We start from the raw sequence: 56,751 nt of genomic DNA, 5'->3' as shown, positions 1-56,751 counted from the left end.
GAACAGCCGGGTGCTCCAGAGGAGCCCGTGACTGAAGAGCACCACGTCTCCAGAGCCGCCGGTGTCCTCGTAATACAGCCGGGTTCCATTCACGGACCGCATGGGCATGGGCGCGGACTCCCTTCGCTGGGGGTGGACCCTAATCCAGGGCTCGGCTGGACCGCAGCCCTCCCTGGGAGGTCGTTGTCCACTGGAGGAGACGGGCTTGCTCGGAGCGCCGCTTGTGCCGCCCGGCGCTTGGGAGGAGCATGGGAGGCACCTTCCGGATGCGCTCCTCTCGCCCTGTCCTTGTCGCCCTCGCGGTGGTGGTCCTCGCGGCGGGCCTGTTCTTCTTCCTGCGCCCCTCGGGCCCCTCCGCGCCCGCGGTGGCCCAGGCGCCCGCGCCTGCTCCGGCGACGCCGCTGGACGCGGGCAGCGTCGCCGCGCCCGCGCCGGTGAAGACGGTGGAGGCGCCGGCCGCGAAGCCGAATCACTTCGTGGGCTCGCAGGTGTGCGCGGACTGCCACGAGGAGCAGCACACCGGCTGGAAGCATGACTGGCACGCGCGCGCGCTGTCGCCCGCGACGAAGCCGTACGTGGCCGGCACGTTCACGGCGGGCACGCACTTCCAGGGCGAGTCCAGCGAGGCGTGGATGCGCCGCGACGGAAACACGTACCTGATGCGCACCAAGGGCGCGGACGGGAACCTGGGGGAGTGGCCGGTGCAGTGGCTGGTGGGCGGCAAGCGGATGCAGGACCCCATCACGCTGTTGCCGGACGGCCGCTGGCAGGTGCTGCCGGTGTACTTCCACGTGACGGGCAAGGGCGAGTGGGTGGACTACTCGGAGAAGAAGCAGGGGGCGCTGACGCCGGACCACCCGTTCTTCTGGGCGAACTTCCGCCGCAGCGCGCAGCACGCGTGCATGGACTGCCACGTGACGGGACTGGACGCGCGCTATGACCGGGCGAGCCACCAGTGGGAGACGACGTTCGCGGACGCGGGCGTCGCGTGCGAGTCCTGCCACGGACCCGGCGGACGGCACGCGGAGTCGCAGCTGCCGGCGGACATCATCCAGCCGGCGAAGCTGTCGAAGGACGAGTCCTTCGCGGTGTGCGCGCAGTGCCACGGGCCGCGCCGCACGCTGTTCCCCATGCTGGACGCGAAGCACCACTTCCAGCCCGGCCAGCGCTACGACGCGAGCTATCAGCCCATGGTGGTGCTGGTGGGCAACGACCGCTCCGGGGACTTCTTCTCGGACGGGCGGCCCAGCACCTCCAGCTTCGAGTACCAGGCGCTCCTCCAGTCCAAGTGCCACCTGAAGGGCGGGGCCACGTGCCTGACGTGCCACACGGCGCCGCACGACGCGAGCGCGCCCAACGAGGTGAAGAAGCAGAAGCCGGTGGTGGCGCGCACGTCGGTGAACGCGACGACGTGCCAGGGTTGTCATCAGGAGGTGGTGGCGCAGGGCGAGCAGCACACGCACCACAAGGCGGCGGCGGCGCAGGACTGCCTGTCGTGTCACATGCCGCCGGTGGTGTCGGGCGTGCTGGACCACTTCGCGGACCACGCGCTGGACGTGCCGGCGCCCCAGAACACGGCGCGCCATGACATCCCCAACGCGTGCAACACCTGCCACGCGAAGCAGACGCCGGACGCGATGCAGGCGGCGCTGGTGAAGTGGTGGCCGAAGGCGGAGGCGCGGCAGGAGCGGCGGCTGCGGCTGGCGGACGCGTTCGACGAGAAGACGGCGGCGCAGAGCCGGGGGGCGCTGGAGGCGGTGCTGGCGGACACGGCGGAGGCGGGCACGCTGCGGGGCGTCGCGGCGCAGCTGCTGGCGCGCCGGTTCAAGCACGACGCGGTGCCGGCGCTGCGGGCGGCGTTGAAGGGCACGACGGACCCCACGCTGCGTTCGGACATCATCGACGGGCTGGGCTCGGCGAACGCGCGCGAGGCGACGGAGGACCTGGTGCCGCTGATGCATGACGCCTCGCTGTGGGTGCGGCAGGGCGCGACGCTGACGCTGGCGGCGTTCGGGGATCCGCGGGCGATGCCGGCCCTGCAGGCGCTGGCGACGGAGCCGGAGACGCGCGGGCTGGTGCAGCCGCACGTGATGCTGGGGCAGCTGGCCATGCGCCGCAGGGACGTGGCCACGGCGACGCGCGAGTTCGAACAGGCGCTGGACCTGCAGCCCTACAACGCGGACGTGCTGGTGCGGCTGGCGGACCTCTACATGGTCCAGGGTGACGCGGCGAAGGGCCGCGAGCGGTTGGAAGAGGCGCTCCGGTTCGATCCGCAGAACCGCTTCGCGAAGCAGCGGCTGGGCATGATTCCGGCGCGGTGAGGATGGGAATCCTCGCGAGGACTCTGGGTGCGTCGTCGCTGCTGATGGCGCTCGCCTGCGCTCAGCCCGCGACGACACCTGGGGTCGTGCGAATCAATGCGCGTGACATTCCCGAGCGCATCCCGGGTCCGATGCCCGGCTTCGGCCCCTTCGACACATACTCGGACGCACTCATTTCCGCCTGCTCGATGATGCTGAAGCAGCCACATGCCACGGCAGGGCGGCAGTCAGACATGAACTTCCGGCTCAGGTGGGACCTGTCGCAGGAGTACTGCGCCTGGATCTATTACACCCCCGACGAGCGGTTCGAGATGAGCATGATGTCGGTGACCACGATCCAGGACGCACATGGCAAACGGAGTTGTCGCCTGCCTCCCACGGTGGACGACGCCCGTTACCCTCCAGAGAGCCTGGGTTACGTGTACCTGCTCCACACGCATCCTTACGAAGGCGAGCTCACGGAGCAGGACATCCGCTACATCGTCGCCATGGGACAGGAACATGGCTGGGAGGTGAAGACGAAAGCAGGAATGTTGCGGCTGTCGCTCGTGGCCTTCTTCTCGGCATCGAGCGACCCTGAGAACCCCACCTGCGACGGTTTCTTCCAGTACACGCCCACCACCGGCGACCTATCGAAGTGGACCCAGGAGCGGAAGCAATGGCGCCGCCAATCCGTCGGTCGCGTCACCTGGATCGACGCGCAGCGCTACCAGATTGACCGCCATTAGAGACAACCCTGGCGCATTCACGAAGAGGCCCCATGGCGACCAAGCGCTTCATGCTTCCGGCGGCGTTGCTCCTGTCTGGCTGCCTGCGATCGTCTACGCCCACGCGTGAGGCCTGGACGAATGACGCATCCATCGAGTTCCCCCAGTTCTTCGAACAGCCCGCGACAGAAGCGGGGGCAGATGGCGGCACGGTTGAATTGAGCGGCAGTGTCCTGCGCGCGCTCGAAGCCGCCGCCGACGACTTCCTGGGGCCTCAAGATGCCAACACGCCGTGCGTCAACCGGCGCGAGTCACACCAGTACAGGGTCATCCAGCGGCAGGGGATCCTCTTCATCCGGATCGATGAGGATCCCCGAGCCTGTGGCCTGACCGTTCCCGCGCTGGATTCAGGCGCGCAGTACGCGGTCGGGAGCGATGGCCGGATTCTCCGCCGCCTTCGGGATGGCGAGCCGGATGGCTCTCGGATGCCCACGGATGCGGGCCCGGGTGTTTGGGTTCCCACGTCGGAGGTCGGCCAGTCCTTCGATCCGCCCGATGGGTCCGTGCCCTTGCCGTTCCTTCAGGCCCCCTGACCGCCGTGGCGCGCTGAACACCCGGCCGCCCTTCGAGACAGACGCCCGCGCGGCGCTCGCGACGCACGTTGGACCTTCCCTTGCCACCGCCTGCGTCAGGACGCGCCATGCCCCCGCGAAGCCCTCCACACCCCCGGTCCCGGCGCCCGTAAGGACCCTCTCCGGGCTCCTGCTCCTCGCGGGAGTCCTGTCCATCGACTGCTGAGCACTTCCTCGCCCGGCTGTGTTGTCCACTGGAGCGCCGAGGGGCGCGAACCGTGGCGGGGGGCTGGCTTCGCCCCTACCTGGGGAGCACTCCTATGCATGCGCTCGTGTTCGCAGCCCTGCTCGTCCCCGCCGGAGTCCCCGGCGAGGGGACAGCCGCGCCCGGCTCCGAACCCACCCCGCCGCTCGTCGCGCAGTACACCGCGCCACCGCAACGGGCTCCACCCGCGCCTCCACCGCCCACGCCTCCCGTCGCGCCCCCGAACGTCCAGGCTCCGAGCGCGCCCGCGCCCAATGCCCCCGCCCTGAACCTCCCCGAGCAGCCTCCGGCTGCCCCGGCTCCCACCCCGCCCGCGCCGAACGCTCGGCCTCCCGCGCAGCCACCCGGCCGGCCCCGCACGCCCGCGGCCCAGAACCCGGACGACGTTCCAGAAGTGCCGCCACCGTTCCATGCGAACGTGTCGGATCCGCTGCTCGCGCCCCCGCCTCCCGCGCCCCAGGTCCTCCAGTCCTGGAACGAAGCGCTCACGCTGCTGCGCCAGCGCTCCCCCGACCTCCAGGCGGCCCTGGGCCAGGTCGAGGTCGCCGCGGGCACGTGGCGCATCGCGCTCTCCAACCTGCTGCCCAACGTCACCGGCAACCTGACCGTCCAGTACAACGTCCTCAACCCGGGCCTCGTCGCCTTCGGCGGGGGCACGGGCGGCGCGGTGCCGGGCACCGGGGGCTTCACCCCCACGGAGCTGCTGGGCGTGGGCATCCTCACCGCCAACGTGCCCGTGGTGGACCTGGCCAGCCTCTACGCCCTGGGCAGCGCCAAGCAGTCCCGGCGCACCGCCGCCCTGTCGCTCGCGGAGACGCGCCGGCAGCTCACCCGCGGGCTCGCGCAGGCGCTGGTCTCCGTGTCCTCCACCGAGCGCCTGGCGGAGGTCAACCGCGTCAACCTGCGCACCGCGCTGGAGCGGCTGGCCCTGGCACAGCGCCGCTTCGAGTTGGGCGCCGGCACCCGCCTGGACGTCGTCCGCGTGGAGCAGGACGCCGAGGTGGCCCGCCGCAACGTCGTCACCGGCGACGAGGACCTGCGCAGGGCGCGCGAGTCCCTGGGCCTGGCCCTGGGCACCCCGTCCGCCGTGGGCCTCAAGCCGGGCCTCGAACTGACCACGCTGCTCCAGGGCGCGAAGGCCACCTGCCGCACGCTGGAGGAGCTGGAGAACCGCCCGGACATCGCCGCCGCGCGGTCGCGCCTGGTGGTGGCCGAGCGCGCCATCGGCGAGGTGCGTCGCCAGTACTTGCCCACCCTGGACCTCACCAGCAGCACCACCGCGCTCACCGTCAACCCGGGCTTCGCGGAGGTGCCCATCTGGAACGTCGGCGCCAGCCTGGTGCTGCCCTTCTGGGACGGCGGCGCGCGCGAGGGCCGCATGCGCCAGGCCCGGGGCCAACTGGAGCAGGCCCGCGCGGACAGCACCGCCCGCGAGCGCAACATCGTCATCGAAGTCACCCAGGCGAAGCGCGCCGTGCAGGTGACCCAGGAGACGCGCGAACTGGCGGAACGCCAGCGCGGGCTCGCGGAAGAGAACGACCGGCTCACCCGCCGCAGCTTCGAGGTGGGCACGGGAACGAGCCTGGAGCTGGTGGACGCGGCCGGGGCCCTGCGGCAGGCCGAACTGGAGCTCGTCATCCGCGACTTCCAGTACCGCCAGGCCGTGGTGGATGCATTCCTGTCGGAGGCGGCATGCGATTGGTGAGGGGCGGTTGGGGCGCATGGGGGCTCGTCCTCGCGCTGACGGCGGGCGGGTGCAGCGGCGGCAAGGAGCCCGGTCAGGCCTCACCCGGAGGAGGCCCCCGGGCAGGACAGCAGGGCCAGGGCGGCGGCAAGCCCATGCCCGTGCAGGTGATGACGGTGAAGCCCGGCCTGGTGCGCGACACCGGCGAGTACGTGGGCACCCTCATCTCCCGGCGCAGCATCACCGTCTTCCCGCAGGTCGCCGGCTACATCCAGAAGATCACCGTCCGCCCCGGCGACACGGTGAAGGCCGGCCAGGTGCTGCTCGTCGTGGATCCGCGCCAGGAGCAGGCCGCCTTGCGCGCCACGCAGGCCCAGAAGGCCTCCGCCGTCGCCAGCCGCGAGTTCGCGCGCAGGACGCGCGAGCGCAGCGCGCAGCTCCTGCGGGAAGGGCTCGTCAGCCGCCAGGACTACGACCAGGCCGTGGCCCAGGCCGAGCAGGCCGACGCCCAGGCCCGGGCGGTGGAGGCGCAGATCCAGAACCAGCAGGTGCAGCTGGGCTACTTCAACGTGAGCGCCCCCTTCGACGGCGTGGTGGGCAACATCCCGGTGAAGCTGGGTGACTACGTGACGCCCCAGTCCGCGCTCACCATCTTGGACCAGAGCCGCGCGCTGGAGCTGTCCGTGCAGGTCCCGGTGGACCAGGCCGCGCGGGTGAAGATTGGACAGACGCCGCTGGAGGTCCTCAACGAAGACGGCGCGCCCCTCGTCCGCGCGCCCGCTTTCTTCGTCGCCCCCACGCCCGACCCGAACACGCAGCTGGTGGAGGTGAAGGCCGCCTTCGACAACACCGTGGGCCTGCGCGCGGGCCAGCTGGTGCGCGCGCAGCTCGTCTACGACAGGCGCGACGCCTTGAAGATGCCCACCACCGCGGTGACGCGGCAGGGCAGCCAGTCCTTCGCCATGGTGGTGGGGGAAGGCGACGCGGGCACCGTGGTGAAGCGCCAGCCGGTGACGCTGGGGCTGGTGGAGGGCAACGACTACGAGGTGCTGAAGGGATTGGACGCGGGCACCCAGGTCATCATCAGCGGGGTGCAGCAGCTGCGGGACGGCATGCCCATCCAGCCGAGGCCCGCGCCGCAGGCGCAGGGCCAGATGGAAGGCATGCCCCTGCCCCCCGCCCAGGGCACGGGCGGCGGCGCGGACGCGGGGCGGTAGGGGACGGCCATGTTCACCGACTTCTTCATCAAGCGCCCCGTCTTCTCCAGCGTGCTGTCCATCCTCATCACGCTGGTGGGCGCCATCTCCATTCCCAGCCTCGCCATCGAGCAGTACCCGGAGCTGGCGCTGCCGCAGGTGCAGATCACCGCCACGTACACCGGCGCGTCCGCGGAGACGGTGGAGAGCGCCGTCACCACCGTGCTGGAGCGCCAGCTCAACGGCATGGAGGGCATGCGCTACATGTCCTCCACCAGCACCAACGACGGCCAGTGCACCATCACCGCGACGTTCGACCCGTCACGCAACGTGGACCTGGCCGCGGTGGACGTGCAGAACCGGGTGGCCACCGCGACGCCGCAGCTGCCCGCCGCGGTGAACGCGCTGGGCGTCACGGTGCGCAAGGCGCAGACGCAGCTGCTCGTCTCCTTCGGCGTCTATGACGCGGAGAAGCGCTACGACACGGAGTTCCTCAGCAACTACGCGGACGTCTACATCCGCGACGCGCTCTTGCGCGTGAAGGGCGTGGGCGACGTGCGCATCTTCGGCGAGCGCCGCTTCGCCATGCGCCTGTGGCTGGACCCCACGGAGCTGGCCCGCCGCAACCTCACCGCGCAGGACGTGGTGAGCGCGCTGCAGGAGCAGAACGTCCAGGTGGGCGCGGGCAAGGTGGGACAGGCGCCGTCCGCCAAGGACCAGGCGTACCAGCTGTCCCTCCAGGTGAAGGGCCAGCTGACGTCCCCGGAAGAGTTCGGCGCCATCGTCATCCAGCGCGGCGCGGACGGCGCCCTGGTGCGCGTGCGCGACGTGGGCAGCGTGCAGCTGGGCGCGGAGAGCTACCAGCAGCTGCTGCGCTTCAACGGCCAGGACGCGGTGGGCCTGGGCATCACGCAGCTGCCCGGCTCCAACGCGCTGGCGGTGCGCGAGGGCGTGGAGGCGGAGCTCAAGCGGCTGTCCGCCAACTTCCCGCCGGGCCTCTCCTACAAGGTGGCCTTCGACACCACGGCCGCGGTGAGCGCCTCCATCGACGAGGTGCTCCACGCGCTGGGCGAGGCCATCCTCCTGGTCATCCTGGTCATCTTCATCTTCCTGCACGGCTGGCGCAGCGTGCTGGTGGCGGTGACGACGCTGCCGGTGTCACTCGTGGGCACGTTCATGTTCGTCCGGGCGTTCGGCTTCTCCCTCAACACGCTGACGCTCTTCGGCCTGACGCTGGCCACGGGCCTGGTGGTGGATGACGCCATCGTGGTCATCGAGAACGTGGAGCGCGTCATCGAGCACGAGAAGGTGGACGCGAAGGAGGCCACGCACCGGGGCATGCAGCAGGTGGCCGGCGTGGTGGTGGCCACCGCGCTGGTGCTGTCCGCGGTGTTCATCCCGGTGTCCTTCTTCCCCGGCACCACGGGCGCCATCTACCGCCAGTTCGCGCTCACCATCGCGTTCTCCATCAGCCTCTCCGCGCTCGTCGCGCTCACCCTGTCCCCCGCGCTGTGCGCGCGCATCCTGCGCCCCAACGAGGGCCAGAAGTTCGTGCTGGCGCGCAAGTTCGACCAGGGCCTGGACTCGCTCCGGCGCGGCTACGGGAAGCTGCTGGGCCTGATGCTGGGCAAGGCGCGGTGGATCGTCGTGGCCATCTTCGCCGCGTTCCTCGTGGGCACGGGCCTGCTCTACCGGTCCACGCCCACGGGCTTCATCCCGGATGAAGACCAGGGCTACGTCATCATCGCGGTGCAGGGCCCGGAGGGCACGTCGCTGGAGTACACGCGCAACGTCCTCATCCAGGTGGAGGACATCGTCAAGCAGCAGCAGGAGGTGACGGAGATCTTCACCGTGGGCGGCTTCTCGCTGCTGGGCACGGGCGCCAACTACGGCTCGCTCTTCATCAACCTGAAGCCCTGGGAGGAGCGCAAGTCAAAGGAGTCCAGCGTCGCGGGCCTGATCGAGCGCCTGCGCGGCCCCCTGAGCGCCGTGGGCGGCGCGCGCGTGCAGCCCCTGCAACCGCCCGCCATCCGCGGCGTGGGCAGCGTGGGCGGCTTCGAGTTCGTGCTGGAGGACCAGCAGGGCGACCGCACGCTGGATGAGATTGCGCAGGCCACCCAGGCCCTGGTGGGCAAGGCGGGCCAGGAGAAGCAGCTGCGCGGCGTGTTCTCCGCGTTCACCGCGGGCTCGCCGCAGCTGAACATCGACGTGGACCGGGAGAAGGCCAAGGCCCTGGGCGTGCCGCTGTCCTCGGTGTTCTCCACGCTCCAGGTGTACCTGGGCAGTCAGTACGTGAACGACTTCACCTTCTCCAACCGCGTCTACCGCGTGTTCGTGCAGGCCGCGACGCCCTTCCGTGACAACCCGAAGGACATCGGCAGCCTCTACGTGCGCTCGGCCACCGGGGCCATGGTGCCGCTGGAGGCGCTGGTGAAGGTGACGCCCATCACCACGGCGCCCAACATCACGCACTACAACCTCTACCGCTCCGCGAACATCAACGGCCAGGGCGCGCCCGGCGTCTCCACCGGACAGGCGCTCGACACCATGGAGCAGGTGGCGAAGCAGGCCCTGCCGCCGGGCTTCACCTACGAGTGGACGGGCCTGTCCCTGGAGCAGAAGAGCGCGGGCAACACCGTGCTCGTCATCTTCGCGCTGGGCATCGTGTTCGTGTTCCTGGTGCTGTCCGCGCAGTACGAGAGCTTCGCCCTGCCCTTCGTCGTCATGCTCGCGGTGCCCGTCGCGATGATGGGCGCGCTCCTGCTCCAGAACCTGCGCGGCCTGGTGAACGACGTGTTCTGTCAGGTGGGTCTGGTGATGCTGGTGGGCCTCGCGTCGAAGAACGCCATCCTCATCGTGGAGTTCGGCGAGCAGCTGCGCGCGCAGGGCCAGGGCGTGGTGGAGTCCGCCATCAACGCCGCGGAGACGCGCCTGCGCCCCATCCTGATGACGTCCTTCGCGTTCCTCTTCGGCGTGGTGCCGCTGATGCTGGCCAGCGGCGCGGGCGCCTCCGCGCGCAAGTCGCTGGGCACGGCCGTCTTCGGCGGCATGCTCTTCTCCACCTTCGTGAACCTCATCTTCATCCCCGTGCTCTACGCGCTGGTGGAGGGAGGGCGCACGAGGATCCTGAAACACCGCAAGCACGGCAATTCACCGAATGGTCCGAACAACCCGCCGCCGCCGTCCATCCCTCCGGAGGGGGAGCCGCCGCGACCCCAGCCGGCGTAGGCAGCGCGTCGCGAAGGACCCGCACAGCGGGCAGGCGCTCCGGTGCGCTATCCGGCGCCGGAGCGTCCTGGTTATCCTCAAGCGACGCATGGCTTCTCCCCTGACTGTCGATGAGCGGCGTCGGTGGCTGTACACGTTGAAGCAAGCCCCCGCGCTGCGCCACACGCGTGCGTCCGTGCTGCTCCGCCTGCTGGAAAGGGCCCGGCAGGTGGAGCCCCTGCCGGGCGAGGGCATCTGCCGCGAGGGCGAGCCGGTGGACGGCGTCTACCTCCTGCGCTCGGGCGAGTGGCGGGTGACTGCGGGAGGGACGCTGCTGCTGCACCTGCGCTCGGGAATGTCGCTGGGCGTGGAGGCGCTCGCGCGCGGCACGTGGCCCGTCACGGTGACGGCGGAGTCCGCGTCGCACGCGCTCTTCCTTTCTCGTGCGGACCTGGAGGCGGTGGTGGCGGTGCCGCGCCCTGGCGGTGCGGCGCCGGGAGCGGACGTGGTGACGTTCCAGGCGCAGGGGCTGGACCTGCCGCCCGCGGTGCTGTCCGTGCTGGTGGAGCTGGTGGCCAAGGTGATGGTCCACGACTTCGGGGATCGCGTGCTGCTCGTGCGCGCGGGGACGAAGCGCATGGACAGCGCGGTGCGCGGCGCGGACGGCGTGTTCCGCCGCACGTCCGGCCCGCATGCGCCGCTCCTGCTGGAGGGGGAGGACTTCGACTGCGTGCTGGTGGAGGGCGTGCCGGTGCCGGAAGGGCTGAGGCCCCGCGAGGTGTGGCTCGTGCCTCCCGGCGCGGAGGCGGTTCACGCGGGGGCGCCGGGTGCGCCGGTGCTGCCCACGGTGCTGCTGTCGCCGTGGCGTCCGCAGGGCAGCCCGACGCTGCAGGGGCGCCCGCTGCCGGAAGAGGACGGGTGGGACGAGCAGGCGCCGCCGCCCGGGTGCAGGCTGCGGCTGGACTGGGAACGCCTGGTGGTGCGGCCCGGGGACGCGCGGCCGCTGGAGGCGCTGGGCCTGGACGCGGGGACGCGGGACGCGCTGTCGCGGTGGGCGCGCGCCATCACCGGCCGGCGCGTGGGGCTGGCGCTCAGCGGCGGCGGCGTGTGGGGCTTCTACCACGTGCACCTGTTGCGCAGGCTGGCCGCGCTGGACGTGCCGGTGGACCTGCTCAGCAGCGCCAGCATGGGCTCGCTGGTGGGCGCGTACTACTGCGGCACGGCGCGCGACGGACGCGAGGGCCTGGACGGCCTGCGCCGGCTCCAGCACCGGGCCCGGGGCGGGCACCTGTCCGCCGCGGCGCTGTCCTCCGTGGTGACGACGCAGGCCATGGAGTGGCTGGTGCGCGGCGACCTGGGGGACCTGGCGCTGGAGGAGCTGCCCATGGGCTTCCTGCCGGTGACGACGGACCTGACCACGGGCCGCTGCGTGGTGCTGGAGAAGGGGCCGCTGGCGCTGGCGGTGCGCGCGAGCGGATCCGCGCCGGGCGTCTGGGCGCCCACGCTGCAACCTCCCGCGCGCTACGTGGACGGGGCCTTCACCAGCATGGTGCCGGTGGACGTGCTGCTGGACGCGGGCGCGGACCTGGTCTTCTCCAGCAACATCTTCCCCTCGGGCCACCACCACGCCGCGCGGCCGCTGCTGCCGGGAGCGGTGGGGCTGTTCCTCTCCGCGCTCAACCCGGTGGCGCGGGCGAAGGACCTGCTGGCGAGCGGCGTGCTGCTGCTGCACCGCAACGGCGACCTGGAGTCCGCGCGCGGGGACCTGAGATACGACGTGGGCGCGCGCGACCAGCCGCTGCTCGGCGCCATGCGCTTCACGCACGTGGACGAGGTGCTGGACGAGGCCGCGCGCGACATGGGCCTGGAGCAGAAGCTGCTGGAGCTCAAGCAGGCCTGGGAGTCGCTGCGCACGCGCGGGCACGCGGCCGGTGGAAGGCGGGCCGCGTGATTCCAGTCCGCATCCTGGGCACCGCGAGCGTGCTGCCCGGGCCGCCGGTGACGACCGCGGAGGTGTGCGCGCGCGTGGGCCGCGACGCGGCGGAGGTGGAGCGCAAGACGGGCATCCGCACGCGGCACTTCGCGCCGGAGGGCACGCGCGCGGCGGACCTGGGGGCCCGGGCCCTGCGGGGCGCACTGGAGGCGGCGGGGCTTCCGGCGACGGCGCTCCGGCGCATCCTCTTCGTGTCGTCCATGGGCGGGGACGTCACCACGCCGGCCAACGGCAGCCGGGTGGCGGCGGCGCTGGGGTTGTCGGGGTCGTGCGACGCGATGGACGTGGGCAACGCGTGCATGGGGTTCTTGAGCGCGTTCGACCTGGCGGCGCGCTCGGTGGCGACGGGGCTGGGGCCGGTGGGCGTGGTGTCCGTGGAGCTGCTGTCGCGCACCACGCGGCCCGAGGACCCGCGGCCCTACCTGGTGCTGGGCGACGCGGCGGCGGCGGCGGTGCTGGGCGAGGCGCGGCCCGGCGAGGGCGTGCTGGGAGTGGCGCTCGGCAACGACGGCACGCTGCCCCCGGACGTCGTCCTGGAGAACCCGCACCAGACGGGCGGGCGCGAACACATGCGCTTCCTCACGCCCGCGCGGGACATGACGCGCGTGGCGTTGGGGGCGCTGACGCGCGCGGCGTCGACGGTGCTCCAGGGCGCGGGGCTGACGGTGGCGGACATGGAGTGGGTGCTCACGCATCAGCCGAACGGGAGCATGCTGGCGGCCATCCTCCAGGCGCTGGGGGTGCCTGCGGAGAAGAGCGTGACGGTGGTGGACACGGTGGGCAGCGTGGGCTCCGCGTCGCTGGGCACGGGGCTGGACAGGCTGTGGCGCACGCGGCCGGTGAAGCCTGGGGACCGCGTGTTGATGGTGGGCGTGGGCGCGGGCGTGGCGCACGGCGCGGTGCTGTACCGGGTGGGCGGGTGAGGTCCGCGACGGCGGCGGCGGCGCGGGCCGCGTGGCTGACGACGTTCCGGCTGCTCCAGGGCTACCACCGCTACGAGGTGGTGAACCTGGAGCCGCTGCTGCGCCCCGGCGCGAAGCTGCTGGTGGGCTACCACGGGCGGCCCCTGGCGCTGGACCTGTGCATGCTGACGGTGACGCTGCACGACCACCTGGGCTACCTGCCGCACGGCATCGCGCACGGCGCGTTCGACCGCATCCCCGGCATGCGGCAGGTGGCGGACGGGCTGGGCTTCGTCACGGGTGACGGCCCGCTGTTGGCGGAGGCGGTGAAGAAGGGCGAGCACGTGCTGGTGCAGCCGGGGGGCACGCGCGAGGGCTGCCGCGACTTCCGGCACCGCTACCGCGTGGACTGGGGCGAGCGGCTGGGCTACCTGCGCCTGGCCGTGCGCTACGGGCTGCCCATCGTGCCCATCGCGGGCCACGGCATGGACGACGCCTACGTGGGCCTGAATGACGGCTACGCGTGGGGCAAGCGCGTGGGGATGCCGGGCCGGCTGCCGCTGTGGCTGGGCGTGGGCGCCACGGGCCTGTGGCCGCTGTCCCTGCCCTTCCCCGTGAAGATGACCCAGTGGGTCGGAGAACCGTTGACGACCCATCTGGCCCCGGGGTTCGACGCGGAGGACCGGCAGTCACTGCTCACGGTGCACCGCGAGGTGACGGGCGCGGTGCAGGCCCTGCTGGACGCGGCGCGGCCCGGGTGCCCTCCAGTCCGACCGGATACGGGCGAGTGAACATCCCGGCGACCCGGGGTGCTGACGCTTTCACCGCGAAGACAGTCGCACCTCCCTGGCGCCGGAAGCGGGCAGGCGGGCCTCGCGGCGATGCTCCACGGCCTCATTCCATGGCTGGGGGGCCTCATGAGCTGGAGCATCCACATTCCCGCGGTGAACACTCTCAAACTCGCGCTGGGCAACGCCGCGCACGAGCAGGCGCTGGGCAGCGCCGAGCTGGACGGCAACAAGGCCATCCCCATCCAGGGGGGCCAGGTGTCCCTCACGGGCGCGTTCAAGGTCCCCGTCGAGCTCTTCAACGACCAGGGCGACACGGACGCCTACGGCATCATCGGCGTGGCGCCGAAGGATGCCGACGGTTCGATGCCCGAGCCCCTCTTCTCCCCGGACGGAGCCGCGTGCTGGCTGAAGTACGCCGCGGAGCTGAGCGCGGAGGCCAACGGCACGGGGACCTTCCCCTTCGTGGAGCTGAGCGGCGGCGGGGTGCTCCAGGTGCAGGTGGCGGACTACCGGCGGCACGCCGCGACCCAGACGCTGGAGGCCGCGCTGGGGTCGGACGTGAAGTCGCTGCGCCTGCCCTTCCTGCTGGGAGATGTGCAGGCGCTCCAGCCCGGTGACGCCCTGTCGTTCCAGACGCGCGTCGCGCTGAGGACCGGGGTGAAGGCGTCCTGGTCCGCCATCAGCACGACCCTGGTGGCGGCGCTCGCGAAGCGGCTGGCGGGACAGCTGGTGTTCGAGCTGAAGGCGGACGTGGGCGCGTCCATCGGCGGCACCGTGTCGCTCCAGGACGAGTTCCGCATGGTCTTCTCGCGGCCGACGGCGGGCGGCGCGTTCCGCGTGTCGGTCCGCAAGGCCACCTCCGACGCCGCGACGGCCCAGGTGTCCGCCGGCGTCTCGCTGGGGTACTCGTCGCCGCTGCTCGCGTCCATCCTGAGCGCCGTGGACTCCAAGGTGCAGGACGCCCTGAAGGTCGTCGAAGGCCTGGAGCAGGGCTCGCTCCAGCCCGCGCTCCTCCACGTCGCCGCCGCGCTGCTGAAGCAGCTGGGGTTCCTCAAGCCGGTGGAGCCCACGCTCGAGTCGGTGACGGCCGCGTATGAGGAGCTGAAGGACTTCGTGGAGAGCGTGGTGGGCAGCGCGCTCAAGGCCGGCTTCGAATACGAGTACGCGCGCAGCACCGAGGACGCGACCCTGCTGGAGCTGGAGGTGCCCGCGGCGGAGCTGGCGGGCGCGCACGGCGCGTTCGTCTCCGGCGACCTGGCCTCCATCCAGCACCGGGTGAACGACACCTGGCTGCGGCGCTACTTCCACATGAAGTCCGTGGAGTCCCAGCGCGTCTGGGGCCTGGGCCTGGGCTGGCGAGACGTCAACTTCGCCTCGCAGGAGGACCGGCGGAAGCTCAAGTCCGTGGTCCAGCACGCGTCCCGCGACCACCGCCAGGGCCCTCGCCGCTACGCGTTCCTGGGCGCGCGCAGCTACTCGAGTTCCGGCGTGCTGTACGGGAAGACGGCCCGCTGGGGGCTCGACTTCAGCGCCCAGATGCCGCGCTTCAGCCTCACGCCCAGCGCGGACGAGTTCGAGTACGCCCTCTTCGCCCAGAGCCAGGTGGAGGACGGCCTGTCGAAGGACCTCATCCAACGCGCCGTGGACGGGGCGACCGTCTGGGGCGCGGTCCGTCCGGAGGACGCGCTGGCGCTGGTGGACCGCCTCTTCCGCGAGGCGCCCGCCGGCACGAAGACCGCCACGCGGCTGGACCTGCGCGTGGACAACCCCAGCTTCCGGCGGCTGCTGACGAAGCTGGGCTCCGAGCCCGTCTTCGAACGCAACGCCTTCGCGAGGGCCCTGGCGCGCGCCCTGCCCCGGGCCAACCAGCCCGTGCGCGCCAGCGTCCAGCGCCGGGAAGAGCTCTACGCGCCGCTCTGGGACGCGTACCTCAAGGACGGGGCGAGGGACTGGACGCTCGACAAGGCGAAGGCGAACGTGGCCTGGCACCTGAAGACCCAGGCGGGAGCGGATGGCTTCGTCGCGTCACACTGGGAGCAGAGCGGCGCCACGGGCACGTTCTCGGATGTGCTCGTGCAGTCCTCGCGCTACGGGGGTGACATCGGAGGCCGGCCGTACGGGAAGGTCTACGTGTTCTGGAGGGACCTGCTCGACAAGCTCATCGCGCTGAACAAGGCCATCCAGTCGGAGGCCGTCATCGCGGAGAACGACTCGACCTCCTCCGTGCAGCAGGTGTTCACGGCCCTGGATGACCTGCTCTGCGACGACTTCCGCGTCACCGCGTTCGTCGCGTGGATGGATCAGCTCGCCCTCCGGTGGAAGCTGGGGTCGGGCATGCAGCGCCTGCTCCAGGTGCGCGTGGGAGAGAAGGAGTTCGTCATCTCCCACGGCTGAGGTTGGGCCACCGCGCCCTCCCGCGCTACCAGCGGATCCGGTACGTCGCGGAGGGCGGCGCGTGGGCCTCCACCACGGTGGTGAGCCCCTGCACGCCGGTGGTCAGCGTCCCGAAGTGACAGAGGGCGCCGAAGAACTCCGGGTGGAGGCCGGCGTCATTCACCTTCAGCCGGTAGTCCGTGGGGCCCAGCCGCTCCACGTCCACCTGCACGTAGTTGCTGCCGGAGGCCATGTTGCGCGTGGTGCGCTCCAGCGTGCGCGCGGGGCCCAGGATCTTCAGCACGGCCTGCAACGCGCGCCCCATGCTCGTGGAGAAGTAGGCGTCGATGAAGCGCTCTCCCAACTGCCAATGCGCCTGCCCGATGGGGACGCCCGGGAAGAGCGCCTCCGCGGAGATCCGCAGCCACTGGTACCACTGCATCTTGGGATACGCGGGCGTCCGCTTCCGGTCCACGTCCAGGCCCGCGTCCTTCAACTTCGCTCGGAGCGGGGCGTCCAGATGCCCCTCCAGGGCCACCAGCAGGCCCTCCACCGTGTGACCGAACACGACTTCGTCCTGCGGACTCACGACGTGAGGCTCCTTCGCCATGGCTCGGGGGCAAGCCGTGGATGCACCCGCCATGGGTAGACGGACTGGCGTCGTGAAACAACTGATCCGCGCAACCCAGATGTATTTTTCCTGCCATCTCACGAGGCAATTCCCGAAAGCCTTTCACCCTGCCCCGGGGAGCCCGGCTCTCTCCTGTTTCGTGACTTCACCGGGTGCTGTCTAAAACATGTTTCACGGCCCGGCCTGTCACCAGCGCATCCGGTACGTCGCGGAGGGCGACGCGTGGGCCTCCACCACGGTGGTGAGCCCCTTCACGCCGGTGGTCAGCGTCCCGAAGTGGCACAGGGCTCCGATGAACTCCGGGCGGTCGCTGCCATGGCTCACCATCAGCCGGTAGTCGGTGCCGGCCAGGCGCTCCACGTCCACGCTCAGGAAGTTGCTGCCGGAGGCCAGGTTGCGCGCGGTGCGCTCCAGCGCGCGGGCGGGGCCCAGGATCTTCAGCACGGCCTGCAGCGCGCGCCCCATGCGGGTGGAGAAGTAGGCCGTGAGGAACCGCTGTCCCAGCAGCCAGTGCGACTGGTGCGGCGACAGGTTGGGGAAGAGCGCCTCCGCGGCCAGGGACACCATCTGGTGCCATTGCTCCCGGGGATAGGCGGGCTCCAGCTCCTGCTCCAGGTCCAGCCCCACGCGCTTCAAGCGGGCCCGGAGCGGGGCATCCAGATGCCCCTCCAGGGCCCCCAGCAGTCCTTCCACCGTGTGGCCGAACACGACCTGTTCCAGGCGACGCATGACGGGAAGCACCTCCTCCATGGCGCGGGGCTGCGTCCTTCACCGGTAAACGGTCACGGACCCGGGAACAACCCACCCCTCCCTTCGTGCAGCGGGATTTCCACCAGCGGACGGAGCAACTTCAAGAAGCCCGTGGACGGCGCCACTCGTGGCTTCATCCCGCGCATGCTGCTCAAGGTCTGCCTCAACGGAGCCCGCGCGGCCGCGGATCATCCCCGGCTGCCCGTCACCCCCGAAGCGCTCGCGCGCGACGCGGCCGCGTGTCACGCCGCGGGCGCGGGCGCGTTCCACGTGCATCCGCGAGCAGCGCACGGCGGCGAGTCCCTGGACGCGGTGGACATCGCCGTCGCGGTGTCCGACATCCGCCACGCCTGTCCGGGCGTGCCCGTGGGCGTCAGCACCGGCGCGTGGATCCTCCCGGACGTGGAGGCCCGCCACGCGCGGATCTCCAGCTGGAAGAGCCTGTCCGCCAGGACCCGGCCCGACTTCGCCTCCGTCAACCTGTCCGAGCCGGGCTGGGAGTCCATCGCGGACGCGCTGCTCGACGCGGGCATCGGCGTGGAGGCCGGCGTGTGGTTCCCGGAGGACGTGCTCCGGCTGGCCGCGTGGCCCCGTGCCTCGGAGTGCCTGCGCATCCTCGTGGAGACGCAGTCCCCCCAGCCGGAGGCCGCGTGTCAGGAGGCGAGGACGCGGGTGGAGCTGCTGCGCGCCACGGGGCTCACATCGCCCCTGCTCGTGCACGGCTCCGAGGGCGGCGCGTGGGCCGTGCTCGCGTGGGCAGGGTGCCACGGCTTCGACTCGCGCATTGGGCTGGAGGACACGCTCGTGCTCCCGGATGGCCAGCGCGCGGAGGACAACGCCGCGCTCGTGTCCGCGGCCATCCAGGCCCTGCGCGGCCGGTGAGGCTTCACTCCCCGCATGGGTGTTCTCCCCAGCCCCGCGGCGCCCTGCTTCCTATGATGGAAGCACCATGCACGAGCCCCCCCCAGCAGGCGGATCCCCTCCCGCGGTCGAGGGGGACCCGCCGGCCCCTGCGTGGGCGCTCATCCTGGGCGCATCCTCCGGCACGGGCGCGGCCATCGCGGAGGCCGTCGCGCGCAAGCCGGGCCTGAACGTCTTCGGCGTACACCGGGGCCGCTATCCGGACACCGCGCGCGAACTGGAGACCCGCGTGCGGGACCTGGGCCGTGACGTGCACCTGCGCCAGGCGGATGCCTCCACGCCCGAGGCCGCCGAGGCCGGCGCGGACGAGCTGCTCCAGCGCGCGGGCCCGCGCGGCGTGAAGCTGTTCGTGCACGCCATCGCCGGCGCGTCCGTGGGGCGCTTCCTGTCGGAAGGCCCGGACCGGCTGCACCCGCGCCGCATCCAGCGCACGTTCGACTGCATGGCGCACTCGTTCGTGTACTGGACGCAGGCCCTGGTGAAGCGCGACCTGCTGGCCCCGGACGCGCGCCTCCTGGGCTTGCAGAACCCGCTGGATGAAACGCACCTGGGCAACACCGGCCTCATCAGCGCCGCCAAGGCCGCGCTGGAGATGTACGTGCGCCACCTCGCCATGGAGCTCGGCCCGAAGGGCCACCGCGTCAACCTGCTCAAGTTCGGCACGGTGATGACGCCCGCGCTGCGCCACGTCTATTCGCCGGAGGCGCTGGCCCGGCTGGACGAGCGCCACGCCGCCATGACCCCCGCGGGGCGCATGGCCACGCTGGACGACGTGGCCCGCTTCGTCACCGTGCTCGTGGGGGATGACGCCGCGTGGTTCAACGGCGCCACCATCGACTTCACGGGCGGCATGACGCTGCGGCTGCTGGACCTGGTGCTCAACCCGTGACGGCCGCCGGAACGCGGAACGTGAGGCAGTAGTAGAACGGTGACACCTGTTCCTCGATGACACCGACGGCACCCCCGGGCAGCAGCGCGCGGGGGCTCTTCGCCTCGCGCGTGTAGAACGTGAGGGCGCGGAAGGCGGCGCGCTGGAACAGCGACGGGCGGAAGGCCGCGTCCAGCTGCTCGTCCACCACCACCAGCGGCGTGCCGGGCCGGGCCACGCGCGCCATCTCCCGCAGCGCCACCGCGGGCTGGCGGTAGCTCCCGATGCCTCCGACGTGGAAGACGCGGTCGAACAGGGCATCCTGGAACGGGAGCGCGTGCGCGTCCGCGACGAGCAGGCGCGTGTCCTGCATGCCCCGCCCCTTGCGCAGCCGCTTCTCGCACTGCGCCAGCATGCCGGTGCTCAGGTCCAGGCCCCACACCTCCACGGGCAGGCCGGGCGGCAGCGCGCCCTGGATGCGCGGCAGGTTCGCGCCCGCGCCCACGCCCACCTCCAGCACGCGCACGGGCTGCCCGTCGTCGCGGGCCTTCAGCGAGCCCAGCTCCAGCCGGCGCATGTAGCCGTCGCGCATCCGCGACTCGGAGACGGACTGGAACAGCGGCGTGAGCACCGCCGTCAGCGGGTCGTGCAGGGCGGGCAGCCCGTCATAGAAGTGGCGCATCAGGCGGTCCGTGCCCTGCACGCGGTCCTCGCGGTACAGGCGGGCGAGCCCGTCCGCCACCTCCCACGTCTCGCCGCAGCGGGCACAGAGCAGGCGTCCCTCGTCCAGCCGGTCGTCCTCGCTCTGCCCGTGCCACACCAGCGGGCCCCGGCAATCCGGGCAGGCCAGGAGCGCCACGTCCTGCACTCGCATCATCGCTTCGTCACCCTGCCGTCCCCTGTTCGGCCAGGGTGCGCGCCAGGTCCTCGCGCGCCCCCAGCCGCGTGAAGTCCTCCGCCGCCCGGCGCAGCAGCTCCGCGCGCTCGGCGTCGTCCGCGGGCAGGTGCCGCGCCCACTCCAGCCGCGCGCGCGCCGCCTCGTAGGGCGTCCCGCGCTCCTCCGACGCCTCGATGCAGCGCCGCCACGCGCGGAAGGCCTTGCCGTGCTTCCCCGCGAGCCACGCCTCGCAGCCGCGCCACAGCCACGCGGACGGCTCGCCGAAGGGGAACACCTTCGCGAAGCGCTCCACCTCGTGGCGCGCGGCCCGGGCGCTGTGCGTGAGCGCCTGCAACCCGGGCCCGGGCGTCTCGCGGGCGAGGAGCGTGAACAGCACCTCCGCCACCGCCGTCGCGCCGAAGTAGACGAAGTGCGCCACCGGCTTGCCCGCCGCCAGCCGCACCAGCGCCTTCTCCGCCGCCGCGCGCGCGCCCGCCGCGTCGCCTTCGCGCAGGCACAACAGCGCCAGCGTGCCGTCCGTGATGATGCGGTCGGTGGCCCCGCCGTGCGCCTCCGTCCACGCGAGCGCCGGCTCCAGCGCCACGCGGGCCCGCGCGTGCTCGCCCAGCCGCAACAGCATGTGGGCGCGGTAATGCTGGGCCCAGTGCTGCGTCTGCGCCGAGCCCCGCCGCACCGCGGACGCCTCCAGCCAGTCCATCAGCGGCAGGCCCCGCGCGAACTGGCCCCGGTACATGGCGGACACGGTGAGCAGCGCGCGGCACTCCTCCGCCAGCCGCAGGTCGCCCACCGAGTCCACGATGGCCGTCGCCCGCTGAAGCCACGCCTCCACGTCCTGCCAGCGCGCCTGGTACACCGCGCACACGGCGTTGCGGTTGAGCACGTAGGCCAGGTCCGACGGGCGGCCCACGCTCTCGGCCACCTCCTGCGCGCGCTTCACCCACGCGTCCGCCACGCTGTGCACCGGCACCGTGCCCGCCACCACCGCCATCACCGTGTAGCCGCGCGCCAGCTCCGGCGTGGGCCCGGCGGGCTCGCACAGGTTGAGCATGCGCAGGCCGCTCCAGAGCACCGGCAGCGCCTCCTGCGCGTAGATGAACGCGTCGGTGAGCCGCATCAGGAGCCGGCCCGCCACCCGCCGCGACTCCCGGCGCCGCCGGGAGTCATCCACGAACGCGTCCGGCCGGGCGCTCTGCGCGAGCCGCGACAGCACCTGCCCCACCGTGCCCAGCACCCACGCCACGCTCGACGAGGGCACGCGCCAGCCGAAGTGCGCGAGCGCGGACTCCGCGTGCACGCGGAAGGCCTCCAGGTCGCCCAGCTGGAAGCGGGCCTCCGCCAGCAGCGCCTCCACGCGCCCCTGCTCCAGCGGCGTGGCCTGGGGCGCCACCGCCAGCGCCCGCGTGAGCAGCGGCAGCGCCTCCCGGCACGCGCCCACCGACAGCGCCTCCTCGCCGGCGATGCGCGCGTGGTGCGCCTCGCGCGCCGCGTCCCCGGCCTGGCCCCAGTGGTACGACAGCGCCGCGGAGTGGCCCATGGGGTGGGCCGCCTCCAGCGCCTGGGCCGCGCGCCGGTGGAGCGTGGGGCGGACGGACGGGGACAGGTCCTCCAGCAGCCGTTCGCGCAGCTTGTCGTGGGCGAAGCGCCAGCGCCCGTCCGCCACGTCCAGCACCGCCGCCGCCGCGCAGTCGGTGAGCCACGCCTCCACGTCCACGCCGGACGCGGCCCGCTCCAGCACCGCCAGGTCCAGCTCCCGGCCGAGCAGCGCCGCCACGTCCAACAGCTCCCGCGCCTCGCGGGGCACCTTCTCCAGCCGGCGATGCACGAGCGCGCGCATGCCGCCCGCCCACACGCGCTGGGGCAGCGCGACGGCGCCCAGCCGGTCCAGGCCGCCCGCCTCCTCCGCCAGCGCGCGCACCACCTCCACCAGCAGGAAGGGGTTGCCCTCCGACTCGCGGCGCAGCAGCTCCACCACGTCCGGCCGGCGGCCGACAGCGCCCAGCATGGACTCGCCCAGCTGGGCGATCTCCTCCGCGTTCAGCCGGTGCAGCTTCCGCATGCGGGTGCCGGACAGGCGCTCCGGCAGCTGCGGGGCCTCGTCGTCGCGGAAGCTCGCGAGCAGGAGCAGCGGCAGCCCCGGCGCCCTCGCCGCGAGCTGCGCGAGGAGCTGGAGGGACTCCGCGTGCGCCTGGTGCAGGTCCTCCAGGATGACCACGGTGGGCTGCGGCAGGCGGCCGAAGATGTCCTCCACCGTCTGGTGCAGGCGCAGCTGCGCCATGTCCGCGTCCAGCTCCGGCGCGGCGAGCACCTCGCGGCCCACGAGCGCGTCCAGGTCCGGCACCAGCGGCCGGAGCACGCTCGCCTCTCGGTCGGAGAGCTCCGCGAGCATGGGCAACCAGCGCAGCACGGCGCGCCACTCCTGGTAGGGCAGGCCGCCGGTGTCCACCGCCTGGCCGCGCAGCACCACCGCGCCGCGCACCAGCGCCAGCGAGCGCACCTCTTCCAGGAGGCGCGACTTGCCCACGCCGCTCTCTCCGCCGATGAGCCACGCGCCGCCCTGGCCCGCGAGCGCCGTGTCGAGCACCTCCGTCAGGTGCTCCAGCTCCGCCGCGCGGCCCACGAAGCGCGCGGACTGGAGGAAGCTCTCGCGCGTGGCGGCGGACTCGGCGGGTGGGGGCTGGCCCACGGCGGCGCTCAGCGCGGTGATGACGGACTCCGCGTCGCGCGGCCGGCGGTGGGCCTCCGGCGCCACCAGCTGCTCCAGCAGGGCCTTGAGCGCGGGCGGGAAGCCCGGCGTCGCGAACACCTGGCCCGCGTGGGGCAGCCGGCCGAAGAACATCTGGCACGCCATGGCGCCAAAGCCGAACAGGTCGGTCCGCTCGGACGGGGGCTGGTCCTCGAAGAGCTCCGGGGCCAGGTAGCCCGGGGTGCCCGCGGGCTGCGCGCGGGGGCCCTGCTGGTCGCGCCCCACGGCGAGGCCGAAGTCCAGCACCTTCACCTGGCCGCGCACCACCAGCACGTTCGCGGGCTTGAGGTCGCGGTGGATGATGCCGCGCCGGTGCAGGTACGCGAGCGCCTGGAGCGTCTGGATGAGCAGCCCCACCTGCGTCACCAGGGGCGCGTCCGTGCCGGCCTCCACCAGCGTGCGCGCGTCCTCCAACAGGTCCATGGCCAGGTAGGGCCGGCCCTCGGCGTCGAAGCCGTAGTCGAGCACGCGGATGACGTGCGGGTGGCGCAGCGACACCAGCGTCTGGAACTCATGAGCCAGCGACAGCGCCATGCCCTGCGTGGCGAAGGCGGAAGGGGTGCCCCGGCCGGGCCGCCGCGCCAGGTCCGCCACCGTCTTGTGCAGCCGCTTGAGGGCCACAGGGCCGGACAGGCCGTCCTGGGCGCGCCACACGGTGCCGGCGCCGCCGCGCCCCAGCAGGTCGAGGATGCGGTAGCGACGGCCCACCACTTCCGGCTCCATGCCCGGAGACGTGTCGGCGTCCGGAGCATCCGTCCGGGGGGAGGTCTGGCAGGAAGATGGGTGAGACATGGAGGGGGAGCCGCCCTGGCGGTGAGGATATCTCCCCTTCCCGTGCGAGAGGGGGATTGAATGCGACAGGGGCAGGCGGAGCGGGCGGCGCTCCGGACCCCGGGGAGCAGCCCGGCGGGCGGAGCCCGGCAGGGTTTCTTCCCTCTGGAGCGCTGAAACATCACTTTTGACGCAAGGAGAGCACCGGATGGCGGGCTACGACTTCGACTTGTTCACATTGGGTGCGGGGTCGGGCGGGGTGGCGGCCAGCCGGCGCGCGGGGGCCTCCGGGGCGAAGGTGGCCATCTGCGAGGAGGGGCGCGTGGGCGGCACGTGCGTGCTGCGCGGGTGCGTGCCCAAGAAGCTGCTCGTGTACGCGGCGCACTACCGCTACGACATGGAGGACGCCGCGGGCTACGGCTGGGCGGTGAACGGTCCCGCGCTGGACTGGAAGAAGCTCCAGGCGGCAAAGGCGAAGGAGCTGGACCGGCTGACGGGCATCTACGGGCGGCTGTTGCGTGACGCGGGCGTGACGCTGGTGCAGGGCCGGGGCCGGGTGGTGGACCCGCACACGGTGGAGGTCGAGGGGAAGCGCTACACGGCGGAGCGCATCCTGGTGGCCACGGGCGGCCGTCCCCACCTGCCGCAGGTGACGGGCATCGAGCACGCGCTCACGTCGGAGCAGGCGCTGGAGCTGCCCGAGCTGCCGCGCCGGGTGGCGGTGGTGGGAGGCGGCTACATCGGCGTCGAGTTCGCGGGCATCTTCGCGGCGCTGGGCGTGAAGGTGACGATGTTGATTCGCGGCGACACGGTGTTGCGGGGCTTCGACAACGACATCCGCGCGGCGCTGACGCAGGAGATGCGCAAGAAGGGCGTGGACATCCGTCCGGAGACCTTCGTCCAGGACATCGAGAAGCGCGCGGACGGCACGCTGAGCCTGCTGACGCGCATGGGGGACACGCTGGAGGTGGACGCGGTGCTGTACTCCACCGGCCGAGTGCCCAACACGCAGGGACTGGGGTTGGAGGAGGCGGGCGTGAAGCTGAACGAGCGCGGCGCGGTGGTGGTGGACGCGCAGTCACGTTCATCGGTGGAGAGCATCTACGCGGTGGGGGACGTGACGGACCGGATCAACCTCACGCCGGTGGCCATCGCGGAGGGACGGGCGATGGTGGAGACGCTGTATCGGAACAACCCGGTGACGATGGACCACGAGAACGTGCCGTCCGCGGTGTTCAGCCAGCCGCCGGTGGGCACGGTGGGGCTCACGGAGCGCGAGGCCATCGAGCGGTACGGCAAGGTGGACGTCTACGTCTCCAGCTTCCGGCCCATGAAGCACACGCTGACGGGCCGTGACGAGCGGTCGATGATGAAGGTGGTGGTGGAGCGAGGCACGGAGCGGGTGCTGGGCTTCCACATGGTGGGGGCGGACGCGCCGGAGATCATCCAGGGCCTGGCGGTGGCGCTGAAGTGCGGCGTGACGAAGAAGCAGCTCGACGCCACGGTGGGCATCCACCCCACGGCGGCGGAGGAGTTCGTCACGCTGCGGGACAAGCGCCCGGATCCGGCGGAGAGCGCCACGATGCTGGAGCTGGGACGCGAGGTGGTGGCGACTCCGCCGGGGGATCAGCGCAAGTAGCGCGGACGCCGCGTCAGCGAGCCCATCCCTCCTGGTTCAACAGCGCCACGACACGCGCCCGCACCTCCTCACGGATCTCGCGCACACGCTCCACCGGCTTGCCCTTGGGGTCCTCCAGGGGCCAGTCGCCCCGCTTCACTCCAGGCACGAAGGGGCACGCATCACCACACCCCAGGGTGATGAGCCATTGAGCGTCCCGGGCGACTTCCTCCGTGAGGAGCCGCGGTCTGGCTCCAGACAGGTCGATGCCCGCTTCGGCCATGACGGCCTGGACCTCGGGATGGATCCGGGTTCCTGGCTGCGTGCCCGCGGAGACAGCGTGCGCCCGCGCCGGGTCGGCCAGGGCATTGAAGAACGCGGCCGCCATCTGGGAGCGGCCGGCGTTGTGCACGCAGGCGAAGATGACCTTCTTCATCGGGAAGACTCCTTGAGGCACGCGCTCCTGGCAGGCGTCGCGGACACCTCGGTCCATCTTGCCGGCGTCGAAGGCCGTGGTGCTCGTTCATTCACGGCGCGATGGGCGACAGCAGACGGGGCTCCATGCCCAGGTCCGACTTGAACTCCGCCGACGTGCTCAACGCCATGTCCGCTCCCGTGTCGCGAGGGGAGTGACGGTAGCACGCGCCCCCTCCTCACAGGCCCGGGCCCGCCCGAGCAGGTACTCCCGCTGCGGAGGCGTCCGGGCCAGCGTCGCGGCCTGACGGAAGCAATCCGCCGCCCTGCTCCGCTCCCCCAACTGCTCCAGCAGCATGCCCTCCACCGCGAAGCGGTACGGATACCGTCGCAGCACCGCCTCCGAGCGCAACGGCCCCAACGCCTCCCATGCCTCGGCCGGTCCGCGCACCCGCCCCAGCGCCACCACCCGCCCCAGCGCGACGATGGGCGACGGCTTGAGCGAGAGGAGCGCGTCGTACAGCCGCAGCAACCGGGCGCTGTCCTCCGGCCCCGGCACGGGCGTCTTCGCATGCACGAGGGCGATCTCCGCCTCCAGGTGCAGCGGCGTCAGCGCCGTCCCCATGGAAGCGCGCAGGTGCCTCAGCCCTCGCGCCATCATGTGCGGTGCCGCCTCCGCCCCCTCCCGCGCCTCCTGCGGCACGAACGCACCCCGAGCATCCACGCGCCCCGGAAGCCGCGCGGCACGCAAGCAGCACAGCGCCGCCAAGGCATGTCCCTCCGGCGTCGCGGTCCCCGGATGCGACAGCAACACCTCCGCCAGGCGCAGCGCCTCCGCGCACAGCTCCGCGCGGGACAGGTCATGGCCCTCGGAGGCTTCGTAGCCTTCGTTGAAGAGCAGGTAGAGCGCCGCATGCACCGCCTCCACCCGCTCCGGCAACGCCTCCGGAGCAGGCACCTCGAGCGTGGCGCGGCAGGCGCGCAGCGTCCGCTTTGCCCGCACCAACCGCTGCGCCACGGTGGGCTCATCCGCGAGCAGCGCGGCGGCGACCTCGCGCACGGAGAAGCCACACGCCACCTTCAACGTGAGCGTCACCTGCATCTCGCGCGAGAGCGCCGGATGACAGCACGCGAAGAGCAACCGCAGCGCATCGTCCGGAAGCTCCGCCGCGAAGCGCGTGGAATCCTCCTCCGCCGGCCCGGCCTCTTCCTCGGGTTCCGAACCCTCCGGCACCTCCGGCGCACGCTGCCGCAAGAGGTCCGTCATCCGATTCAGCGCCACGCGCAGCAGCCACGCGCGAGGCTGCTCCGGAACGCCGTGGAAGCCCCACGTCCGCGCCGCCTGCAACATGGCGAACTGCACCGCGTCCTCCGCCAGGTCCAGCCGCCCCAGCCCCACGCGCCGGGCCAGGGCCGCGACGAGCCCCGCGGACCACTGGCGGAAGGCCAGCTCCAACACCTGCGTCACGGAGGACACGCCGTCAGACCTCTTCGATGGCGCGAAGCTCCACTTCGCCGTAGCGCAGGTGCGGACACGTCCGGGCCAGGGCCACGGCGGCGTCATACGAATCCGCGGACAGGATGAAGAGGCCGCCCACCACGTCCTTCACCTCCGCGTACGGCCCGTCCGACACGAGCACCTGCCCGCCCTGCTGTTTCAGGCGCCGGCCGCCGTCGTCGCGCAGCTTCTCGCCCTGGAGCAGGCGGCCCTCCTGGCGGAGCGCGTCGCTCCACCGGACGTACTCCTCCAGGATGGCCTGCAACTCGGCGGGGGACATGGCGGCGAAGGTGGCGGGGTTCTCGTGCAGCAGCATCAGGTAGCGGGCCATGCGAGGGACCTTTCGGGGGACTCCGAGGGGTTTCGTCGAAGAAGACGGCCCACGTCGCGGGAGATCGACATGGGAGGGAAGCCTCCGCGGCACCTACCTCGCCTCCAGGTGCGCACACCCACTCCGTGGACGGAGAACACTCGCCTTGCGCTCAAGGGTGACATGCCACCCGGGGGTGCCTACCCCTGAAGGTCAGGAGGCGCGGGCAACGGGCGTGGGCAAGGGCGGACGATGGTGGGGGGGAATCATGGGGGCGTTGCTGCTCGCGGGATGTCCGTCCGCGTGCAGCACGAAGGAGTCGTCCCGTCCATTCCAGCTCACGGGGCAGGTGGGTTCGCGTGGGGCGGGCTTCGCATCGGCGCTGTACCAGACGACGGGCGTGCGGATGGAACCGCGCAACCGCATCCGGTGGGCGAACAACGGCGCCGTATTCGACGTGATGGTGGAAGAAATCGGCCGGGCCCGCGCCTCCATCCACATCGTGATGTTCATCTGGCGGAAGGGGCGTGCGTCCGACCGGATGATTGAAGCGCTGGCCGAGCGCACCCAGAAGGGCGTGCGCTGCCGCGTGCTGGTGGATCCGCTGGGCAGCGGCCCCTTCGAAACGGAGGTGAAGCCGAAGCTGGAAGCGGCCGGCTGTGAAGCGCACCTGTTCCGCCCGCTGCCGGCGGACGAGAACCTGGCGCGCAACCACCGGAAGATTGTCGTGGTGGACGGCCGGGTGGCCATCACCGGCGGGCTCGCCATCCAGGACGAGTGGCTGGGCGACGCGCGCAACGAGAAGGAATGGCGCGACACCAACGCGCGGGTCCAGGGCCCGGTGGTGGCGCAGCTGCAACAGGCCTTCGCGGAGAACTGGCAGGAGGCGACGGGCGACCTGCTGCCCGCGTCGGACTTCCCCACGCTGTCGGTGGACCAGCCCGGCCTGGACGCCGCGGGTGAAGGCTGGGCGGCCTTCGTCAGCAGCACGGCGAACCCGGAGGTGACGCGCGCCGAGCGGCTGACGCAGCTCATGGTGAAGGCGGCGAAGAAGCGGCTGTGGATTTCGCAGGCGTACTTCACGCCCAACGACGCGCTGACCGCGCTCCTGGTGGAGAAGGCGCGCGCGGGCGTGGACGTGCGGGTGCTGGCGCCGGGAGACAAGAACGACCAGAAGGCCATCACGGTGCTCCAGCGCCAGAGCTACGGCACGCTGCGCGCGGCGGGCGTGCGGCTCTGGGAGTACCAGCCGTCGATGATGCACGCGAAGACGATGCTGGTGGATGACCGGCTCGTGCTGGTGGGGTCCATCAACTACGACGCGCTGTCGTTCAACCTGCTGGAGGAAGGGTCCCTGGTCCTGGAGGACGTGGAGGCGGCACGCCAGCTGGAGGCCATCTTCCTGGACGACCTCACGAAGGCGCGCGAGGTCCAGGCCGAACAGGCGCAGCGCTAAGCCCGGCTGTCCGCTTTCACGCCCCACCTCCGGAAACAGTGGGCAAGCCGGAGGCCCTGTGCTCAAGAAGCGCCTTCAGGGGCCGCGAATGCAGGCCCGGGAGGCATCGCCATGAGCAGCGCAGCTCCTCGTCATCTCTTCGTCGCGGGCGCCACGGGCGCGACAGGGCGCACGTTGATGCGGCAGGCCCTGGCGCAGGGTGTATCGGTGACGCCGCACGTCCGGCCCAAGAGCGCGGACACGGAGCCCGCGAGCACCTGGCCCAGGAAGGCGGTGGTGGAGCTGGCGGACGCACCCGCGCTGGCGGAGGCGATGAAGGGCAGCACGACGGTGCTCCAGCTCATCGGCACGATGCGCAAGCGCTTCGCTGCGGGTGACACCTACGAGACGAGCGACATCGGCACCACGCGCCAGCTGGTGGACGCGGCGAAGAAGGTGGGCGTGGACCACTTCGTGCTGCTCACGTCGGTGGGCGCGGGGAGCCCGGTGGGCGCGTACCTCAAGGCCAAGGCGGAAGCGGAGCGCATCGTGCGCGAGAGCGGCATCCCCTACACGATGGTGCGCCCACCCGCGCTGGAGGGCGAGTACCACGCACCGCCCGGCATCCTGCACACGCTGGGCAAGCTGCCACTGCTGCATCACCTGAAGCCCATGCACCTGGACCAGCTGGCCGCGGTGCTCCTGCGCATCTCGGAGCGCAGGGCGCCGCTGGACACGGCGCTCGAAGGCAAGCGCCTCTGGGCGGAGGTCGGGGCAGTAGGACGGTAGCTGTCAGACCCTCCAGGTAGGAAGGCTCCTCCGCGGCATGAGCGCGGAACCCAAGGAGGAGCTAGAATGATGTCGATGGCGACCGTGGACGAGCTGATTGCCCAGGCTTTGCAACTTTCGCCGGAAGACCGTGCCCGGCTCGTACGTGAGGTGTCAGAAGCGGATGCCCCGGACATCGAGGCTGCCTGGGGCGAGGAAATCAGCCGCCGTGCCCAGGAAGTGCTTGATGGGACGGCGGAGCTTGTCGATTGGGACGAGGTGAAAAAAAGAATAGAGGAGCGGCGCGAGCAGAGGCGACGTCAGCGCTAGATGCACTCCACCCCGTATGGGCATCCGACTGCATCGCGCTGCCGAACCGGAGCTGCTCGAAGTCATCGACTGGTATGAAGACCAGCGCACAGGCCTCGGTGACCGCTTCTCCGACACCATGTATCTGGCGATGGACTCCATCCACGAGCATCCAGACCGCTGGTCCCTCTGGCCTCGGCTCCATCACCCCCGCCCATCCGCCGCTTCCTGCTGCCGGAGTACCCCTTCGCCCTGCCCTACCTCGTCCGCGACGAGGACGTGGTGGTGCTCGCCGTCGCGCACCTGCGTCGCCGGCCAGACTACTGGCTGCCCCGCGCGCGAAGCCGTCCCTAGCCCTACTCCTTCACCGCCCCCGCCGTGAGCCCGGACACGATGCGCCGCTGGAACAGCACCGTGAGCACCACCAGCGGCAGCGTGGCCACCACCGACGCGGCGGCGATCTCCCCCCACGGTTCCTTGTACTCGCTGGCGAAGAGGCTGATGGCCACCGGGACCGTGCGCTTCTGCGGCGTGGACAGGAACGTCAGCGCGTAGAGGAACTCGTTCCACGCGAAGATGAAGACCAGGATGGCCGTCGTCGCCAGCCCCGGCGCCGCCAGGGGTAGCAGCACCCGGCGGAACGCGCCCATCGGCGTGCACCCGTCCACCCGCGCCGCGCGATACAGCTCGTCCGGCAGCTGGCGGAAGAACGACGTCAGCACCCACAACGTCAGCGGCAGCGCGAACGTCGTGTACGGCAACGCCAGCCCCACCAGGCTGTCCCGCAGCCCCACCGCGCTGAGGATGAGGTACAGCGGGCTCACCGTCGCGATGGGCGGGAACATCGACACGCCCAGCGCCGCGGACAGCAGCAACCCCCTCCCACGGAACTCCAGCTTCGCCAGCGCGAACGCCGCGGACGCCCCCACCGTGAGGCAGAACACCGTCGTCAGCGTCGCCACCACCAGCGAGTTCAACACCGCCCACAGGAACGGCCGCCCGAACAGCACGCTCTGGTAGCTCGCCCCCGTCAGGTGAGACGGCCATGGCCGGGTCAGCTCGCCGTCCGGCCACAGGCTCGTCAGCGCCTGCCACAGGAACGGCCCCAGGAAGAACGTGAGGAACGCCACCACGGCCAGCGCCGTGCCCAGCCCCGGCCGCCTCATCGCCGCCCCTCCTCGCGCCCCAGCCAGCGCAGCCACACCACCGCCAGCAGCACCACGCCCAGGAACGTCGCCACCGCCAGCGTGCTGCCGTACCCGAAGTCCCCGGACCGCATCAGCGTCTTGTACGCATAGATGCTCAGCGTCTCCGTCGTGTTCGCCGGCCCGCCCTCCGTCAGCACGTAGATGGCGTCGAACACGCGGAACGCATCCAACGACCGGAACAGCAGCGCCAGCAGCAGCGCGGGCTTGAGCAGCGGCAGCGTGATGGACCGGAACTGCCGCCACTCGGATGCGCCGTCCACGCGCGCTGCCTTGTAGAGGTCCTCCGGAATGCCCTGCAGCCCCGCCAGCACCAGCAGCGCCACGAACGGCGTGGTCTTCCACACGTCCACCAGGATGGCCGCGTGCAGCGCATACCCCGGCGCCCCCAGCCAGTTGATGTCCGCTCCCCCCAGCAGCCGGTTGATGAGCCCGTAGTCCGGGTTGAACATCCACGCCCACAGCCGAGCGCTCACCACCGTGGGGATCGCCCACGGCACCAGCACCGACGCTCGCAACAGCCCCCGCCCCGGGAACGCGCGGTTGAGCAGCAGCGCCAGCGGCACCGCGAGCAACAACTCCACCGCCACCGCCACCGCCGTGAAGTACGCCGTGTTCCCCAACGCGGACCAGAAGCGCGCATCCCCCATCAGGTAGACGTAGTTCTCCAGGCCCGTGAAGCGCCGCTCGCCGAACACCAGGATGAAGCGGTGCAGGCTCAGCCACACCGCCGCCAGCACCGGGTACAGCGCCACCACCACCAGCACCAACACGGCCGGCGCCACCAGCAGGTACGCCTGCCGCCGCTCCCGCGCCTGTGAACCCGCGCCCCTCACTCCGGCTCCTCGTCCGGCTGCTCACCGGTCAGATGATCCACCTGCTTCTGCGCGCGGGTGAGCGCCTCCTCCGGCGTCCGCAGCCCCGCCACGGCGGCGGAGAACTCGCTCTGCAACACATCCGCGATGAGCAGGTAGTACGGCGTCACCGGCCGGGGCCGCGCCCGCATCAGCGCCTCCTTCAGGCTCGCGATGAACGGCTCCGCCGCGCGCAGCTCCGGGTCGTCGTACAGCGCCAGCCTCGGCGGGTTGCGCGCGTAGTGCAGGGCCAGCACGCGGTTCGCCTCCGGCGACGTCAGGTGCGCGATGAGCCGCGCCGCCGCCTTGCGCCGCGCGGGCGACACGTGCGCGTTCACGGCGAGCTGCCATCCGCCCAGCGTCCCCCACCCCGGCTGTCCATCCTTCGTCGGCAGCGGCGCGATGCCCACCTTGCCCCGGATGGGAGAACCCTCCGCCTGCGCCTCGCGCCACGCATAGGGCCAGTTGCGCATGAACACCGCCCGGCCCTCCTGGAACACGCGCCGCGCCTCCTCTTCGCCGAAGCCCGTGACCGTCCGAGGCGACAGCCCCTCCGCGATGAGCCCGTGCAGGTACGTCAGCGCCTCGCGCGCGGGCTCCGTCTCCAGGAGCACGCGGCCTCCCGGCCCCAGCGACTGGCCGCCATGCCCCCAGATGGCCTCGTACACGTTGCAGGTCAGCCCCTCGTACTGCCGCCCCTGCCACACGTAGCCCTGGATGCCGGGCGCCTTCGCCATCGCGTCGCGCGTGAAGCGCCGCAGCTCGTCGTAGGTGCGCGGCGCTCGAGGCACCAGGTCCGTGCGGTAGTAGAGGATGCCCACGTCCACGTACCAGGGCACCGCGTACGTGCGGCCGTTCATCACGACGGCGTCCACCGGCCCGGGCAGGAACTCCTCGCGCAGGCGCTCGGGAGGAAAGTCCTCCGACAGGTCCGCCACCCAGCCCGCGCGAGCGAACTCCGGCACCCAGACGACGTCCGCCACCAGCACGTCGAAGTCCGTGGCCCCGCCCTGCAATGACGTGAGGAAGAACTGATGCGCCAGGTCCGACGCGTTCGGCAGCGCCTCCGTCACCAGCTCCACATCCGGGTTGGCGCGCTCATACTGCGCCAGCAGCTCCCGGAACGGCTTCGGGTCGCCCCACAGCGGTTGGAACTTGAAGACGATGCGCGTGCGGCCCCCGGCCCCCGTCTCCTCGGACGAGCGCCGGCAGCCCCCCACCCCGAGGCTCAGCGCGACGAAGAGGACGAGGAGGCGGCCCATGCGCCCGGATGACTCCAGCGCACGGGCCCACCGTCAACGACAAGCCCCGCGCCCGGTCATCCAGGCGACATGCCCGGCACGAGCACCACCGGCCCCGGCCCTGGCGCGAACAGGCGCCGGGCCGTGGCCCCCACCGCGCGGCACGCGAGCGCATCCACCGCGCCGCCCACCAGCCCACCGGCCAGCGGCACCACCTTGGACAGGTTCACGACGCCCTTCTGAGACGCCTTGCTCACCAGCCGGAAGCCCACCGCGCGGTTGATGCCGCTGAGCACATGCGCCGGCACGGCCTCCAGCGCGCGCATGCCCAGCTGCTGGCTCACTTCGATGCCGGCCTGCTTCACCACCTCCTTGCCGATGTCCCCCACGATGGCCAGCATCGTGAGGGTCCGCACGCGGTCCTCCTCCACGTCGTGCCCGTGGATGCGAGCAATGGCGCCCACCAGCCGCGCCTGCACCGCCCACGACACGCCCAGGCCCGCGGGCAGCGACACCGGCAACGTGAGCAGGCCGCCCAGCCCGGACAAGAAGCCCGTGGTGAACAGCTTCCCCGTCTCCCAGTGGATCAGCGAGTCGACGCGCGCCTCGTGGTTCGCGTAGCGCGTGTCGCGCAGGTACTCGTCCGCCAGCGCCGTCGCGCTGCACAGCGGCCCCAGGCCATCGAAGCCCGCGCTCAGCACGGCGTTCACGATCTCCAGCGGCTTCGACATGCATCCACCTTCCACGGTTGAGACCAGCCCCGCATTCTACCCGGCGGAGGCGCCCTGCCGGAGCCACACGGCTTCGCCACCCCACCCCCTGCCCCTCCCCCAGGCAGGCGCTCGAACCAAGACCCTCCGCGGCGTCGCACGCCAGCATGTCGGCCCGCCACGGCTCGAGCCATCCCACGCAGGGGGTATGGCCAAACGCACGCGCTCACGTGAAGCATGAATTCCTGCCACATGGCCGGCCTGCGTCAGCATCCGCCGCCAATCCCAGACACCCCGAAGGAGCCCTGGATGTACGAGTATCATGTGGATGCCTTTGTCCCGCCCGCCTCCGGCTGTAACGCCGCGGATCCGGGCTGGAATCCCAAGCGCTGCGGCGACTTCGCGAAGTTCCTCAACACTTACGCCGCGCAGGGCTGGAAGCTGCACTCCAGCGAGTACCGCGCGGTCACCGCGACCAAGGGCTGTGGCACCGCGACGGGCTCCTGGCTGGTCTGCGTCTTCGAACGGATGAAGCAGGGATGAGCCCGGGCCTCCCGCCCGCGCGGGCCGAACCGCCGCCCTGGGAGGGCAACCCCTGCTCCGCCCTCGCCCGCTTCCCCGAGCAGGCCCGGGAACTCCCGGCCGCGCCCGCGCCCCAACCCGCGCGCCTGCCCTGGTGGCTCAACCCGCTGTGTCTCATGGGGGTGGGACTCATCCTGCTGTACCGCCACGCGGTGCCCCACCGCTGGAAGCGGCAGTGCATCTACACGCCCACATGCTCGATGTACGGGCTCCAGTCTCTCCAGAAATACGGCCTCTGGCGCGGAGGCCTCCGCGCCTGGGCGCGCATCCAGCGCTGCAACGACGTGCTGTTCCTCGGCGGCGCCGACCTGCCCTGAGGCGCCCTACTCCGGCGCCGGAGCGGCCAGCTCCCTCGGAGGAACCCGCGGCAGGCGCACGGTGAACACCGTCCCCTCCGCCGCGGACGACCGCGCCTCCACCGTCCCGCCGTGCGCCAGCACCAGCTGCCGCACGATGTAGAGCCCCAGCCCGATGCTGCGCTCGGAGCGCCCCGCCATCGTCCCGCGCTGCAGCGGCTCGAAGATGCGCGGCAGCATCTCCGGCGAGATGGGGTCCCCTCCGTTGCGCACGTGCACCACGACGTGGTCCGGCTCGCCCCGGCTCTCCACGCGCACCGGCGTGTCCTCCGGGCTGTACTTCAGCGCGTTGCCCAGGATGTTGGACAGCACCTGCGCCATCCGGTCGGAGTCCCACGCCCCCTGCCCGTCTCCCAGCTGCTCCACCTGGATGGTGCGCTCCGGGTGCGCCGTGCGCGCCTCCTCCACCACCTGCAAGGTGAGCGCGTGGAAGTCACACGGCGCCGCCTGCACCGGGATGCCGCCGCCCATGCGCGCCTGCGTGAAGTCCAACAGGTCGCGGATCATCCGCGTGGCCCGCTCCGCCGCGGACAGGATGCGCGCCGCCGCCTTCGCGTGCCACGGCTGGATGTCGTCACGCCGCAACATCAGCGACGCGCCGGTGAGGATGGCGCCCAGCGGGTTGCGCAGGTCATGGCTCACGATGCCAATGAGCTGCTGCTCGAACTCCACCCGCGCCTGCGCCTCGTGCACCAGCCGGTGCCGCTCCTCCTCCGCGCGCCTGCGCTCCGTGATGTCGCGCATGGCGCCCACGATGCGCCGCGCCCTCCCGCTCTCCCCGCGCAGGATGGAGCCCTGCGCCGCCACGTACGCGTACTCGCCGTCCTTGCGCAGCACGCGGTACTCGTCCTGCCACCGGTCGTCGTCCGAATCGAACGCCCGCTGCAGGCCCGCCAGCACCCGCTCGCGGTCCTCGCCGTGGATGTGCCGGCGCCACCACCCTCCGTCCGCGCCCACCTCTTCCAGGGGGAAGCCGAAGACCGCCTCCGTCGCGTCGCCAATCCAGTGCATCGCGTCCGTCTGGAGGTCCAGGTCCCAGATGGCATCGAAGCTCGCGTGCGCCACCAGCTGGTAGCGCTCCTCGGAGCGGCGCAGCGCCTCCTCCGTGCGCTTGCGCAGCCGCACCCCTTCCGCCTCGCGCAGCGCCCGCCGCACGCTGGGCCCCAGCCGCTCCAGCCGGTCCTTCAGCACGTAGTCCGTGGCGCCGCGCTTGAGCAGCTCGATGGCGCGCTCCTCGCCCAGCGCGCCGGACACGAAGAGGAACGGCGTGTCCGGACACACGGCCTTCGCCGCCTCCAGCGCGCTCATCCCGTCGAAGCCCGGCACGTTGTAGTCGGACAGGATGAGGTCGAACCTCCCCTTCTCCAACGCCGCGACGAAGGCCGCACGCCCGGGCACGCACTCCAGCGTCGAGGGCAGCCCGCCCTCTTCGAGCTGCGCGGCCACCAGCTGCGCGTCCAGCGGGCTGTCCTCCAGCAAGAGGATGGACAGGGGCCGCTCCGCCGAGGGCAGTGGCGTCAGGTCCAGTGCGGCCACGCCGCGTGCGCTCACTTGGGGACCCCGGGCGCGGCAGGAGCGCCCGGCGGCGGCTGGTTCACCACCGCCCAGAACAGCCCCAGCTCGCGCAGCGCGGACACGAAGTCCGGGAAGGCCACCGGCTTCACCACGTAGGCGTTTACCCCCAGGCCGTAGCTGCGCGCCAGGTCCCGCTCCTCGCGCGACGAGGTGAGCATCACCACCGGCACCGCCTTCAGCTCCGGAGCGTTCTTCACCTTCTCCAGCACCTCCAGCCCGTCCACCTTCGGCAGCTTCAAGTCCAGCAGCACCACCGCCGGGTGGCCGTCCTGCCGGGTGGCGAACTCGCCCTTGCGGAAGAGGTAGTCCAGCGCCTGCTGCCCGTCGCGCACCACCACCACTTCGTTGGCCAGGTGCACCTCTTCCAACGCCGCCAGCGTGAGCGCCACGTCGTTGGCGCTGTCTTCCACCAGGAGAATCCTCTTCAGCTCGATCACGCGTGCGTCTCGACTTTCTTTTCCGGCGGAGAAGCCCGGGGCAGGGTGAAGGTGAAGGTCGCGCCCTGCCCCACGGCGCCCTCCGCCCAGGTCCGTCCGCCATGGCGAGACACGATGCGCCGCACGTTCGCGAGCCCGATGCCGGTGCCCTCGAACTCCTCGGCCGTGTGCAGGCGCTGGAAGACGCCGAACAGCTTGTCCACGTACTGCATCTCGAAGCCCACGCCGTTGTCGCGGACCCAGACGGAGACCTCGCTCTCCGTCTCGCGGGCCCCCACCTCGATGAGGGCCTCCGGCTTGGGACGGGTATACTTCAGCGCGTTCGCCAACAGGTTGTGGATGACCTGACGCAGGAGCGCGGCATCGCCCTCCACCGTGGGCAGGTCTCCTACCCGCCACTCGACCTTGCGCCCGGTGGCCTCCGGCATCAGGTCGCGGCGGGCCTCCTCCACCAGCTGGCCCAGGTCCACCCGCGACTGGCGCAGCTCCGCCCGGCCCATGCGGCTGAACGCGAGCAGGTCGTCCACCAGCGTGCCGCCCTGCTTCGCCGCGCCCGCGATGGTGGACAGGTAGCCGCGCGACACGTCATCCAGCTTCGCCCCGGCCCGCCGCTCCAACAGCTGCGCGAAGCCGGTGATGTGGCGCAGCGGCGCGCGCAGGTCGTGCGACACGGAGTAGCTGAAGGACTCCAGCTCCTTGTTCGCCTCCTGCAACTGGGCGGTGCGCTCGCGCACGCGCTTCTCCAGGCCGGTGTTGAGGTGGCGGATTTCCTCCTCCGCCTGCTTGAGGCTCTCCAGCGTCCGGCGCTCGTCGTCGATGTCCGTGTTGGTGCCGAACCAGCGGGCGATTCGCCCCTCGCCATCCCGCACGGGCATGGCGCGCGACAGGAACCAGCGGTAGCTGCCGTCCGCGCGGCGCAGGCGGAACTGGTCCTCCCACAGCGTCCCCTCGCGAAGGGCCGCGTTGAAGTGCTCCAGCACGCGCCCGGCGTCCTCCGGGTCGATGAGGTCGTTCCAGTCCTTCTGGCCCGCCTGCCCGACCGTGGCCCCGGTGTAGTCGTACCAGCGCTGGTTGAACCAGAAGAGGCGCCCGTCCGGCTCCGCCATCCACGCCAGCTGGGGGATGGAGTCCGCCAGCGTGCGGAACTGCTGCTCGCGCTCCTTCAGCTCCGCGGCCAGCGCCTCGATGCGCCGGCGCGCCAGCACCTGCTCCGTCACCTCCCAGGACACGGAGACGATGCCGTCCACCTTGCCCTCCGCGTTGCGCAGCGGCTGGAAGGTGAGGTTGAAGTAGCCCTCGGGCCCCTCCTGCCCCACGTCGCGGCCCAGGCGCATGGGCACCTCGTTGCCGCGGTAGGTCTCGCCGGTGCGGTAGACCGCCTCCAGCTGGGCGAGCTGGCCCTGTCCGCTCAGCTCCGGCAGCGCCTGGCGCACGGGCAGCCCCAGCAGCGGCCGGGAACCGGTGAGCTTCAAGCGCAGGTCGTTGGCCATCTCGAAGACGAACTCCGGCCCGCGCAGCACGGAGATGGCGGCGGGCAGCTGCTTGAGCACCGCGAACAGGTTGCGCCGCTCGGCCTGCGCCGTCTCGTACAGGCGCGCGTTCTCCAGCGCCACGCTGGCCATCTGCGCCAGCTGCACGGCGATGGTCTCGTCCTCCGCGTCGAAGTCGCCCTCCACCTTGTCGGACACCTGCACCAGGCCCAGGTTGCGGCCGTCGTGGCCCACCAGCGGCACCGCGAGGAAGCCCTTCAAGGGCAGCGCGGGCGGAGGGGCGGGGGGCGCTTCCGCGTAGGCCGGGTGCCGGCGCAACTCCTCGCGCGTCAGGCGCAGCGGCCGGTTCTCCTGGCACACCCGGGCGAAGAGGCCGCGCTCGTCCACCGGCACCCGGGCGGCGTCCGGCTCCGTCGGCGCGTGGTCCACCGCCGACAGCGCGGCGAGCGGCGGGGCGTCACGGCCGTCCGCCACCTGCACGAAGGACTGGTTCGCGCCAATCAGCTTGCGCGCCTTGAGCGTCACCAGGTCCAGGATGGCCGGCACGCTGCCGGCCGCGTTGAGGGCCAGGCTCGCGCGCGACAGGCCGCGCAGCTGCTCGGTGCGGCGCAGCTCGCTCGCCATCAGCCGGGCCCGCTCCGCGTCGGCGCGCTTGCGCGCGGTGATGTCCTGCACGGTGCCCACGAAGCGCACCGGCTCGCCGTCCTGGAAGTACGTGCGGCCCGTGGCGCGCACCCAGCGCTCCACGCCGTCCTTCAGGCCCACGGTGCGGTAGGCCACGTCGTAGTCGCCCCTGCCGCTGGGGTCCCAGCTGAGCGCCACCGCGCGCTGCACGGCGTCCCGGTCCTCCGGGTGCAGGCCCGCGAGGAACAGCTCGTAGGACGACTCCGCTTCGGGCGGCAGGCCGAAGAGCGCCTTGCAGCGCGCGTCCCACTTGAGCGCGCCCGTCACCACGTCCATGTCGAAGGTGCCCAGCTGGGTCGCCGTCAGCGCCAGGCGCAGGCGCTGCTCGCTGTCCGCCAGCGCGACCTGCTGCCGTTGCAGGTCCTGCGTGAGCGCCTCCGTGTGCCGGCGCGCGCGCACGAACTCCGTCACGTCCGTGGCCAGGGTGATGATGCCGGACGCGGTGCCGTCCATCTCCACCATCGGGTGGTAGATGACGTTGAAGAAGACGGAGTCCCTCCGCCCGTCGCGCTCCAGCTCCACCTCGAACTCCGGCCGCACGAAGGGCTGCTTCGTGCGCATCACCCCGCGCAGCACCTCCATCACCTCCGGCTGCGACGCCATCTCCGGGAACGCGTCCACCAGCGTCTGGCCCGGCGTCACCCGCCGGCCCACCAGCAGCTCGTAGTAGGGGTTCGCCAGCTCGAAGACGAAGTCCGGCCCGCGCGTGATGGAGATGCCCACCGGGGCCTGCATGAGGAACGCGTGCAGCCGCTCGCGGTGGACGGCCTCCAGGGCGTGGCGCTCGCGCTCGCGCAGGGCCTCCTCACGCCGCTGCACGGCCTCGCGCGCCAGGTGCAGCTCCACGAACATCGACACCTTCGCCAGCAGGATCTCCGGCCGCAGCGGCTTGCGCAGGTAGTCCACCGCGCCGTGCGCGTATGCCGCCAGCCACTCCTTCTCATCCCCGTCGCCCGCGGTCATCAGCAGCACGGGCGTGCGCCGGTTGCGCTCACGCTCGCGCAGGAGGCTCAGCACCTCCACGCCCGTCATGTCGCCCAGGTTCATGTCCATCAGGACGGCGGCGAAGTCCGCGTCCAGCACGCGCCGCAGGGCCTCACGCCCGGAGGTGGCGCGCACCAGCCGCTGCCCCAACGGCGCGAGGATGCCCTCCAGCGCCAGCAGGTGAGCCGGCGTGTCGTCGACGATGAGGATGCTGGCCCTGGGGGAGGACGTGGGCAGGGGCGCGGCGGCGGAGGACATGGTCGAGGCTCGGGGAGGCAAACGCCGCTTCCCCTTTAGGCTGTCAGACACGTGGGGGGAGGACGGGCCCGGCTTCGATGCGTCCCCGTTGATTGCAGGACAACACTCCGCGCCGCAACCTGCCTCCTCCCTCCCGTCGATTCCAGCAGAACCCTTGGAGCCCCTCTTGTTCTCCGCCTGCCCGTCCGTGTGGGGGAACACCGGGAGGGCGCCCGCCCGGCCGCAGCTCGACCGTGTTTCACGTTTCACCCCTCAGGGGGATGGCAGGCGGCGCAGGGACGTCATGGGGAAGGGCGCCCAGAAGGGCGTCGCCAGGCGCTCCCCCTCCAGCGGGAACCAGGGCCCGTCCTTCCCCGCCAGGACGTGGAAGTCCTGCGCGGGGGTGAAGCCCTGGCCCACCAGCGCCACCCGTTCTCCCTTCGCGTTGGTGGCCACGTCCAGCACGAGCACCGTATGGCCGGGGCTGCCCCCCAGGACGAAGAAGTCCCCGGGGCGCGGCTGCTCCCGCGGGGGCCGGGCGCCCTCTGCTTGAAGCGACAGGGTGCCCGCGTAGGTGAAGAGCAGCTCCAGGTAGTTGCGGAAGGCCGCCCGTGAGCTGTCCGCCGCCGCGCTGCCCGGCACCCACGTCACCTTCGCACCGGACACGCGCGCCCGCTCCCCGGCCGCGTACCGGGGCCAGGACGCCAGGTGGCCGCTGGTGAACCGGTAGGCGATGCGCTCCGGGTGGCCGGACGCCCAGCGCCACTCCGCGTGCAGGCGCAGGATGGAGTCCGCGCACTGCTGGAGGTCCGCGGTGCCCACGTCCAGCTCCGCGACCGCCGCGAGCCGGGCGTCGGACGCCGCCAGCACCGTCTGGCCCTGGAAGTCGCGCACGGGGGTGCCCTCGGGGCGCAGGGGCAGTCCGCGCAGCCAGGCCCCGAACGACCCCGCCTCCAGGGGCACGCGCGTGTAGCCCTCGGGCGGCGCGAACGTCTCCTCCAGCGAGCGCACCCGGACGGACGCGGGAAGCCACGGGTAGCGCGTCCGCTCCTCCGCCGAGGGGGCGCGGGGCGCGGCCTTCGCCCGGCCGGCCGCTTCGCAGCTCACCAGGGGCAGCGCGATGGCGGACAGGGTGGCCAGGGCCAGCAGGGCGCGGACGGGTCCCAACGCGTTCAAGGGGCGGGCTCCAGGGGAAGCGGGCCGGGCGGATTCCCGGGCATGGTCCTGGGACACCGCACACGGAATCCAGGGTCCGTGGCCAGGGGTGGATCAGCGAGGGTATCAGGGGAGTTCTTCGCTGGACGCTCGCCGCGGCGGGCAGGTGCGCGCCGGGGACCGAGCACTACCTTTTGAAAGCCATGCACCGTCGGGCAAGCCTCGTGCTGCTCAATACGCTGTCCCTGTCGCGACTGCCGCTCGCCGCGGCGTTCATCGCGGTGTCGGACCTGCGTGTGCGGGCCTTGCTGGTGGTGGCGGCGGCGGCGACGGACTTCCTGGACGGCTGGATTGCCCGGCACCGGGGGCTGGTCACGCGGCTGGGGGCGCTCATCGACCCGGTGGCGGACCGCGCCTTCATGGTGACGGCCTTCATCGTGTGTCTGCTGGACGGGCTCATCGACCCGGTGGAGCTGACGCTGCTGCTCCTGCGCGACATCGGCACCGCCATCGGCTTCATCGTCGCGAGGATCCGGCCGGACATGCGCGCCGTCGAGCTCAAGGCGCGAATGCTGGGCAAGGTCGTCACCACGCTGCAGCTCGCGGCGTTGCTGTGCGTGCTGCTCTACCCGCCGCTGGTGCGGCCGCTCGTGGCGCTCGTCGCGCTGCTGTCGCTGGCGTCGGTGGTGGACTACTCGCGGGCGGTGTGGCGTCAGCGCCAGCGGCGGGGGCTGCCACCGTCCCGGCCCTCTCCGCGCCTTCCCCAGGGGCCCACGGGCGCGCCCATGGGCTCCGCGCGGGAGTGAAACCCGCGCGTCACGCGGGCACGGCACGCGGCTCGGAAGCCAGGGCCAGCCGGGCGCGCTCGCGCTCCATGGCGGCGCGCTCACCGTCGGACAGCGCGTCCCAGGCCTCGTCCATCGCGTCGAGCAGCGCGTCGGCCTCGGGTGAATCCCCTCCCGGCGCGCGGGCGCGAACGAGGGCCAGTTTGTGCAACAGGGTTCGGTACCGGTCGTAGACCGTCATGGTGGAAACCTCCGCCCGGGTGACGCGGGCGGTGCCACACGGCTGACGTCACCGTCGCCGCGTCTCGGCGTCGCGGCGGGCCTCGTCGCCGGTCAGCACGGCGATCTCCCGCGTGTGGCTGCGGCCCACCAGGTTCACGGTGGCGCGCACGCGCTCGCCCTCCTTGAGCTGCGTCGCGCTGATTCTCTCCCCATCGCGGAGGATGCGCGTCTGGGCGCTGATCTCCAGCGGCAGCCGCGAGCCCGCGTTGTCGATGACGACCTCCGTGGGAGACACGGAGCGCACCGAGCCCCGGTAGATGGCGTCCACCACCGCGACGCCTGGCGGCGCGCCGGAGGGAGGAGGCGTCGCCGCCGTGGGAGGCCCCGTGCCCGTATTGCCCGTGCCGCCAGTGCCCGCGTTCGCCTCCGGGTTGGGGGGGTTCGGATTCGCGGGAGGGCTCTCCCCAGGGGTTGCATTCCGGGTCGCGGTTCCTTGCGAGGGAGCGCCCTGCGCGGGCGCCATGCCAGCGGGGGTCTGAGGGTTCGTCCCGGATCCGCCCGTCGCCGGTTGCTGCCGTGGAGGCGCCGCCACCGGAGCCGTGGGCGTCGCCGGAGCCTGCGAGGCCGCGGTCTCCTCGGATGTCGCGTCATCCGCCATGCCGCCTGACTGCGCCCCAGCGCACATCAACAGGCAGGCCACGCCCGCGATGCCCAATCCCAGCCACGTGTCTCGCTTCATGCCCGGCGCGCCTCCCCATCAGGGAAGGTGCGTGCTCACACCGCGAGAACCACCGACCCGGAAGCATGGCGCCTGCCCGCCCGCCCGGCCCACCACCCCACGACACGGCGCCTGCTTTTGGAAAAGAGGACGCCCCCGGTCCCACGAAATGGGACGCGGGGGCGTCAGCGCCACGAGCGCACCGACACGCGCCGTCACGGCAGCGGGAGCGGACCGCCTCCCGGGGGCAGCGAGCGCGCCAGCTGCACGGCCTTGACCGCCTGCACCAGGCCGTAGCCGTACTTCTCGTCCTTGCCCGGCACCGCCGTGTCGTCCAGCGCCGTCTTCTCCAGCACCGCGCGCACGTGCGCGGCCGTCAGGTCCGGACGGGCGCTGAACACCAGCGCGGCGACGCCCGACACGTGCGGGGTGGCCATGGAGGTGCCGGACTCGCGCTGGTAGTCCAGGCCGGTGACGTTCACCGTCACCTCCTGACCGATCAGCTTCTTGAGGGCCGTACCGGACGCCATGGACACCGACACCGTGGGCACCCAGTGGTCGTTCGCGGAGCCCAGCGTGAAGGTGCCGTCGCCGTCATCCTCCACGTTGTTGCCGATGATGACCGCGCGAGCGCCGGCCTGGATGACGTTGCGAGCCTTCTCCTCGAAGAACAGGTCGCCGCGGTCCACGTAGGCGACGAAGCCCTCGCAGGTGGCGGCCGCGCCGCACGCCGCGCGGTCCGCGCCCAGGCCGCAGTTGACCAGCCTGCCCGTGTACGAGCCCTGCGCGGTGTACGTGAGCGGCGACGAGGTGAGGGGCAGCGACGGCACGGTCACCGAGGACAGCGACGCCAACCCCAGCACCGTGGCGCTCAGCACGCCCACGCCCGGTCCCACCACGGACAGCTCCTGGCCGTACTGGGAGAAGGCCGCGATCTTGCCCTGCATGTCCACCGCGCCCACCGCCATCACCGACGGCATGTACCCGGCCGGATAGGAGATGCCGCGCTTGCCGTCGTTGCCGCTGGCCGCGATGGACAGCATGCCGTTGCCGCCATCCCAGACCTTCTCGAACATGGTCTGCTCGACGGGGGACGAGTCCGGCGCGCCCAGCGACAGCGAGGCGATCCGCGCCCCCTGCGAGTGGCACCAGTCCACCGCCGCGATGACGTCGTCCGTGCTGCCGCCGCCGTTCGTGTCCAGCACGCGCGCGACGAGCAGCGACGCGCCCGGCGCCACGCCCACCACGCCGTTCGGATCCTCCCCGGGCGCCACGCGTCCGCCGGTGCCCGGACCGAACTGCGCCAGGATGGTCGCGGACACGTGGGTGCCGTGGCCGCCGCCCACCGTGACGGTGCCCTGGGACACGGTCTGGTCGGACGGATCATCGTCGTTGTCGACGAAGTCCTTCCCCTTGAGGAACGCCGCCTTCAGCTCCGGGTGCTTGCTGTCCCAGCCGCTGTCGATGACGCACACCTTCACGCCCTCGCCCGTGGGCGCGCCGGGGTCGATGATGCCGTCGTTGTTCGCGTCCCACACCTGCGGGGCCTGGACCAGCTTCAGCCCCTCCGTGTACTCGCCCACCGACCCCTGCGTGCTGAACATGCCCTGCCACGACGCGAGCGGCGGAGGCGTGGGCAGCCCCATCGCGTGCACGCGGCGGTTGGGCGTCACGGAGACCACGTCCGGCCGCAGCTTCAGCGCCTCGATGGCCGCCGGCGACAGGTGGGCGGACACCACGTTCATGTTCGGGATGCGGCGCCGCACCCTGCCGCCCTGGCGCTCCACCGCCGTCGCGATGTCCTCCGAGGCCGCCAGCGACTTCGCGCTCACCTGCGGCTTGTAGGTGATGATCACCCCGTCCGCCGTGTCCCCGGTGTCCGAGCGCAGCGCGGAGGCCGCCGTCGAGGTCGAAGGCAGCGACATCTCCGAGGTTCCCGGACACGCCTGCGGGACGACGACAGGGTCGGGATCGCTTCCACAGCCGCTCGCCACCAGTCCGGACAACCCGAGCCCAAGCCAAAGCCAACGCTTCATGGGGTGCATCTCCTTCGTCCGGCCACTGTGGAAACCGCGCCGTGATTCGCCCCCGAATGAGGGCCGGGAAGAACGGGGCGACCCTGCTTCCCGTTCCCATTGCGATTTAAGCATGGACGCAGGACGACTGCTCGGGCGGCTGTCGTGCGCCCAACGGACATCCGGTGCCGAGCCAACGTAAGGCGCCCGACGCTCAAGGGGCGCGCCCGTTCGTTGTCCGGCACCCGGACGCGTTCATGACGCACCAGGTCCGTCTTCTCCCAGCAAGGGGTCAGGCGTCGGAGGGGTCCACGCCGAAGATGCGCTGGGCATCCGCGGCGTAGGCAGCCAGCTGGCGCTCGGTCTCCGCCGCGTCCCAGCCCAGGAGCGGCGCCATCACCTCCGCGGCGCGGACGGCGGCGGCGCGGCCCTGGTCCCGCGTCTCGAACGCGACCTTGAGGCGGCGGATGAGCAGGTCGGCGAGCGTCTGCACCATCTCATGGGTCACGCCCCACGCGGCCTCGGCGCGGCGGTAGGGCATGCCGTCCACCAGCGGCTCGGCCAGCGCCGGCGTCTCGCGCGTGAGCGCCCACACCGCGCGCCAGCGGCTGCCGTACGCGCGCACCAGGTGCTCGCCCGTGGCCGCGTCCCCGGTCTCCTGCTTCGCCGCCGCGAGCTCCGCGTCCAGCTTGAGGAGGTCGCCGCCCGGCAGGGGCTGCTCGTGGGTGACGGGCTTCTTGTGCGGAAGGGCCAGGTGGCGCTCCACGGCGTTGACCACGTCGCGGGCCATGACCCGGAAGGTGGTGAGCTTGCCGCCGCTGATGGCCAGCACGCCGGATGGGCTCACGTCGATGGCGTGCTCGCGGCTGGCGCTGCCCGCGTCGCTGTTGCCGTGATAGCCGCTCGCGGCTAGCGGACGGATGCCGGCCCAGGCGCTGACCATGTCCTCGCGCGTGAGGTGCGCGTCGGGGAAGAAGGCGTTGGCGGAAGAGAGCAGGTAGGCCACATCGGCCTCGCTCGCGCGCACCTCGGCCGGATGGGCGCGGGTGGCCGTCTCCGTCGTGCCGATGAGGGTGAACGCATCCGCGGGCAGGATGAACATCACGCGGCCATCCACGGGGGACAGGAGCGTGAGCGCGTCCCCGATGTTCAGCCGCGACCGGGGCACGGAGATGTGCACGCCCTTGCTGCCACGGACCGCGGGGCCCGTGCGCGACTGCTGCGAATCCAGCTGGCGGATCTCATCGCTCCAGGGCCCCGTCGCGTTGACCACGGCGCGAGCGCGCACGGTGTGCTCCAGGCCCGTGAGGTGATCCACCACCACCGCGCCCTTCGCCTTGCCCTCCTCCAGCACCAGCCGCTTCACGGAGGCGTGGTTGAGCACCACCGCGCCGGCCTCGCTCGCGCCCAGCGCGTTGGCCAGCGTGAGGCGCGCGTCGTCGGTGGCCGCGTCGTAGTAGCGCGCGCCGCCCTTGAGCCCCTCGGACTTGATGCCGGGCTCGGCCTCCATGACCTGCTTGAGCGACAGGCGCTGATACGCCTTCACGTTCCGGAACAGCGACAGGGCGTCGTACAGCATCAGCCCCGCGTTGAGCTTCCAGCGAGGCACCCGCGCGCCCTCGTACACGGGCCAGACGAAGGCCAGCGGCCGCACCAGGTGGGGCGCCAGGTGCAGCAGGCGGCGCCGCTCGATGCTCGACTCGAAGACGAGCCCCAGGTGGCCATGCTCCAGATAGCGCAGCCCGCCGTGGATGAGTCGCGACGAGCGGCTGGACGTCCCGCTGGCGAAGTCCTCGCGCTCCACCAGGGCGACCTTCAGACCGCGCAGCGCCGCATCCCGGGCCGCGCCCGCGCCCGTCACCCCGCCACCAATCACGAGCAGGTCGAAGGACTCGCTCCCCAGGGCGCGCAGACGGTCGGCGCGCGAGGGAGGTGCGGGAACCTCGATGGAGGCAGGCAGGGAGCGGAGGGCGGCGGATTCAGAACGCACGCCTGGAGTCTATGACGGGAAGTCTGTGGCCGCAGCGGATTCCGATGCGATGCGTCAAGAGGTCCACGGGGTCATGGGACAGGACGCCAGGGCGCTGTCTGGCAGCGGGCGGCGGGGGCGGCCTTGCATGTCGGGAGGAGGACGGATAGGCAGCCAGCCGCCTCCCCCTCCCGTCCTGGACGCTCTGTCACCGTACGCCTGAACCACCGTGTGGGATTCTCGAGACCGACGTGACCTGGCGTTCCTGGGACTGTGGGTCCTGGTGTACGGGCTCGCGGTGGCGCCGGTGCTGCACGCGGTGGTGGGCCACGGCGGAGGCCTGGGCCCGCACGGCCACGAACACGGCGCGAGCTCCCACGTCCACCGCACGACGGGCAAGGCCTGCGAGGCGGCGAAGGCCCCGTGCGCGCCGGAGCCCGGGCACGGCGAGCCGGACGGGACGAAGCGGGGCCATGGCCACCAGCACCTGACGGGCTCGGTGGAGCACCTGCTCGCGGTGGCGGCGAACTGGACGGTGTTCGTGCCGCCGAAGCTGCGCTGGGTCTCCTGGCGGGTGGAGCCGGAGCGAAGCCCGGAGTGGTCGCCGGGCCAGCGGTTGCGCTCCGCCGCGATGCCGCAGGGCCCATAGGCACGGCGCACTTCGGATTTCCGGAAGGATGATTCGCGAGCATGCGGACCGTCTGGCCTTGGCCGGACACGGGCCTGCGTGAGCGTGTGTCCTCGCCCTGAAGCTGTCTGCCTTTCCACTCGCACGCCCTGGAACGCGTCCCGACGCGCCCCGGGGGCGTGTCGCCGTCTCCTCGCGCCGTCGCTCCCGTGACCATGTTGCTCATCGCGTTCGCCACGCTCTCGACGTGTCTTTCCGCAACCGTGCCCGCCGCGCAGGAGGGGCCGCCCGCGGAAGCCGCCGGCCATGCGGTAACAGAAGCGACCCAGGAACAGCAGCAACCCGAGACGCAGCAGCCGGATGGCGCAGGGCCGCCGTCCCCGGAGGCCACCGGCAAGCAGCGCTCCACGGTGGTGCGCGGCACGCGGCCGGCCCGGAGCGCCGCCGAGGTCACGCTTGGCCGGGACATCCTCGGGACGGCGCCGCGCATGAACGCGACGGACGTGCTGCGAGTCGTCCCGGGCCTGGTGGCCTCGCAGCACAGCGGCGAGGGCAAGGCGCAGCAGCTCTTCCTGCGCGGCTTCGACGCGCTCCACGGTCAGGACGTGGAGCTGAACATCGGAGGCCTGCCGGTCAACGAGGTGAGCCACATCCACGCGCTCGGCTACGCGGACACCAACTTCATCATCCCGGAGCTCGTCCAGGCGCTGGAGGTGACCGAGGGCTCCTACCGCGCGTTCCAGGGGGACTTCGCGGTGGCGGGAACGGTGCGCATGGACCTGGGCGCCCGGGAGAAGGGCGTGGAGTTCGCCGGCACGCTGGGCCAGTTCAACACGCGCCGGCTCGTCGTGACGGTGCGCCCGGGCGAGGACCCCGGCACCTTCGCGGCGGCGGAGCTCGGGGAGAGCAACGGCTTCGGCCCCCAGCGGGGCTACGGCCGGGCCAGCCTCCTCGCCCAGGCGAACATGGACCTGGGCCACGGCCTGAGCGCGCGCGTCCTGGGAGGCAGCTACTTCACGCGCTTCGACTCGCCCGGAGTGGTGCGCGAGGACGACCTCACAGCCGGGCGCCGCACCTTCTACTCCGGCTCCTTCGACCGGCAGGGAGGCACGGTCTCCAGGCACCAGCTGCTCATCGGAGTGGACCTGCCCCGCGAGGGCACCGCGCGCACGCGCCTGGAGGCCTTTGGAATCCTCTCGGACCTGCGCCTGCGCAACAACTTCACCGGCTACCGCGTGGACGACCGGGGCGACGGCCTGGAGCAGACGAACGGCGGGACCACGCTGGGCCTGCGCGCCGAGCACCGCCGCCAGGTCACCCTCTTCGACCGTCCCGTCGCGCTGGAGCTCGGCCTCGGGGGACGGCGTGACGGCATCCACCAGACGCAACGCCGTTACCGCGAGACGGACGGCACCTTCTTCTCGGACGAAGTGGACGCGGACATCACGCAGACGGATGTCTGGGGTTACGCCGAAGCCCGGCTCCCCGTGGGCCGCTGGGCCTTCCGGCTGGGAGGCCGGGCCGACGCGCTGGGCGTGGAGGTCTTCGACGCGCTCGCCTTCCAGGACCCGCGCTACTACGACGGGCAGGGCTACTCGCGCAGCGCCTTCGGAGTGCACTGGGGAGCGAAGGCCGGCATCGAATACGCGCTCACGGACACCTGGGCCCTCTTCGCCAGCTACGGAGACGGCTTCCGTTCCCCCCAGGCACGAAGCCTCTCCGAGGGAGAACAAGCCCCCTTCGTGAACGTGCACGGCGCGGAGCTGGGCACGAGGAGGGACGGGGAGCGCCTGTCCTTCCAGGCGAGCGTCTTCGGCTCGCAGGTGGCGAACGACTTCTTCTTCGACCACACGGTGGGCACCACCGTCTTCACGGGAGAGACGCTGCGCACGGGCATCTCCGCGGCGCTTCAGGCACGTCCGCTCGAAGGAGTCACCGCCGCGCTGAGCGCCACGGTGGCGAACGCGACGGTGACGAAGACGGACGCGAAGCTCCCCTACTTCGCGCCCCTGGTCGCCCGCGCGGACCTCGGCTGGGAGCAGCCACTGCCCGCCATTGAGTCCATCCTGTCGCTGGGCACGGGCCTCACGCTCATCGGTCCAAGGCCCCTGCCCTACGACGAATACAGCCACACCGTGTTCCTCGCGGACGTGCAGGCCATGCTGCGCTGGGGAGCGCTCGCACTGCGGCTCGACGTGACGAACCTGCTCAACACGCGCTGGCGGGACGGCGAGTTCGTCTACAGCTCGCGCTTCGACCCCACGTCCCAGCCGAGCCTCGTCCCAGCCAGACATTTCACCGCGGGGTCGCCACGCATGGCCTCGCTCACCCTGGAGGTCCATCGATGATGAACGCATTCCCCGCCCCGCTCCGAGCTGTGGCGCTGACCGCGACCCTGCTGGGCCTGGGCTGCGGCGGCAAGACGGAAGCGGAGCGCCGCACCTTCGCCGTGATGATGACGGCGACGGCGCCCACGGCCCCCAACTCCTACGGCTGGACGGTGACGCCTGAAGCCGCGCGGCTCTCGGTCGGCTCGGTCCGCTTCTTCGAGGGCCGCGTGCTGCTATCGCGACGACTCCCCCGCTTCGACTGGTATTCGCTCGTCGGAGGCACCGCGAACGCGCACCCGGGGCACTACGTCCCCGGCGACGCGTTGGGCGAGGTGCTGAACGCCCAGACGGTGGACCTGCTCGAGGGCGCCAACCTGGGCGACGCCAACGCCGTCACCGGCGCATACGGTTCATTGGAACTGACGCTCGTAACGCCCACGGCGGCCACGGATCCGCTGAACCTGCTCGAAGGTCACCAGGTGCACATCCGGGGCACCGCGACCCAGACGTCCGGAGTCGCGGTGCGCTTCGATGCGACGGTGGATCTGCCCAAGGCCATCGAAGGCGTGCGCTTCGAGCGCGACCTCCAGCAGGAGGCAGGCCACGTTCGCGTCGCGGTGGACCTGGGAAAATGGATGGACCGCATCGACTTCGCCACCGCGTCGCCTCCGGACGTGGCTGGCGTTTCCACCTTCCCCGCCGGCAGCCAGGCCCAGAACGGACTGGTGCGCGGCGTGGAAGACACCAGCGCCTACGTCGTGACGTGGGTGGAAGGAGCCGCGGAATGAAGAAGCATTGGCTGATGGGAGTGTCCTGCCTGGCCCTGGTCGCCTGCTCGTCGGGTCAAGGCAACGTGACGTTCACCACGTACGGAGAGGACTTCATCGAGAAGGAGATCCCCGCCAGCGCCTTCGCGGACGGCTGGACGGTGAAGTACACCAAGTTCCTCGTCAAGCTGAGCGAGGTGAAGGTCGCCAACCGCGAAGGGGAAACCGCCGCCGAGCAGAAGGCCGCGAAGGTGTACGACGTGCACCGGCCGGGCCCGGTGAACGTCGCCACCTTCAACGACCTGGCCGCCGAGGAATGGAACGAGGTGAGCTACGCCATCGCCCCCGCCACGGACGCCACCGCCGGCAACGCGGACGCGGAGGACGTGACGCGGATGAACGCCGAAGGCTGGTCCGTCTATGTCGAGGGCACGGCCACCAAGGGCACCGCGACGAAGCGCTTCCGCTGGGGCTTCCCCACCAACACCCTGTACGAGCACTGCGAGAACGGGGACATCGGCAACGGCGTGACGGTGCCCAAGGGCAGCACGGAGACGGTGCAGCTCACCATCCACGGCGACCACCTCTTCTTCGACGACCTCCAGTCGGCCGACGCGAAGATGCGCTTCGACGCCATCGCCGCGGCGGACAGCGCGGGCGTGGTGGGTCCGGACGGCGAAATCACGCTTGATGAGCTGGGCCTCGTGGACCTCACGTCGCTGCCGTCGGACCAGTACGGCACGGGAGGCGCGGGCAGCGTCCGGACGCTGCGAGACTTCGTGACGGCGCTCGTGCGCACCGTGGGGCACTACCGCGGCGAAGGCGAGTGCTCGCCGCGAGTCCGCTAGGCCCCTGCACGGAGGGGCCGGCCCGGACGCGCGGCCGGCCTCTCCCGCTGCGTTCAGCGCTTCGAGGAACCGTCGCTGCCCGGCATCCCGCCGCCATGCGAAGGCATGGGCGACGACGGATTGTGGGGATGGTTCGGGTTCATCTGGTTGGAGCGGTTGTCCTGGGCGGACTTGTGCTCCGGCCGCTCGGGGTTCTTCGTGTTGGAGCGCTGATCATTCGGGCTGGGGTTCTTGTTCTTGCTCATCGTTCCGCGACCTCCGTGTGTCCGGACGTGGGTGCCCGGATGAAACGACGGTAGGGAGACGCGGTCGCGAAGCGCAGGGGCCCAGGGGACGCTGCACAGTGTCTGGCACCCGTCGCCATGGCTGTCCCCGCCGGACCGTGAAAGCAGGAGGCGGCTTGCCCTCTGGGATGCCTGGAAGGAGGCGGATGCCTACTCCTAGACCCCAGGGGGTACGCGCGTGAAGACGGCGACCTACGAGCGCAGTGGCTGGACGAACACCGGAGCGCAGGCGCTGCGGGTGGAGGGCCTCACGCACCTCCGCGTCCTCGAGCAGGGCGAACCCGTGGTGGAGAGAGACCTGACGCAGCAGGAGATCCGCCGGTTGGCCCCCCTGCTGGAATCCCTCCAACACGAACCCGAGCCCGCCACCCTCGCACCGCAAGCCGGAGGCCCGGACGGACTGGCGGTGACCCTGGCCTTCGAGGACGAGGAGACGCCGCGGCTGAGGCTCGCCACGAACCAGCTGCCCGCGAAGGGGGGCAGGTATGATCGCCTGCTCGCGGAGCTGGATGCACTGCTGACGGCGGAGCTCCACGCACGGGCGCCGCGCCACGCGCACGCGGTCCTGCCGCACCAACTGCGCGATGAAGAATGAGGGAAACCGCACGCGCCAGGAGGCCCGAGTCGGCCAGGGCACAGCAGGTGAGCAGCCGGGGCTGGTTGCCCTGCGGGCCCGGTTCTGACAGACAAGAGGCATGAAGCGCGTGCAGTTCTCCGTGCACCGCACGGTTGGAGAGGCACGGATGCTGGCAGGAGCCCTGGAGTCGGCCGGGCTCACGGTCGACATCCGCGGCGAGTCCCTGGCCCCGCTGAGCGGAGAGATTCCCAGCACCGAGGCCTGGGTGGAGCTGTGGCTGTGGCCGCGGGAGCTGGAAGCCGCGCGACAGGTCCTCGCGGAGCTCCAGGCCAACCAGGAAGCCGCCAGCCGTTCGGTGGCCTGCCCTCGCTGTGGCGAGGAGAATCCCGCCAACTTCGAGCTCTGCTGGAGCTGCGAGCTGGAACTCCCCTCGGGGCTGCGCCCCCACCTGCGCGCCGTCTAGAAACGCCCCATGAGCGACCCATCGAAAGAACCCGGGGAGCGGAGCGTCCGGCGTTGGAACCAGGGGCTAAGGGGTGTCCTCTGGGTCTGCGGCGTGGCGCTCGCCGTCCACGTCATCCCCCTGTTCCTGCCCCGCAACATGCCCGAGCAGGAGCTGGCCATCGCCCGGGCCACGGAGAACGTGGAGGGCCGCCTGCGCTTCCTGGTGCCTCTGAAGCACAACGACAAGGCGACTGCGGCGGACCTGCGTGAGGCAGCCGAACTCCTGCGTGAAGGAGCCCCCGCGGAAGCACACGACCTGGCCGTCGAGGCCGAGCGGAGGGACCCCAACGCCCTGGAGACCCAGCTCCTGCTCGCGCGCATCTGCGACCGGGAGCGGATGTCCCGCTGCGTGGAGCAGTCCCTCGACAAGGCCCAGAAGCTGGCGCCGGCGGACCCGAGGGCGGAGCTGCTCCGGGCGGACCTGAGCGAGGAGAAAGGCGACGTCGAGGGCGCCACGGCGGCCCTGTCCCGGGCCTACAACCGCACTCCAGGCGATCCCCTCGTTGGCATGCGCTACGGCCGGCTGCTCAGCCGGATGGGAAGGCCCGAGGAGGCCCTGAAGGTCTTCACCTCCCTGGAGGGCAAGGTCCCCGCGGCTCGGCTCCTGGTGGAACAGGGCCTGGTGCTCACCAAGGAAGGCCGCAACCGCGAGGCCGTGGGACTCCTGCAGCAGGCGGTGCAGAAGGACCCGAAGCTCGCGGAGGGTCACTACCAGCTGGGCGTCGTCTGGTTCCAGTTGGGGAACGAAGACGCCGCCGAGGCGGCCCTGCGACAGGCGGACCGCCTGAACGTGTCCGACACGCGGGCGCTGTCCACGCTCTGCACCCTCCAGGTGAAGGCGGGGAAGTTCGAGGGAGCCCGCCAGACGCGCACGGACCTGGAGCGGCGCTTCCCGCAGCGGATGGACGCCATCCGGGAGCAGTGCCGGCTGCCCTGAACTTCAGGGGACGTTCAGCGAGGTTCCTGCCCTCGAATCTGGCGCAGCATCCGCGCGGAGGCGATGACCGGAGCATCCACGGACCCGTCGGCGCGTTCGGTTCGCACCACGGCCTGGAGGAAGGGGATTGCCTCTTCATCCCGGCCCTGCTGGAAGAGCAGTTCCCCCAGCGCGAACCGGGCATGGGTGAGGAGGACCAGGTCCTCCGCCGCCACGGCCGCATCGATGGCGTCACTCAGGGCGGACTCCGCCAGCTCGGGCTGTCCGCGACCAAGCAGCTCGCGGGCGCGCTGGAGGTATTCGAGGGTATTCATGGGGCACGGTCCCCAAGCGGAGAAGACGGCAATGGAAGACAAGCGCCTGGTCGAGCTGGAAATCCGCTACACGCAGCAGCAGGAGCTGCTGCAGGAGCTGAGCGACGTGCTCTACCAGCAGGGGCGCGTCATCGACGCGCTCCGGGCGGAGCTGGACCAGCTCAAGCGCAAGCTGGACGCCGAGCCGGGCCTGGTGGACGCCCGCCAGCAGGAGCGGCCACCCCACTACTGAGACACGGCCTCAGAACTTGTAGCCCAGCCGAAGGCCGATGATGGGATTCGGGTCGAGGTAGCCCACCTCGACGCCAATGCTCGCGGCCTTGCCCTGGAGGCCAAAGCCAAACGCCGCGTGGGCCTTGAAGGTGTCACCCTTGAAGAAGATCCACGGGCCCGCGAGCCCCTCGATGTAGACCGTCCGGCCCAGGGTCGCGCGGAGCGAGATGTCCAACGGGACGCCAATGATGTTCCCGTCCGTGACGAGCACCGCGCCGAACCGTGCCCCCACGAAGAGCGGACCGGCCACATGCCCTTCGACGCCGAGCGTGAAGTTGAAGGCAGCGCTGGTGTCGACCCAGTAGTCCGCGCCCACGCCCAGGCGAACCCCGGACTGCTGCGCCTTGGATTCAGCAGGGACCAGCAGGAGCCCCAACGCGAACAGCCCGGCGGCGTAGATTCGAAGCAGATGCATGCGAGAGCTCCTGTCCAGAGAGGGGAAGGAGCACCACTCAAGCAAAGCAGGCAGGGTCAGGCCAGCCACAAAGCCAGGCGGCTGCACGTTCGCACCCCGTCGGATCAATCCACGAAGGAGCATGCGCCGGCGCCCGGTGCCACGAGCCCGAAAAAGACAAAGCCCCTGATGCCATGAAGGCATCAGGGGCTTTTGAGAAAAGAATCCGGCAGCGACCTACTCTCCCACGCGGTTTCCCGCGGAGTACCATCGGCTCTGGAGGGCTTAACTTCCGTGTTCGGGATGGGAACGGGTGTGACCCCTCCGACATTGCCACCGGAAAATGGGATGACGGTGCATACGAAGGGTAAGTTGCAAGCTTCTGCTTGGAGTGAAGCCTCTTCATTTGAAGAAGAGCGAAACAGCTGTCTTCCGGGCGGACGCGGGCATGCGCGTCCATGGCCTCGGCCTTGGCCCCGAGTCCCTTACTCCCCACGAGGGGGCATGCAAGAGAAGGGGGGAAGTAAGCCGCTCGACTTATTAGTACTGGTTAGCTTAACGCGTTACCGCGCTTACACACCCAGCCTATCAACGTGGTAGTCTTCCACGAGTCTTCAGGGGCTTGCGCCCGGGATACCTGGTCTTGAGGTCGGTTTCCCGCTTAGATGCTTTCAGCGGTTATCCAATCGGCACATGGCTACCCAGCGATGCCTCTGGCGAGACAACTGGTACACCAGCGGTGCCTCCAACCCGGTCCTCTCGTACTAAGGTCAGAGCCTCTCAAGTATCCTACGCCCACAGCAGATAGGGACCAAACTGTCTCACGACGTTTTGAACCCAGCTCGCGTACCGCTTTAATTGGCGAACAGCCAAACCCTTGGGACCTGCTCCAGCCCCAGGATGCGATGAGCCGACATCGAGGTGCCAAACCTCCCCGTCGATGTGAACTCTTGGGGGAGATAAGCCTGTTATCCCCGGAGTACCTTTTATCCGTTGAGCGATGGCCCTTCCATTCAGGACCACCGGATCACTATGACCTGCTTTCGCACCTGCTCGACCTGTCGGTCTCGCAGTCAAGCTCCCTTATGCCATTGCACTCGACGCCCGGTTTCCAATCGGGCTGAGGGAACCATCGCGCGCCTCCGTTACTTTTTGGGAGGCGACCGCCCCAGTCAAACTACCCACCAGACAGTGTCCCAGTCCCGGCTGACGAGACGTGGTTAGACACCAGAAATCAACAGGGTGGTATTTCACCGTTGCCTCCACCGAACCTAGCGGCCCGGCTTCAAAGGCTCCCACCTATCCTACACAGTCAATCCCTAGTGTCACTGTCAAGTTGTAGTAAAGGTTCACGGGGTCTTTCCGTCTTGCTGCGGGTAAACTGCATCGGCACAGCTATTTCAATTTCGCTGAGTCCCTCTCCGAGACAGTGCGGAAGTCGTTACTCCATTCGTGCAGGTCGGAACTTACCCGACAAGGAATTTCGCTACCTTAGGACCGTTATAGTTACGGCCGCCGTTTACTGGGGCTTCGGATCATCGCTTCGCCTTGCGGCTGACGAATCCCCTTAACCTTCCAGCACCGGGCAGGAGTCAGACCCTATACGTCGGCTTGTCGCCTTCGCAGAGTCCTGTGTTTTTGGTAAACAGTCGCTACCGCCATTTCTCTGCAACCTCTCTCGGCTTCGGCTGTACGCCTACACCTACCAGAGGCCCACCTTCTTCCGAAGTT

At 71.2% G+C, this 56,751-nt stretch carries 50 protein-coding genes and 2 rRNA genes (2 of these 52 running past the window's edge); 27 read left to right on the top strand and 25 right to left on the bottom strand.

The annotated features are described in order from the left end of the window. On the bottom strand, positions 1-108 hold the 5' end (the start) of the coding sequence (locus KYK13_RS00725; protein ID WP_223640921.1) for an alpha/beta fold hydrolase. The gene continues 720 nt to the left of window position 1, outside the view; 108 of the gene's 828 nt are visible here — the first part of the coding sequence; the start codon lies at positions 106-108; its stop codon lies beyond the left edge, outside the window. Between the two features lie 158 nt (positions 109-266). Here KYK13_RS00725 and KYK13_RS00720 point away from each other — a divergent pair, with 158 nt between their 5' ends. From KYK13_RS00720 to KYK13_RS00670, 10 genes are all read left to right on the top strand, one after another. Then, positions 267-2,321, top strand: coding sequence for a HEAT repeat domain-containing protein (locus KYK13_RS00720; RefSeq protein ID WP_223640918.1), 2,055 nt, complete (start codon positions 267-269; stop codon positions 2,319-2,321). 2 nt (positions 2,322-2,323) lie between these two features. Further along, a complete protein-coding gene (locus KYK13_RS00715; RefSeq protein WP_223640916.1) occupies positions 2,324-3,049 on the top strand; it encodes a hypothetical protein in 726 nt (241 codons plus the stop codon). A gap of 32 nt (positions 3,050-3,081) precedes the next feature. Next, on the top strand, positions 3,082-3,621 hold the full coding sequence (locus KYK13_RS00710; protein WP_223640914.1) for a hypothetical protein: 540 nt from the start codon (positions 3,082-3,084) through the stop codon (positions 3,619-3,621). A gap of 299 nt (positions 3,622-3,920) precedes the next feature. Continuing rightward, on the top strand, positions 3,921-5,570 hold the full coding sequence (locus tag KYK13_RS00700; RefSeq protein WP_304504082.1) for a TolC family protein: 1,650 nt from the start codon (positions 3,921-3,923) through the stop codon (positions 5,568-5,570). Then, the gene (locus KYK13_RS00695) at positions 5,558-6,766 is read left to right on the top strand and encodes an efflux RND transporter periplasmic adaptor subunit (RefSeq protein WP_223640909.1); all 1,209 of its coding nucleotides are present in this window, start codon (positions 5,558-5,560) and stop codon (positions 6,764-6,766) included. The genes KYK13_RS00700 and KYK13_RS00695 overlap by 13 nt, the downstream gene beginning before the upstream one ends. Before the next feature lie 9 nt (positions 6,767-6,775). Then, positions 6,776-9,973: an efflux RND transporter permease subunit gene (locus KYK13_RS00690; protein ID WP_223640907.1), complete on the top strand. Its 3,198-nt coding sequence runs from the start codon at positions 6,776-6,778 to the stop codon at positions 9,971-9,973. 88 nt (positions 9,974-10,061) lie between these two features. Next, positions 10,062-11,903, top strand: coding sequence for a cyclic nucleotide-binding and patatin-like phospholipase domain-containing protein (locus KYK13_RS00685; protein WP_223640904.1), 1,842 nt, complete (start codon positions 10,062-10,064; stop codon positions 11,901-11,903). Then, a complete protein-coding gene (locus KYK13_RS00680; protein WP_223640902.1) occupies positions 11,900-12,868 on the top strand; it encodes a 3-oxoacyl-ACP synthase III family protein in 969 nt (322 codons plus the stop codon). The genes KYK13_RS00685 and KYK13_RS00680 overlap by 4 nt, the downstream gene beginning before the upstream one ends. Next, positions 12,865-13,638 (top strand): lysophospholipid acyltransferase family protein, encoded by a 774-nt coding sequence (locus KYK13_RS00675; RefSeq protein WP_223640899.1) that lies wholly within the window; start codon positions 12,865-12,867, stop codon positions 13,636-13,638. Before KYK13_RS00680 ends, KYK13_RS00675 begins: the two co-directional genes overlap by 4 nt. 126 nt (positions 13,639-13,764) lie before the next feature. Next, positions 13,765-16,032 (top strand): hypothetical protein, encoded by a 2,268-nt coding sequence (locus KYK13_RS00670; protein ID WP_223640896.1) that lies wholly within the window; start codon positions 13,765-13,767, stop codon positions 16,030-16,032. Between the two features lie 25 nt (positions 16,033-16,057). On the opposite strand, the gene KYK13_RS00665 is transcribed toward KYK13_RS00670, so the two are convergent. Together KYK13_RS00665 and KYK13_RS00660 are read right to left on the bottom strand one after the other, a co-directional pair. Further along, entirely contained in the window at positions 16,058-16,600 is a 543-nt protein-coding gene (locus KYK13_RS00665) for a DUF2378 family protein (RefSeq protein WP_223640894.1), read from the bottom strand. Positions 16,601-16,828: 228 nt separating this feature from the next. Beyond that, on the bottom strand, positions 16,829-17,371 hold the full coding sequence (locus KYK13_RS00660) for a DUF2378 family protein (RefSeq protein ID WP_223640892.1): 543 nt from the start codon (positions 17,369-17,371) through the stop codon (positions 16,829-16,831). 132 nt (positions 17,372-17,503) lie between these two features. Between KYK13_RS00660 and KYK13_RS00655 the strand changes: the two genes are divergently transcribed. Together KYK13_RS00655 and KYK13_RS00650 are read left to right on the top strand one after the other, a co-directional pair. Then, entirely contained in the window at positions 17,504-18,274 is a 771-nt protein-coding gene (locus tag KYK13_RS00655) for a 3-keto-5-aminohexanoate cleavage protein (RefSeq protein ID WP_223640890.1), read from the top strand. A gap of 67 nt (positions 18,275-18,341) precedes the next feature. Then, positions 18,342-19,202 carry an SDR family NAD(P)-dependent oxidoreductase gene (locus tag KYK13_RS00650; RefSeq protein WP_223640888.1) on the top strand — a complete coding sequence of 287 codons (861 nt, stop codon included), beginning with the start codon at positions 18,342-18,344 and terminating at the stop codon, positions 19,200-19,202. Here the strand turns inward: KYK13_RS00650 and KYK13_RS00645 are convergent. After that, positions 19,192-20,058: a methyltransferase domain-containing protein gene (locus KYK13_RS00645; protein WP_223640886.1), complete on the bottom strand. Its 867-nt coding sequence runs from the start codon at positions 20,056-20,058 to the stop codon at positions 19,192-19,194. The genes KYK13_RS00650 and KYK13_RS00645 overlap by 11 nt on opposite strands. Before the next feature lie 7 nt (positions 20,059-20,065). Next, entirely contained in the window at positions 20,066-23,614 is a 3,549-nt protein-coding gene (locus KYK13_RS00640; RefSeq protein WP_223640884.1) for a serine/threonine-protein kinase, read from the bottom strand. Positions 23,615-23,801: 187 nt separating this feature from the next. On the opposite strand from KYK13_RS00640, the gene gor reads away from it, so the two are divergent. Beyond that, positions 23,802-25,232 (top strand): glutathione-disulfide reductase, encoded by a 1,431-nt coding sequence (gene gor / locus KYK13_RS00635; RefSeq protein ID WP_223640882.1) that lies wholly within the window; start codon positions 23,802-23,804, stop codon positions 25,230-25,232. 13 nt (positions 25,233-25,245) lie between these two features. Here the strand turns inward: gor and KYK13_RS00630 are convergent, their stop codons facing one another. From KYK13_RS00630 to KYK13_RS00620, 3 genes are all read right to left on the bottom strand, one after another. Next, positions 25,246-25,647 (bottom strand): arsenate reductase ArsC, encoded by a 402-nt coding sequence (locus KYK13_RS00630; protein WP_223640880.1) that lies wholly within the window; start codon positions 25,645-25,647, stop codon positions 25,246-25,248. A gap of 159 nt (positions 25,648-25,806) precedes the next feature. Further along, entirely contained in the window at positions 25,807-27,102 is a 1,296-nt protein-coding gene (locus tag KYK13_RS00625; protein ID WP_223640878.1) for an RNA polymerase sigma factor, read from the bottom strand. Positions 27,103-27,106: 4 nt separating this feature from the next. Next, on the bottom strand, positions 27,107-27,454 hold the full coding sequence (locus KYK13_RS00620) for a YciI family protein (RefSeq protein WP_223640876.1): 348 nt from the start codon (positions 27,452-27,454) through the stop codon (positions 27,107-27,109). Between the two features lie 247 nt (positions 27,455-27,701). Here KYK13_RS00620 and KYK13_RS00615 point away from each other — a divergent pair, with 247 nt between their 5' ends. From KYK13_RS00615 to KYK13_RS00605, 3 genes are all read left to right on the top strand, one after another. Next, positions 27,702-28,889, top strand: a complete 1,188-nt coding sequence (locus KYK13_RS00615) for a phosphatidylserine/phosphatidylglycerophosphate/cardiolipin synthase family protein (protein ID WP_223640874.1) — start codon at positions 27,702-27,704, stop codon at positions 28,887-28,889. A gap of 111 nt (positions 28,890-29,000) precedes the next feature. Further along, on the top strand, positions 29,001-29,657 hold the full coding sequence (locus KYK13_RS00610; protein WP_223640872.1) for an NAD(P)-binding oxidoreductase: 657 nt from the start codon (positions 29,001-29,003) through the stop codon (positions 29,655-29,657). Positions 29,658-29,723: 66 nt separating this feature from the next. Next, a complete protein-coding gene (locus tag KYK13_RS00605; protein WP_223640870.1) occupies positions 29,724-29,966 on the top strand; it encodes an addiction module protein in 243 nt (80 codons plus the stop codon). Between the two features lie 335 nt (positions 29,967-30,301). Here the strand turns inward: KYK13_RS00605 and KYK13_RS00600 are convergent, their stop codons facing one another. Genes KYK13_RS00600 through KYK13_RS00585 form a run of 4 tightly spaced genes read right to left on the bottom strand, consistent with a single transcriptional unit; the run spans position 30,302 to position 33,976 of the window. Then, positions 30,302-31,111 (bottom strand): carbohydrate ABC transporter permease, encoded by an 810-nt coding sequence (locus KYK13_RS00600; protein ID WP_223640867.1) that lies wholly within the window; start codon positions 31,109-31,111, stop codon positions 30,302-30,304. Then, positions 31,108-31,986, bottom strand: coding sequence for a carbohydrate ABC transporter permease (locus KYK13_RS00595; protein ID WP_223640865.1), 879 nt, complete (start codon positions 31,984-31,986; stop codon positions 31,108-31,110). Before KYK13_RS00595 ends, KYK13_RS00600 begins: the two co-directional genes overlap by 4 nt. Further along, positions 31,983-33,266: an ABC transporter substrate-binding protein gene (locus tag KYK13_RS00590; protein ID WP_223640863.1), complete on the bottom strand. Its 1,284-nt coding sequence runs from the start codon at positions 33,264-33,266 to the stop codon at positions 31,983-31,985. Before KYK13_RS00590 ends, KYK13_RS00595 begins: the two co-directional genes overlap by 4 nt. A gap of 56 nt (positions 33,267-33,322) precedes the next feature. Beyond that, the gene (locus tag KYK13_RS00585) at positions 33,323-33,976 is read right to left on the bottom strand and encodes an EcsC family protein (RefSeq protein WP_223640860.1); all 654 of its coding nucleotides are present in this window, start codon (positions 33,974-33,976) and stop codon (positions 33,323-33,325) included. Between the two features lie 288 nt (positions 33,977-34,264). Between KYK13_RS00585 and KYK13_RS00580 the strand changes: the two genes are divergently transcribed. Continuing rightward, entirely contained in the window at positions 34,265-34,498 is a 234-nt protein-coding gene (locus tag KYK13_RS00580; RefSeq protein ID WP_223640857.1) for a DUF4177 domain-containing protein, read from the top strand. Then, positions 34,495-34,854, top strand: coding sequence for a membrane protein insertion efficiency factor YidD (yidD, locus tag KYK13_RS00575; protein WP_223640854.1), 360 nt, complete (start codon positions 34,495-34,497; stop codon positions 34,852-34,854). The genes KYK13_RS00580 and yidD overlap by 4 nt, the downstream gene beginning before the upstream one ends. 6 nt (positions 34,855-34,860) lie before the next feature. Here yidD and KYK13_RS00570 read toward each other — a convergent pair whose 3' ends face one another. The 4 genes from KYK13_RS00570 to KYK13_RS00555 form a co-directional block, all read right to left on the bottom strand. After that, positions 34,861-36,429, bottom strand: coding sequence for an ATP-binding protein (locus KYK13_RS00570; RefSeq protein WP_223640851.1), 1,569 nt, complete (start codon positions 36,427-36,429; stop codon positions 34,861-34,863). An 11-nt stretch (positions 36,430-36,440) separates the two neighbouring features. Further along, on the bottom strand, positions 36,441-36,905 hold the full coding sequence (locus KYK13_RS00565; protein WP_223640848.1) for a response regulator: 465 nt from the start codon (positions 36,903-36,905) through the stop codon (positions 36,441-36,443). Then, positions 36,902-40,321, bottom strand: coding sequence for a PAS domain-containing protein (locus tag KYK13_RS00560; protein WP_223640846.1), 3,420 nt, complete (start codon positions 40,319-40,321; stop codon positions 36,902-36,904). The genes KYK13_RS00565 and KYK13_RS00560 overlap by 4 nt, the downstream gene beginning before the upstream one ends. 252 nt (positions 40,322-40,573) lie before the next feature. Beyond that, positions 40,574-41,467, bottom strand: coding sequence for a DUF4846 domain-containing protein (locus KYK13_RS00555; RefSeq protein WP_370645395.1), 894 nt, complete (start codon positions 41,465-41,467; stop codon positions 40,574-40,576). Positions 41,468-41,658: 191 nt separating this feature from the next. Here KYK13_RS00555 and KYK13_RS00550 point away from each other — a divergent pair, with 191 nt between their 5' ends. Then, positions 41,659-42,261 carry a CDP-alcohol phosphatidyltransferase family protein gene (locus KYK13_RS00550; protein WP_223640844.1) on the top strand — a complete coding sequence of 201 codons (603 nt, stop codon included), beginning with the start codon at positions 41,659-41,661 and terminating at the stop codon, positions 42,259-42,261. Positions 42,262-42,271: 10 nt separating this feature from the next. On the opposite strand, the gene KYK13_RS00545 is transcribed toward KYK13_RS00550, so the two are convergent. From KYK13_RS00545 to glpD, 4 genes are all read right to left on the bottom strand, one after another. Further along, positions 42,272-42,481 carry a hypothetical protein gene (locus tag KYK13_RS00545; RefSeq protein WP_223640842.1) on the bottom strand — a complete coding sequence of 70 codons (210 nt, stop codon included), beginning with the start codon at positions 42,479-42,481 and terminating at the stop codon, positions 42,272-42,274. Between the two features lie 48 nt (positions 42,482-42,529). Further along, positions 42,530-43,201, bottom strand: a complete 672-nt coding sequence (locus KYK13_RS00540) for a hypothetical protein (RefSeq protein ID WP_223640840.1) — start codon at positions 43,199-43,201, stop codon at positions 42,530-42,532. A gap of 194 nt (positions 43,202-43,395) precedes the next feature. Further along, positions 43,396-45,105: a S8 family serine peptidase gene (locus KYK13_RS38990; RefSeq protein ID WP_304504081.1), complete on the bottom strand. Its 1,710-nt coding sequence runs from the start codon at positions 45,103-45,105 to the stop codon at positions 43,396-43,398. 382 nt (positions 45,106-45,487) lie between these two features. Then, positions 45,488-47,185 (bottom strand): glycerol-3-phosphate dehydrogenase, encoded by a 1,698-nt coding sequence (gene glpD, locus KYK13_RS00530; RefSeq protein WP_223640837.1) that lies wholly within the window; start codon positions 47,183-47,185, stop codon positions 45,488-45,490. Between the two features lie 208 nt (positions 47,186-47,393). Between glpD and KYK13_RS00525 the strand changes: the two genes are divergently transcribed. From KYK13_RS00525 to KYK13_RS00510, 4 genes are all read left to right on the top strand, one after another. After that, positions 47,394-47,813, top strand: a complete 420-nt coding sequence (locus KYK13_RS00525) for a hypothetical protein (protein WP_223640835.1) — start codon at positions 47,394-47,396, stop codon at positions 47,811-47,813. Between the two features lie 194 nt (positions 47,814-48,007). Next, positions 48,008-50,140, top strand: coding sequence for a TonB-dependent receptor (locus tag KYK13_RS00520; RefSeq protein ID WP_223646445.1), 2,133 nt, complete (start codon positions 48,008-48,010; stop codon positions 50,138-50,140). Continuing rightward, positions 50,137-50,910 carry a hypothetical protein gene (locus KYK13_RS00515; RefSeq protein WP_370645260.1) on the top strand — a complete coding sequence of 258 codons (774 nt, stop codon included), beginning with the start codon at positions 50,137-50,139 and terminating at the stop codon, positions 50,908-50,910. The genes KYK13_RS00520 and KYK13_RS00515 overlap by 4 nt, the downstream gene beginning before the upstream one ends. Beyond that, positions 50,907-51,737, top strand: coding sequence for a hypothetical protein (locus KYK13_RS00510; protein WP_223640832.1), 831 nt, complete (start codon positions 50,907-50,909; stop codon positions 51,735-51,737). Before KYK13_RS00515 ends, KYK13_RS00510 begins: the two co-directional genes overlap by 4 nt. Before the next feature lie 53 nt (positions 51,738-51,790). Here KYK13_RS00510 and KYK13_RS00505 read toward each other — a convergent pair whose 3' ends face one another. Beyond that, the gene (locus KYK13_RS00505; RefSeq protein ID WP_223640829.1) at positions 51,791-51,982 is read right to left on the bottom strand and encodes a hypothetical protein; all 192 of its coding nucleotides are present in this window, start codon (positions 51,980-51,982) and stop codon (positions 51,791-51,793) included. Positions 51,983-52,199: 217 nt separating this feature from the next. Here KYK13_RS00505 and KYK13_RS00500 point away from each other — a divergent pair, with 217 nt between their 5' ends. From KYK13_RS00500 to KYK13_RS00490, 3 genes are all read left to right on the top strand, one after another. Beyond that, on the top strand, positions 52,200-52,616 hold the full coding sequence (locus KYK13_RS00500) for a hypothetical protein (protein WP_223640826.1): 417 nt from the start codon (positions 52,200-52,202) through the stop codon (positions 52,614-52,616). Between the two features lie 100 nt (positions 52,617-52,716). Next, complete coding sequence (locus tag KYK13_RS00495) at positions 52,717-53,061, top strand: DUF2007 domain-containing protein (RefSeq protein ID WP_223640823.1); 345 nt, start codon at positions 52,717-52,719, stop codon at positions 53,059-53,061. 93 nt (positions 53,062-53,154) lie between these two features. Then, entirely contained in the window at positions 53,155-54,039 is an 885-nt protein-coding gene (locus tag KYK13_RS00490; protein ID WP_223640820.1) for a tetratricopeptide repeat protein, read from the top strand. Positions 54,040-54,053: 14 nt separating this feature from the next. Here KYK13_RS00490 and KYK13_RS00485 read toward each other — a convergent pair whose 3' ends face one another. Next, a complete protein-coding gene (locus KYK13_RS00485; protein WP_120527567.1) occupies positions 54,054-54,353 on the bottom strand; it encodes a hypothetical protein in 300 nt (99 codons plus the stop codon). A 31-nt stretch (positions 54,354-54,384) separates the two neighbouring features. On the opposite strand from KYK13_RS00485, the gene KYK13_RS00480 reads away from it, so the two are divergent. Next, entirely contained in the window at positions 54,385-54,585 is a 201-nt protein-coding gene (locus KYK13_RS00480; RefSeq protein ID WP_014392968.1) for a SlyX family protein, read from the top strand. A gap of 9 nt (positions 54,586-54,594) precedes the next feature. Here the strand turns inward: KYK13_RS00480 and KYK13_RS00475 are convergent, their stop codons facing one another. The 3 genes from KYK13_RS00475 to KYK13_RS00465 form a co-directional block, all read right to left on the bottom strand. Further along, positions 54,595-55,041, bottom strand: coding sequence for a hypothetical protein (locus KYK13_RS00475; RefSeq protein WP_223640817.1), 447 nt, complete (start codon positions 55,039-55,041; stop codon positions 54,595-54,597). A gap of 203 nt (positions 55,042-55,244) precedes the next feature. Continuing rightward, a 5S ribosomal RNA gene (rrf, locus tag KYK13_RS00470) occupies positions 55,245-55,361 on the bottom strand. Between the two features lie 178 nt (positions 55,362-55,539). After that, positions 55,540-56,751, bottom strand: a 23S ribosomal RNA gene (locus tag KYK13_RS00465); it runs 1,754 nt beyond the window's last position.

Origin of the sequence: Corallococcus sp. EGB (assembly GCF_019968905.1) — a bacterium.
Classification (GTDB): domain Bacteria; phylum Myxococcota; class Myxococcia; order Myxococcales; family Myxococcaceae; genus Corallococcus.
Note: the sequence above shows the minus strand (reverse complement) of the source record. Positions and strands in the feature narration are given on the sequence as shown.

Coding starts and splice junctions, on each gene's coding strand:
- KYK13_RS00650 (WP_223640888.1), top strand. CDS start 18,342: ATGCACGAGCCCCCCCCAGCAGGCGGATCCCCTCCCGCGGTCGAGGGG.
- KYK13_RS00615 (WP_223640874.1), top strand. CDS start 27,702: ATGGGGGCGTTGCTGCTCGCGGGATGTCCGTCCGCGTGCAGCACGAAG.
- KYK13_RS00495 (WP_223640823.1), top strand. CDS start 52,717: ATGAAGCGCGTGCAGTTCTCCGTGCACCGCACGGTTGGAGAGGCACGG.
- KYK13_RS00610 (WP_223640872.1), top strand. CDS start 29,001: ATGAGCAGCGCAGCTCCTCGTCATCTCTTCGTCGCGGGCGCCACGGGC.
- KYK13_RS00590 (WP_223640863.1), bottom strand. CDS start 33,266: ATGGGCCGCCTCCTCGTCCTCTTCGTCGCGCTGAGCCTCGGGGTGGGG.
- KYK13_RS00690 (WP_223640907.1), top strand. CDS start 6,776: ATGTTCACCGACTTCTTCATCAAGCGCCCCGTCTTCTCCAGCGTGCTG.
- KYK13_RS00630 (WP_223640880.1), bottom strand. CDS start 25,647: ATGAAGAAGGTCATCTTCGCCTGCGTGCACAACGCCGGCCGCTCCCAG.
- gor (WP_223640882.1), top strand. CDS start 23,802: ATGGCGGGCTACGACTTCGACTTGTTCACATTGGGTGCGGGGTCGGGC.
- KYK13_RS00660 (WP_223640892.1), bottom strand. CDS start 17,371: ATGCGTCGCCTGGAACAGGTCGTGTTCGGCCACACGGTGGAAGGACTG.
- KYK13_RS00480 (WP_014392968.1), top strand. CDS start 54,385: ATGGAAGACAAGCGCCTGGTCGAGCTGGAAATCCGCTACACGCAGCAG.
- KYK13_RS00485 (WP_120527567.1), bottom strand. CDS start 54,353: ATGAATACCCTCGAATACCTCCAGCGCGCCCGCGAGCTGCTTGGTCGC.
- KYK13_RS00505 (WP_223640829.1), bottom strand. CDS start 51,982: ATGAGCAAGAACAAGAACCCCAGCCCGAATGATCAGCGCTCCAACACG.
- KYK13_RS00540 (WP_223640840.1), bottom strand. CDS start 43,201: ATGAAGCGAGACACGTGGCTGGGATTGGGCATCGCGGGCGTGGCCTGC.
- KYK13_RS00670 (WP_223640896.1), top strand. CDS start 13,765: ATGAGCTGGAGCATCCACATTCCCGCGGTGAACACTCTCAAACTCGCG.
- KYK13_RS00560 (WP_223640846.1), bottom strand. CDS start 40,321: ATGTCCTCCGCCGCCGCGCCCCTGCCCACGTCCTCCCCCAGGGCCAGC.
- KYK13_RS00515 (WP_370645260.1), top strand. CDS start 50,137: ATGATGAACGCATTCCCCGCCCCGCTCCGAGCTGTGGCGCTGACCGCG.
- KYK13_RS00520 (WP_223646445.1), top strand. CDS start 48,008: ATGTTGCTCATCGCGTTCGCCACGCTCTCGACGTGTCTTTCCGCAACC.
- KYK13_RS00645 (WP_223640886.1), bottom strand. CDS start 20,058: ATGATGCGAGTGCAGGACGTGGCGCTCCTGGCCTGCCCGGATTGCCGG.
- KYK13_RS00710 (WP_223640914.1), top strand. CDS start 3,082: ATGGCGACCAAGCGCTTCATGCTTCCGGCGGCGTTGCTCCTGTCTGGC.
- yidD (WP_223640854.1), top strand. CDS start 34,495: ATGAGCCCGGGCCTCCCGCCCGCGCGGGCCGAACCGCCGCCCTGGGAG.
- KYK13_RS00715 (WP_223640916.1), top strand. CDS start 2,324: ATGGGAATCCTCGCGAGGACTCTGGGTGCGTCGTCGCTGCTGATGGCG.
- KYK13_RS00700 (WP_304504082.1), top strand. CDS start 3,921: ATGCATGCGCTCGTGTTCGCAGCCCTGCTCGTCCCCGCCGGAGTCCCC.
- KYK13_RS00550 (WP_223640844.1), top strand. CDS start 41,659: ATGCACCGTCGGGCAAGCCTCGTGCTGCTCAATACGCTGTCCCTGTCG.
- KYK13_RS00640 (WP_223640884.1), bottom strand. CDS start 23,614: ATGTCTCACCCATCTTCCTGCCAGACCTCCCCCCGGACGGATGCTCCG.
- KYK13_RS00545 (WP_223640842.1), bottom strand. CDS start 42,481: ATGACGGTCTACGACCGGTACCGAACCCTGTTGCACAAACTGGCCCTC.
- KYK13_RS00600 (WP_223640867.1), bottom strand. CDS start 31,111: ATGAGGCGGCCGGGGCTGGGCACGGCGCTGGCCGTGGTGGCGTTCCTC.
- KYK13_RS00695 (WP_223640909.1), top strand. CDS start 5,558: ATGCGATTGGTGAGGGGCGGTTGGGGCGCATGGGGGCTCGTCCTCGCG.
- KYK13_RS00685 (WP_223640904.1), top strand. CDS start 10,062: ATGGCTTCTCCCCTGACTGTCGATGAGCGGCGTCGGTGGCTGTACACG.
- KYK13_RS00585 (WP_223640860.1), bottom strand. CDS start 33,976: ATGTCGAAGCCGCTGGAGATCGTGAACGCCGTGCTGAGCGCGGGCTTC.
- KYK13_RS00580 (WP_223640857.1), top strand. CDS start 34,265: ATGTACGAGTATCATGTGGATGCCTTTGTCCCGCCCGCCTCCGGCTGT.
- KYK13_RS00620 (WP_223640876.1), bottom strand. CDS start 27,454: ATGGCCCGCTACCTGATGCTGCTGCACGAGAACCCCGCCACCTTCGCC.
- KYK13_RS38990 (WP_304504081.1), bottom strand. CDS start 45,105: ATGTCGCTGCCTTCGACCTCGACGGCGGCCTCCGCGCTGCGCTCGGAC.
- KYK13_RS00475 (WP_223640817.1), bottom strand. CDS start 55,041: ATGCATCTGCTTCGAATCTACGCCGCCGGGCTGTTCGCGTTGGGGCTC.
- KYK13_RS00720 (WP_223640918.1), top strand. CDS start 267: ATGCGCTCCTCTCGCCCTGTCCTTGTCGCCCTCGCGGTGGTGGTCCTC.
- KYK13_RS00510 (WP_223640832.1), top strand. CDS start 50,907: ATGAAGAAGCATTGGCTGATGGGAGTGTCCTGCCTGGCCCTGGTCGCC.
- KYK13_RS00605 (WP_223640870.1), top strand. CDS start 29,724: ATGATGTCGATGGCGACCGTGGACGAGCTGATTGCCCAGGCTTTGCAA.